Below are 49,884 nucleotides of genomic sequence, written 5' to 3' on the forward strand. Positions count from 1 at the left end.
TGGTCGCGCACGCGATGCGCCGCGCCGCGCGGAAACAGCACGAAGTCGCCGGCCTGCAATTCGACGGCGCCGCCCGCGGTGTCGATCGCGCACGCGCCGCCGAGCACGAGGTGAAACGGCGCGATGCCCGCTTCCATCGGCGCGTGATCGATATCGAACGCGCCCGAGAGCATGCAGCGCAAGTCGAGGCTCGCTTGCGGACGGGCGAGGTCGATCAGCCGGCTGAGTGTGTCCATGAGACGCCCGCGCTAAAAGTTGAGCGAACCGAGTATTCGGGATATCGCGGCGGCGCGCAATACTTTCTCCCACGACGCCGGCATCCGCCGGTGCGCCACAGACCAAGGAGCACTGCCATGTTGAACTGGATCGATTACCGCAAGGAACTGTTCGGCCGTATCGGCGAGATGTCGAAGCTCGCGCCGGACACCGTGAAGGCCTATCGGGCGATGTCGGGCGCCGGCCAGAAGACCGACACGCTCGGCGCGAAGACGCGCGAACTGATTGCGCTCGCGGTCGCGGTCAGCCTGCGTTGCGACGGCTGTATCACCGTGCACACGGCCGAGGCGCTGAAACACGGCGCGACGCGCGAGGAAATAGCTGAAGCGCTCGGCGTCGCGATGGCGGTCAACGCGGGCGCGACGCTCGTGTACTCGGCCCGCACGATGGACGCCGTGGCGGCTTATAGCGAGGACGCCGCGAAGTAATCGGCGGATGCCTGGGCGCAAGGTCAGGCCACGCAAATCCCGGCGTGCCGCGCAAAAGTCGCAAAAAACTGCGAGACTGACTCCGACGCCGAACGATTCGATATGACGCGCCGCGACAAAATCCGGGCCGCCCGCCTCGCATCGCATCGCCACTGGATATGCCGCGCGCCGCCCTCATCTAGACGAGCATGACTTCTTCGACCAGGACTTCTGCCGCGCTCGACGCGACTCCGCACGCGAGGCAATCCCGCTCGCGCGCGAGCCCGGCGCGGCCCGCGGTGAAACCCGCGCCGGCGCAGCGCGCGCTGGACGGCGCGCTGGACGGTTTTCATCCGGCCGTCGCCGGCTGGTTCCTGAAGACGTTTGCCGCGCCCACCGACGCCCAGGCCGCCGCCTGGCCGTCGATCCGCAGCGGTCGCTCGACGCTGGTCGCCGCGCCGACCGGCTCCGGCAAGACGCTCACCGCGTTCCTCTCGGCACTCGACGAACTGGTTCGGCAAGGGCTCGCGAACGGCGGCACGCTGCCCGACGAAACGCTCGTGGTTTACGTCTCGCCGCTCAAGGCGCTCTCGAACGACATCCGCCTGAATCTGCAGATGCCGCTCGCGGGCATCGCCGCCGAACTCGACGCGCTCGGCCTGCCGCCGCTCGAGATCCGCACGGCCGTGCGCACCGGCGACACCACGCAACAGGAACGCAACGCACTGAAAAAACGCGCGCCGCACATTCTCGTCACCACGCCCGAATCGCTGTACGTGCTGCTCGGCTCCGATTCGGGGCGGCGCATGCTGGCGACGGCGCGCACGGTGATCGTCGATGAAATTCATGCGCTCGCGGGCAGCAAGCGCGGCAGCCATCTCGCGCTCAGTCTCGAACGGCTCGACGCGCTGTGCGAGCGGCGCTTGCCGCGCATCGGTCTTTCCGCGACGCAAAAGCCGGTCGAAGCGGTGGCGCGTTTTCTGGTCGGCGGAACCGGCATCGAACACGGCTCGCCCGTGGATTGCGCGATCGTCGACGTCGGCCATGTTCGCGCGCGCGACCTCGCGCTCGACATCCCGCCCGTGCCGCTCGAAGCGGTGATGCCGAACGAAGTGTGGGAGCGCGTCTACGATCGCCTCGCCGAACTCGTCGCGCTGCATCGCACGACCCTGGTGTTCGTCAACACGCGCCGCATGGCCGAACGTGCCGCGCGGCATCTCACGGAACGGCTCGGCAAGGAGGCGGTTGCCGCGCACCACGGCAGCCTCGCGAAAGAACATCGTTTCGATGCCGAACAGCGCCTTAAGCGCGGCGAATTGCGCGTGCTGATCGCGACTGCGTCGCTCGAACTCGGCATCGATATCGGCGACGTCGATCTGGTCTGCCAGATGGGTTCGCCGCGCGCGATCGCGCCGTTTCTGCAGCGCGTCGGACGCTCGGGCCATCACGTCGGCGGCATGCCGAAGGGGCGGCTCTTTCCGGCGTCGCGCGACGATCTGCTCGAATGCGCGGCGCTGCTCGATTGCGTGCGGCGCGGCGAACTCGACGCGCTAAGGATTCCGCGCGCGCCGCTCGACGTGCTCGCGCAGCAGATCGTCGCGGAAGTCTCGAGCACCGAGTGGAGCGAGGACGCACTGTTCGAGATGATCCGCCGCGCCGCGCCGTATGCCGAACTGGAGCGCGAGCAATACGACGCGGTGCTGCGCATGCTCGTCGACGGCTACACGAGCCGCCAGGGGCCGCGCGCCGCCTATGTGCATCGCGACGCGGTCAGCGGCACGCTGCGCGGCCGGCGCGGCGGCAAGCTCGTCGCCGTCACCTCGGGCGGCACGATTCCCGAGAACGCCGACTACGCGGTCGTGCTCGAACCGCAGGCAATCAACATCGGCACCGTCAACGAGGACTTCGCGGTCGAGAGCCTGGCCGGCGACGTGTTCCAGCTCGGCAATGCGTCGTACCGGATTCTGCGCATCGAGAGCGGCCGCGTGCGTGTCGAGGACGCGCACGGGCAGCCGCCGAACATTCCGTTCTGGCTCGGCGAGGCGCCGGGGCGCAGCGATGAACTGTCGTTCGCGGTCGCGCGCTTGCGCGAGCAGATCGAGCGGCTGCTTACGGAGCGCGAGCCGGGGGCGCTGGGGGTGGCGAAGTCGGTGGGAGTCGACGTTAAGGCAGAAGTCAGCGCAAAAGCCGAGGCGGAGATCGAAGCGGAAGCCGCGACCGGCGCGACAATAGCTGCACCGGCAAAAGCGGCTGCGAAAACCCGGCGCAAAGCCAAGGCAACAGCCGCGATTGAACAGCAGGCGCAACCCGTTGCGACCCACGCAGTCGCATCGCCAGCACCTGGTGACGATAAATGCGCAAACGCGGTTGCAAATCCGGTTGCAACCGTAACCGCGACGAACCCGCCCGCGAGCGCAACCCTCACGACCTCCACGCCAGCCGGCTCGCCGCGCATCGACCACGCCGTCGCCTGGCTCATCGACCATCTCGCGCTCGACGAGCCCGCCGCGCGCCAGATCGTCGACTACCTCGCGCGCGCCCGCGCCGCGCTCGGCGTGCTGCCGACGCAGAACACGCTCGTGATGGAGCGCTTCTTCGACGAATCGGGCGGCACGCAGCTCGTGATCCACTCGCCGTTCGGCAGCCGCGTGAACCGCGCGTGGGGGCTCGCGCTGCGCAAGCGCTTCTGCCGCAGCTTCAATTTCGAGTTGCAGGCGGCCGCGACCGAGGACGCGATCGTGTTGTCGCTGACCGGCAGCCATTCGTTCGTGCTCGACGACGTATGGCGCTATCTGCATTCGAACAGCGCCGAGCATCTGCTGATCCAGGCGCTGCTCGACGCGCCGCTTTTCGGCGTGCGCTGGCGCTGGAACGCGACGACCTCGCTCGGTTTGCCGCGCTACACGGGTGGCCGCAAGACTGCACCGCAACTGCAACGGATGCGCAGCGAAGATCTGCTCGCGAGCGTGTTTCCCGAGCAGGCCGCGTGTCTCGAAAACATCGTCGGCGAGCGCGAAGTGCCGCATCACCCGCTGGTCGACCAAACTATCGACGACTGCCTGCACGACGCGATGGACAGCGAACGCTGGCTCGCGCTGCTGCGCCGCATCGAGCACGGCGAGATGCGGCTCGTCGCGCGCGATCTGCCGGCGCCCTCGCCGCTTGCCGCCGAAATCCTGACCGCGAAGCCGTACGCCTATCTCGACGACGCGCCGATCGAGGAACGCCGCACTCTGGCGGTGCAAAACCGCCGCTGGAGCGATCCGTCGAGCGCCGACGACCTCGGCGCGCTCGACGCCTCCGCGATCGACAGCGTGCGCGACGAAGCCTGGCCGCAGGCGCGCAACGCCGACGAAATGCACGAAGCGTTGACGGGTCTCGCCTGCATCACCGAAGCCGAGGCGCAAGCGTATGAAGAATGGCCGGCGTTGCTCGCATCGCTCGCGCAAGCCGGACGCGCCACGCGCATGCCACTCGCCGCTCGCCCAAACGCAAACGCAGACGCCGGCACGGCCACCCGCGACGCGCTGTGGCTGCCCGCCGAACGCCTCACCTGCTTCGCCGCGCTTTACCCCGGTATTCCGCGCGAGCACTACGCGCCGCAACTGAGCGCGCCGAAGGGCTACACCGATAGCTGGAACGCCGACGACGCGCTCGTCGACGTGCTGCGCGCGCGTCTGACCGGCTTCGGCCCGCTCACGGTCGAGGCGATCGCACAGCCGCTCGGCCTGCCCGCGCACCAGGTCGAGCAGGCGCTCGTGCGGCTCGAAGCCGAAGGCTATCTGCTGCGCGGCCGCTTCACGCCGCAAGGCAGCGTCGAGGAATGGTGCGAGCGGCATCTGCTCGCGCGCATTCATCGCTACACGGTGCGGCGTCTGCGGCGCGAAATCGAGCCGGTCGAGCGGCACGACTTCATGCGCTTCCTGTTCGAGTGGCAGCATCTGATGCCGGACACGCACGCCGAAGGCCGCGACGCGCTCGCGGCCGCGCTCGATCAGCTCGAAGGTTTCCAGGCCGCGGCGGCCGCCTGGGAAGAAGACATCCTGCCGGCGCGCGTGCGCGCCTATGCCAATAGTTCGCTCGACGAACTATGCCGCTCCGGCAAGCTCGTCTGGACACGCCTGACCGAACGCGCGCGCGGCACCGCCGGTCCGATCCGCAGCACGCCGATCGTGCTGTTGCCGCGCGCCGAGGTCCGCACCTGGCGCGCGCTGCTCGATCCCGCTCGGCAGGTGGACGTGTCGGCGCTCGCGCAAAGCGTGTACGACGCGCTCGCGCAGCACGGCGCGATGTTCTTCGACGAACTGCTCGCGGAAATTCGCGTGCTGCGGATGGAGCTCGAAGGCGCGCTCGGCGAACTGGTCGCCGCGGGACTCGTCAACTCCGACAGCTTCGCGGGCCTGCGCGCGTTGCTCAAGCCGGTCACGAAGCGCAACGCGTTTTCGAGCGGCCGGCGCGCGCGATCGGGCGCGCTGATCGGCGGCATGGACGACGCGGGGCGCTGGGCGCTCGTGAGCCGCCGCCCAGCCGCCGATACCGCCGCAGCCAGCGAGGCGGCCCACGCAACCGGCAGCGGCGTCAAAGCGGCGGAAAACCTGCCCCAACGTCGTCGCCCGTTGCCGCCCGAGGTGCTCGAACATGTCGCGATGACACTGTTGCGCCGCTATGGCGTCGTATTCTGGCGCGTGCTCGAACGCGAAGCGGAATGGCTGCCGCCGTGGCGCGATCTGCTGCGCGTGTTCCAGCGGCTCGAAGCGCGCGGCGTGATCCGCGGCGGACGTTTTGTCAATGGACTCGCCGGCGAGCAGTTCGCCTTGCCCGAGGCGATTCCGCTGCTGCGCGAAGTGCGGCGGCATGCGAACGACGGAGCTTTTGTCTGTGTTGCAGGCACGGACCCGCTGAATCTCGCGGGCACGCTGCTGGTGGGCGAACGCGTGCCGGCGGTCGCGGGAAACCGCGTGCTGTATCGCGACGGCGTGGTTGCGGCCACGCTCGTGGCCGGCAAGTTCTGCTTCGACGCCGCGCTCGATGCGCATCCCGTCGAACGGGAACGGGCGCGTGCCCTGCTTGCACGGAAGTTGTGAAGGCGTTGCTGAAAACACGGCTTGGCGCGGCGCCATCCTGAAGTTTTTGTCCGCACTGGCCGTTAACGTTTTATACGCGTTTTATGCGCCTGAATTCAAACGCTTCGATACAATGAAGCAGTTTCACTTTAGTATGAGGAAGACTGTCTGCCGACACCCGCGCTGACAGGGACTGCCGGCACACTGCCCGGGGACTTCATGAGCGACGCGCAACACGACCAGGTGCTTCACCAGCAGTTCGGCACGAGCAGCCCGCGCTGGCATCTGTCGGCCGGCCGCGACGTGCTCGAACTGATGCCGGTGCGCGGCGGCACACCCGCCGGCGTCGCGATTCCCCTGACTCCTCAACAAGCCTCGTCCATCCGCGGCCTGACCGGCGCGACCTCGCACGTCGTCGTCGAAGTGCAACTGGCCGGTGCGCCGCTGCGTCTGCACCTGGTCGGCAAGCGGCGCGACCATCACACGTGGAGCGGCACCGCCTCGGCCCACCACGACACCGAAGCCGTCGCCCACGCGCTGCTGCACGGTCTTGCGTTTGCGGAACAGGTGGTCTCCGAAGTCAATTCGGTCGTGGTCATCGTCGACCGGCATGGCCGGATACAACGTTTCAACCGGCTCGCCGAAGACCTGACCGGCATCCGCGAAGAAGACATCATCGGCCGCAGCGTGTGGACGCTGTTCATGCCGTCCGGGAACGATACGGCCTCGAGCCGGAACCTCGCCGCGTTTTTCAATCGCGGCGAATCGTACGAGATCGAGCGGCGCATCAAAACCGTGCATGGCGAACGGCTCTTCCTGTTTCGCAACAAGTTCGTGCGCAGCGGCACCGGCATCGAGGATCAATTCCTGATCTGCTCGGGCACCGACGTCACCGAACAGCGGCTCGCCCAGGAACGGCTCATCGAGCAGGCCACCACCGACCCGCTCACCGGCCTCGCGAATCGCAACGCGATCCAGGAGAAGATCCAGATCGCCATCGAGCAGGCCGCGCCGGGCGAAGCGGTCGGTGTGCTGTTTCTCGATCTCGACAACTTCAAGAAGGTCAACGATCACTACGGCCACGTATTCGGCGACCGGCTGATCTGCGACGTTTCCGATGCGATCCGCAATTGCCTGAATCCGGGCGACTCGCTCGCGCGGCTCGGCGGCGACGAATTCATCGTGCTCGCGGCCAAAGGCACCGCGCACGAACTCGAACACACCGCGCAGCGCATTCTCGACCGCATGCGCATGCCGTTCGCGATCGGGCTCGTGGAGGTCTACACGGGCTGCTCGATCGGCATCGCGCGCTCGCCGGAGCACGGCGACAGTCTCGACTCGCTGATCCGCTCGGCCGACACCGCGATGTACGTCGCGAAAGACGAAGGCAAGCGCACGCACCGCGTGTTCTCGCCGGACATGAACCGGCGCGTCGCCGAATTCATGTGGCTCGACACGAACCTGCGCCGTGGTCTCGAAGAAGGCCAGTTCGCGCTGCACTATCAGCCGAAGCTGGCACTCGCGAGCGGCGCCGTGCAGGGCGCGGAAGCGCTCGTGCGCTGGAATTCGCCCGAGCGCGGGCAGATCATGCCGGTGGAATTCATCCGCTATGCTGAGGAATCCGGACTGATCGGCGTGCTCGGCCGCTGGGTCATGGAAACCGCCGCGAAACAGGCGGCTCGCTGGAACGCGGCCGGCTACGATCTGCGCATCGCGATCAACGTATCGGCGCGCCAGTTGACCGATACCGCCGTGGTCCGGCACTTCGCCGAGGCGCTGCATCACGCGAACCTCGACCCTTGCCTGCTCGACCTCGAACTCACCGAAAGCTGCCTGATCGAAAACGAAGCGGCCGCCATCGAACTGATCAAGCAGTTCCGCCAGCTCGGCGCGCAAGTGCATCTCGACGATTTCGGCACCGGCTATTCGTCGCTGTCGCAACTGGGCCGCATTCCGCTCGACGTCATCAAGCTCGACCGCAGCTTCGTGCGCTCGATCCATGCGGACACGAAGGCGCAGGCACTCGTGCGCTCGATGGTCGCGGTTGCCCAGGAGCTCGACTTCCAGGTGGTGGCCGAAGGCATCGAAACCGAGGCCGAAGAGGCATTCATGAAGGGGCTCAGCGTCGATTACGTGCAGGGCTTCCTGTACGGCAAGCCGATGCCCGCCGCCGAATTCGAGCGCTGGCTGCTCGACCGGCGCAAGCTCAGGCTGATCGCCTGAGCGTCACGCTTCTGCGCTGGTTGCAGGTGCGCCGGTTTGCGGACCGACACTTTCCTGCTCACGCCGATATGGCGCGCAAGCTATGCGAAACAGCGCGAGATGGCGCGGGATCAGACCTACACCCTCCCCAAAGCGGCGGCCGCAGAGCGCGCCGCTTCTTCCGGCGGTGGCGAGACGGCATGGGATCGCACTGGCGCCATGCGCGAAGCGACAAGCGCTAAACCTGCTGCTTCCCGCTGCAACGAGACGCCGCGAGATCACGCCGATGCCATGCGTAAAGCGACGGGCACCAAACCCTCCGCCTCTTCCTCCCGCACTCAGGGCGCCGCGGCAATCACCTCGGCCACCGCGGCCGTAAGCTTCTTGCCGTACGGCACGTGCAGGAACTCGTTCGGCCCATGCGCGTTCGACTTCGGCCCGAGCACACCGCACACCATGAACTGCGATTTCGGGAAGCCCTCCTGCAACACGTTCATGAGCGGAATCGTGCCGCCCAGCCCCATATAGGCCGCATCCGCGCCAAAATGCGTGCGCGAGGCGTCGTTGAGCGCGGTGGCAAGCCACGGCGCGACATCGGGCGCGCTCCAGCCGTTCGCCGAGCCCGCGTCGGGCTTGAACGTGACCTTGGCGTTGTACGGCGGATCGAGTTCGAGCAGCGCCTTCAGTTCGGCGACGGCCTTTTCCGCCTCGACGAGCGGCGGCAGACGCAGCGACAGCTTGAACGCCGTACGCGGACGCAGCACGTTGCCGGCATCCGCGAGTGCGGGCAAGCCGGCCGCGCCCGTCACCGACAGCGACGGCCGCCACGTCGAATTGAGCAGCGCCTCCTGCGGATCGCTGGTGGTGGGCAGCACCTGGCGGCCATCCTGCCCGCAGGCCCACGGCATCTTCTTCCAGACGTCGTCGCCGAGAATGCGCGCGGTCGCTTCCGCTTCGCGCAGGCGGTCCGCCGGGATCGGGCAATGGAAGCCCCTGGGCAGCAGCGTGCCGTTCGCCGAGTCTTCCAGCCGGTCGAACAGCTGACGCATGATGCGGAAGCTCGACGGCACGATGCCGCCATAGACGCCCGAATGAATGCCCTCGTCGAGCACCTGCACTTCGAGATCGCCGCCGACGAGGCCGCGCAGCGACGTGGTAAGCCACAACTGGTCGTAATTGCCCGCGCCCGAGTCGAGGCACACGACGAGGCCGACATTGCCGAGCCGCTCGCGCAGCGCGTCGACGTACGGCAGCAGATCGTAGCTGCCCGACTCCTCGCAGGTTTCGATCAGACCCACGCAGCGCGGACGCTCGACGCCCTGCGCGTCGAGCGCGGCGAGTGCCGTGAGGCTCGCGTAGATCGCATAGCCGTCGTCGGCGCCGCCGCGGCCGTAGAGCTTGCCGTCCTCGAACTTCGGCGTCCACGGGCCGAGGTCGTTGCGCCAGCCGTCGAATTCGGGCTGCTTGTCGAGGTGGCCGTACAGCACGATGGTTTCGTCGCTGCCCGAGCGCGTCGCGGCCGTTTCGAAGAAGATCACCGGCGTGCGCCCCGGCAAGCGCATCACCTCAAGCGTCAGACCGCGCACCGGCTGCTGCTCGGCCCATTGCGCCGCGTCCGTAATCACGCGTTCGAGATAGCCGTGCCTCGCCCAGTCGGGATCGAAGGCCGGGCTCTTGGCTGGCACCGCGATGTAGTCCGTCAGCGCGGGGACGATCTCGTCGTTCCATTTGCGCTCGACGAATTCGCGTAGTGTGTCCGGGTCGAGGCGTTGCACCTGCTGGGTATCGTCGGGGGTCATGATGGCGTCCGTGGGGGCGGGTCAGTCGAAACGATCATGATAGTCCCGATGCGCGCCGGGCTGAACCCCTCGACATGCCTTGATGCGCACTCGTGCAGCGGCGCTGCGCGAGTACGCCGTTCGCGCGACAATCGCTGCATGCATCACGCATCGGGAGATATTTATGAGCGGTAACGTGGCCGTGCAGGCCATCGCTGCGGTGGCGGCGCTGGCGCTGTACTTTCTGCCGGCAATTCTCGCGGACCGGCGCAAGCGCCGCGACGTGCTGACGCTCGCGCTCTTCAATGCCTGCCTCGGCTGGACCGTGCTCGGCTGGCTGCTCGCGCTCTATTGGGCATTGCAGCCGAACCCGCCGGAGACGCTGGCGGGCGACGTCGTCAAGACGCGCAAGCTCCTGAGCATGCGGGCGTTTTCATCGGCGCTGATGGCGCGCGTGCAACGGCGCACGGCCGCGCGCAACCGGCCGGAGCGGTGACTCGCCGCGAGGTGTGGGTCGAACGATGCGATTCGATGAATGTGCTTCGATGATTGCGTGCTTCGCGCAGCGGGCGCACGTTGCACGCGCAACCGGACTCACGCGGCGCGCCCCATGCGATTCCATTGCACGGAGCCGGCCGGAATCGAACGGGGCTCGGCCCGCACCCTGTCCGGCTCGAACATCTCGTGGCGCAGTTCGCCGTGTTCGTCGAACCATTCGCAGATCAGCCAGTTGCCGGGATTGAGCGCGACCGGCCCCACGTAGGTCACGGTCATGCGCGGGCCCCCTTCCTTCAGCGTGACCACGTCGCCTGCGTTGAACGAGGCGGCGGACGGTGTCTGCAATGCGTCAATGGTCGCGGTCAGCATATTGAATCCCCATGTTGAGCGTTATTAAGTCATTGCGCCAGGCCAATGCGCCGCTTTATCGATCCTGACTGCGACTTTGACTGCTGAAGGAGCGCTCTAAAACTTGAGAGAGATTAACAATTGAATTTAAACGCGGCAAGCGATTTTTTATTGATACCGCTTTCATTACGGCTGAATTCGAAGCCGCCGGGTTTAGTTCCCATCCAACAGGGGAAATTCCCGAATCCCATGCCAGCAACCGCTTTGTGCGCTACCGCACAAGCGCAACACTTACTTGCACGGGGCTTCCCCGTCCGGTAGAAAATGCGGCCCGGATTCGTCATATTAGAAGCGTGACGCAATGCCGCATAGGGTTTATTCCTGTTTGATGCAAATCAAAACGGCTTGTGAATTACAGACTCACTGATAAACCCTTGAAACTTTCATACAGTCTTTCTTTAAAACGACAAAATTTTTACGATAAGCCGGTCATTGAAAACGATCGTGGTACGGCATTTTTCAAACTGCCTGCGCGAAGCACGCAAAAACGCGCTGCGGATTGCTGCAATGCCGAATGCGGGGAAAGGCCAGTCTGCCACGTCGACGGCGCAACATCCGATGTAAGCCCGGCCTTCCCGCTCACGGCCTTCCGCCGCACGAGGCAGACGATCGACGGCAACGGCGAGCCATGTCCGCCCCCGCGCAACGCGCAAAAAAGCCGGCGACGGTCTCGCACCATCGCCGGCTTCCGTTTATTTCCGTTTATCTTTGCTGCCGCGCGGATGAACCCCCAGCCTCAGGTTTCGAGCTTCGCATCCATCGTGATCGTCGCGTTGAGCACCTTCGACACCGGGCAACCCGCCTTCGCGTCGGCCGTCGCCTTGTCGAACGCGGCCTTGTCGCCGCCCGGAATCTTCACCGTCACGTCGAGATGCATGGCGCTGATCGCAAAGCCGCCGCCGTCCTTGTCGAGCGTGACGGTGGCCGTGGTGCCGACCCGCTCGGGCGTGATGCCGGCCTTGCCCAGTTCCGCCGACAACGCCATCGAGAAGCACCCCGCATGCGCCGCCGCAATCAGTTCTTCGGGGTTCGTGCCGATGCCGTCCGCGAAGCGCGTCGAAAACGAGTACTGGGTGTCCTTGAGGACGCCGCTGTCGGTAGAAATCGAGCCTTTGCCGTGCTGCAGATCGCCTTGCCAGATTGCCGATGCCTTGCGCTTCATCGCCGCTCTCCTGTGGTGCCCTGCCGCGTGCCGTGCGACCGAAGACGATGCCTGCCGCGCGGCGGTCCCGCCCGGATGTGTCCGCGCGCCGGCATCGGTCGCTGCTGCCGCGCGGCTGTGGGGCGCGGGCGTGGACCGGCTTTCATCATAGGCGCTTCCGTGTGCCGCCGTCGTGACGGCGCGCCGGCGATCGGACCGGACTCCGATGCCCGAGGTCAAGAAAAGCGTTTTTTGAACTATATCAATAATAGTAACAATCTTTCCTTGGAAATCGTCTTTTTTACGGTCCCGGTAAGAAATAGACTCGCTTCAACCGATCGGGCAACACCATTCAAACCGATCCACTCAACAATCGAAACCGGAGATCATCATGAAATCGCTTCTTTCCGCAGTCGTCGTTGCATCGGCTCTTATCGTTCCGGCCGTGTCGTTCGCACAGCAGTCAAACGCTCCGGTCACGCGCGCTCAGGTGCGCGCCGAACTGGTGGCGGCGCAAAAAGCCGGTCTCCTGTATCAGAGCGACGCCGAATATCCGAAGGCCATGCCGCAAGGCTCGACAGGCGTGGTTGCCGCGGCGCAAGGCGCGCAGGACGTCGGCGGCGTGAAGGCCAGTTCGTCGGACGCGGGCACGCCGTCGTCGGTGCAGCAACAGCTCTTCTCGACGTATCGCGGTCATTAAGTGCGTCGTTGTAGCCGCGCGCTTGCGCGGCTTCGCTGTGGTAATCAAAGCGGCTGAAGCCCAGTTGATGCCGCCGTAAGAAACAAAAGCCCCGCTTGTGGCGTTCGCAAGCGGGGCTTTTTTATTGCGCTGTTATCGCGGCGTTTGCATTGCGTCTTTCTATGTGGTCAAACAACATACGTTGTCATAAAAGGCAAAATAGAACCGGATGAATCATAACGGTGCCATTTGATCCGTCCGCGTCGATTTCGCGGGAACGCACGACGAACGTTGCCGGCGCGACAAACCCGCTCACGACACGTAGGCGCCCTTCGCATGCAACGACTGCTCGGCAAGCGCGAGCTGTTCGACCGCGCCCGCGCCTTCGAGCGCGAGCAGATGCGCGACGAGCGCTTCGGCAAGCGCGGTGGCGGCCACCAGCGACGGAAAGAACGACGGGCTCTCGTGCGAGAAGATCAGCACCTTGTCGGCATTCAGCGCGATCGGCGACACGGCGCTGTCGGTGATCGCGATCAGCTTGCCGCCTTTTTCGAGCACGGCTTCGGCAACACGCGCGGACTCGACCGAATACGGCGCGAAGCTGACGACGACGGTCGCGCTGTCGCGCCTGATCGCGCGCAACTGCATGTCGAGCGTGCCGGCCTCGCCGTTCAGCAACGACACCGACGGACGGAACAGCCGGTAGCCGTACACGAGCCCGAACGCGACCGGGTAACACGAGCGGAAGCCCGCCACCTGCACATGCGGCGCGCGCCGCAACAGCCGCGCGGCCTCGACGATCGCGCGGCCGTTATGCGCGGCGGTCGCTGCGAGATTGTGCTGTTGCGCGGCGAGCAGATCGTTCGCGAGCGCATCTTTGGATTTGACGAGCGAACGCGCGCGGCTCGTCAACGGTTCGGGACGCGTGCGCACGCGCGCGACGAACAGGTTGCGCAATTCGTTCCAGCCGGGAAAGCCGAGTTGCTGCGACAACCGCACGAGCGACGCCGGCTGCACCTGCGCGCGCTCGGCGACTTTGCGCATCGACGACACCGCGACCTCGTCGGGATGATCGAGCAGAAAAGCAGCCCCTAGCTGGAACTGCGGGCTCAGGTCGGAGAAGCGCGCCCGGATCAGGGCAGCAAGCTGATCGAAGCTGTCAGGCATAGCGAGGCCGGGCGGCGCCGGAGGTAAGGATGACAACAAATGTTACCACCGGGTGGGGCAGCTTCAACGGGGATAGATCGACCTGCACGCGCCCGCCCTCGCCTCATCCGCCGCGCCTTGTCCTGCGTGCAAACAGCACGCCGGCCCCCACCACGACCAGCAGAACCAGCAGGAGGCCAGCGCTCATGCCGGTCGGGCGAGCGTCGCTCGCGGCGGAAGCCGCGGACGCAACCGCAACCGCGGGCGCGGTGGCATCCGACGCCTCGACCGGTTGCGGAAGCGCGATGCCCGCGGCGCTGCCCTGATGCACCAGCGACGCCTCCGAGGTCGGCGAGGCTGGCGACGACGTTTCGGATTGCGACGCCGGCGCAGGAGGCGCCTCCGGATTCGGCCCGACCGGAGCCGCTGCCGTATCCGAAGCCATCTCTATCGGCGCCGCCTGCGGAACGGCTTCGAGAGACCTTGCCATCGTCTTCCACTGAGCGAATACGCCATCGACACAGTGAACGTCGACACATGCGTTGCGCGCTTGCCGCCATTGCACCAGTTGCGCGGCCACGAGTCTTCCGTCACGCAGCAGCGCCTGTTGCTGCGCGAAGATATCGTCGTATTCGTTGTTCAGGATCGCGTGATCGCATATGACGCGCTCAGCGGCTTGCTGCGTCGTCGCGCACTGGATGTCGCTCGCCCAGGCCGCGCTCGAGCCCAACGCCGCTGCCGACAGCAGCACTATTCCAAGTCGTCGTGCCGGATGCACCCGCCCTCCCGGAATGTGAGTGAATGGGCTATCGGGTAGCATCGCGCATGCCCGCCCCGGCCCACGTCCCGACGCGTCACATCCGGCTGACAGCGGGACGCCCGCCTCGGCGCATGACGCAGCAACGTAACGGCAGAGCGACAACGGAACAACGGCGCGCAACAACGGCGGCACGGCGTTAAAGCAGCGCCACCACCCGCACATCGCCCTGCTCCGCCGACGCCACCACCTTCTCGCCGATCCGGCGGAACGTGATCGACACCGACGCATCGCCCACCCGCAGATCGCCGACTTCGAGCCAGTCGATCCCCTCGGGCAGCATCGGCTGTTCGATCAGCACCTCACGCCGCTCGGCGTCGATCGTGATGCCAAGACAGGCCTCGAGCATCATGAACGGCGAACCGGCCGCCCACGCCTGCGGCAGACACGCGACCGGATACGCGGTCGGCGGCTCGCCACGCCGGCGCGGAAAGCCGCAAAACAGCTCGGGCAGGCGCATGTCGAAATTGACCGCGGCCTCGAACAGCGCCTGCAGCAACCGCACCGCCGACGCCTTGCCGCCGTAGCGCGACAGCCCGCGCGCGCAGAGCGCGTTGTCGTGCGGCCAAACCGAGCCGTTGTGATACGCCATCGGATTGAAGCGCGCCTGGCTCGCGGCGAGCGTGCGTACGCCCCAGCCAGTATGGAACAGCGCCGAGTCGAGCGCGCGCACGACCGCTTCGCCGCGCTCGCGCGAAGGCAGCCCGAACGCCAGCAGGTGTCCCGCATTCGACGCCATCACGCGGCACAGTTCGCCGTGACCGTCGAGCGCGATGCCGTAGAAGCCGGCCTCGTCCATCCAGTACTTTTCTTCCACGCAGCGGCGGATTTTCTGCGCGCGCCCGGCATATTGCCCGGCCTCCTCGTGCAGATCGCGCAGCTTCGCGAAACGGGCCATCGTGTCGAACGCGGCGCTCGCATAGGCCTGCACTTCGACCAGCGCGATCGGGCCATCGGGGAAACGGCCGTCGGCATGGAACACTGAATCGTGGCTGTCTTTCCAGCCCTGATTGGCGAGCCCGCCGTCCGATTCGCGCTGATAGTCGAGCAGCCCATGGCGGTTCTTGTCGCACACGCCCGCGACCCACTGCGCCGCGCGTTCGAGCGCCGGCCACAGTTCGTCGATCAGCGCGAGGTCGCCGGTGCGCTCGGCATAGGCGCCGGCCAGCACGATGAAGAGCGGCGTGGTGTCGACGCCGCCGTAGTACAGCGCGAACGGCACTTCGCCGGCCGCGGCCATTTCGCCCTTGCGCATCTCGTGCATGATCTTGCCGGGCGCGGCATCGCGGAACGGCGAGTTCTCGCGCGCCTGATGATCGGCGAGAAAGCGCAGCACGCCCGCGGCGAGGTGCGGTTGCAGCCACAGCGTCTGCAGCGACGTGATAACGGCGTCGCGGCCGAACGGGGTCGAAAACCACGGAATGCCCGCATACGGATACGGACCGGTCGCGAGATCGGTGGTCAGCAGGCTCAGGTCGGCGAACGAGCGGTCGATCCACGCATTGAACAGCGGGTTGCCCGAGCGCACGCGCGCACTCGCGCGGCGGCGTTCGCGCATCACGAGGTGCGCGTCGACGAGCGCCGCGCGCACCGCCGTGCGGCCGACGCGTGGGCGCTCCGCATCGACCTGCGACAGATGCGCCTCGCTTACCGCATGCACGGACTGCGCGATGTCGGCGCCGGGCTTGTTCGTCATCGGCACGAGGTGCACCGCGACCGACAGATAGATCGACACGCACGCCTGCGCGGGCAGCTTGATCGTGTAGTCGGCGCGGTCGGCGAACAGCTTGTCGGGCTGCGGCGAGAACGCGATCTGCACGTTGCGCGCGACGTCGTCGAGGCCGAGGTAGCCGAGCAGCACCTCCTGGTTTTCGATGCGCGCCGGTTCGATACGCCCCTGCTTGTCGCGCTTGAGACCGCGCACTTCGAACATGTCGCGGAAGTCGCTCGAAAACGAAATGGACAGCGGCACGACCGCGTCGCTCGTGCCGTAGTTCGTGAGTTCGATCGCTTCGTTGAGCACGGTGCCCGACAGCACGCGCACGCGCTCGACGTGGATCACGCCCTCGGGCGTGCTGTTGCCGCCAAGCGGCGGCAGCGGACGGTTGGTCAGATGCGCGGTGAACGAGGTGTTGTCGCTGCTCACGCTGCCCGACAGCAGCGACGGCGCGCGGCCACCGAAAGTCAGGCGCAGTTGCGACAGCATGCGGGTGTCGTTGACGAACAGGCCGTCTTCGTGGCCCGTGATGTCGCCGAGGGGATCGTTGACGATGAAGGTGTCGCCCGACTTCAGCACGTGCTGCGTGGCGCTCGCGACGTTGAGGTTTTCCGTCGGAATGAAGATGCCGTCCTGCTCGGGTTCGCGTTGATCGACGCCGCCCGAGTGGGTCAGCCCGCCGAGGGCTTCTGGCTGCTGTATCAAGGTCGCTCCTGTGGATTCGCTGCTGCGTTCAGTGTCACTTCCGGATGATGCCCAAGGCGTGCCGCCATCTTGCCCGGTCGCTTCCGATTGTAGAGTGTCCGTGCGCGTGAGACGAACTTATCACAGAGGAGTTTCGATTTTTTTGTGCGGTTTTTTGCGGAATGTGTTTATAGATGTTTCCGGTGGCACAGGACGTGCAGGTTGGCGCGACACTTCCGCGCCCCGCCGGCCTCAAGGGCCGACGGAGCGCTAATGCATTGACACGCGCATCGGCACCGGTTTAGCGCTGTGCTAGCGGCTTCGCTTCACGCAGCGTCTCGCCGATGAAGAGCTGGCGCGGACGGCCGATCTTCTGCTCCGGATCGGCGATCATTTCGTTCCACTGCGCAATCCAGCCGACCGTACGCGCCATCGCGAAGATGCACGTGAACATCGAGGTCGGGATGCCCAGCGCGCGCTGCACGATGCCCGAGTAGAAGTCGACGTTCGGGTACAGCTTGCGCGACACGAAGTATTCGTCTTCGAGCGCGATCTTTTCGAGTGCCATGGCGAGCTTGAACAGCGGATCGTCGTGCAGACCCAGTTCTTCGAGCACTTCGTGGCAGGTTTCGCGCATCAGCTTCGCGCGCGGGTCGTAGTTCTTGTAGACGCGGTGACCGAAGCCCATCAGCTTCACGCCCGAGTTCTTGTCCTTGACCTGCTTGATGAACTCGGGGATGTTGTCGACCGAGCCGATTTCTTCGAGCATGTTCAGCGCGGCTTCGTTCGCACCGCCGTGCGCCGGGCCCCACAGGCACGCGATGCCGGCTGCGATACAGGCGAACGGATTCGCGCCCGACGAACCGGCGAGACGCACGGTCGAGGTCGAGGCGTTCTGCTCGTGGTCCGCGTGCAGGATCAGGATGCGGTCGAGCGCGCGCACCAGCACGTCGTTGACCTTGTATTCCTCCGCGGGATTCGCGAACATCATGCGCATGAAGTTCGCGCTGTACGACAGGTCGTTCTTCGGATAAACGAACGGCTGGCCGACGGTGTACTTGTACGCCATGGCGACGAGCGTCGGCAGCTTCGCGATCATGCGGATCGCGGACACTTCGCGATGCTCCGGGTTCGAGATGTCGAGCGAGTCGTGATAGAACGCCGACAGCGCGCCGACTGCGGCAACCAGAATCGCCATCGGGTGCGCGTCGCGGCGGAAGCCGCGGAAGAAGAAATGCATCTGCTCGTGCACCATCGTGTGCTGCGTGACGGTGTTGACGAATTCGGCCTTCTGCTGCGCGTTCGGCAGTTCGCCCTTCAGCAGCAGGTAGCAGCTTTCGAGGAAGTCGGCATTCTGCGCGAGGTTGTCGATCGGATAGCCGCGATACAGCAGTTCGCCCTTGTCGCCGTCGATATACGTGATTTCGGAATTGCACGACGCCGTGGACATGAAGCCCGGATCGTAGGTGAACTTGCCGGTCTGCCCGTACAGCTTGCGAATGTCGATGACGTCCGGGCCCAGCGTGCCCTGATAGATCGGTAGATCGATGGTCTGATCGCTGTCGGAGAAGCTCAGCGTTGCGTGTGTCTTCGAATTCATCTGGATCTTCCTTTTGCTTTGATACCGAACACGTGCCGGCATGCATGAGGGTCGGACAGGCAAGCGCGACATCGCGCGCTCGGAGAAATACGGGCATGCTCAGGCTCGCCCCGCATTCTACGGGCCGAGGCCGCATTGATTGCGACGATTGACTGCAACAATCCATCTCGATGCACGCAACATTCGTTGCCGGCGCACGTCTGTTCGTCGTCCGCGAACGCACGCCTCGCGGTTCTATCGGGTCGCCTTCACGCGCCCCGGCGCATTGCCAGCTAAATGAAAGTCAGCGTCATCGTTGCAACAATGTTTTGCGGCGCGCGCACTGCGCCGGCCCGCATCCATCTGCGATACTCGGTCCGTGCTTTGACGTTACGGCCCGCTATCCGATGCGGGCTTTTTGAACAGATAGAAAAACAGGAAGGACACGATGAACGCATCGCTCGAAACGCTGTTCCCGGACCACATCCATACCGAAGACAGCACCGTTACCGCGCTCAATCACCAGGACATCGTCGTCGCGTTGTCGGCGGCGCTGAAGACGCAGGACGTCGCCGTACTGCACATGCTCTATCCGCGCACCGACGCGCGCACGCATCGCAGTCTCGATACGCTCGTGGACGTATTGCACGGCCACGGCCTGCATGAAGTCGCTGACCTCATCGCACAGGAAGCGCACTATCTGCTGTTCAAGGACCCGGCCAAAGCATGGAAGGTGTTCCATGAAATTCGCAACGACTCGCTCGCGATCGGCGTGCATCTCTACTATCACGGGCTCGTCGGCGAAGCAGCCGAACGTGCGCTCGACAAGGATGCGCATCGCAAGGCATAAAGACGTCATGCGTCTCGCGGGCAATCGGTGAAGCGCACGCCCACCGATTGCCCGTGATGTTCTCACTGCAACCGCATCTTCAACGCACGCTCATCGCCTCGACGAACTCGTCGACATAGCGGTTAAACGCCGACGGATGCGCGAGATTCATGCCGTGCGACGCGCCGCGCACCGTCTCGCGACGCGCATCGGGCAACCATCCCTGCAATGCGGTCACGGTGCGCCGGAACATGTCGGGGCTCTTCTCGCCATCGATCAACAGCACCGGGCAGCGCACCTCGGCCGCTTCCTCGGGCACGTACGTAGGCAGCGGATCACGGAATTGCCGCGCGAGCGTATGCGCATTATCGGTCGCCATGCGGCGAAAGCCCGGCGTGCTCATGTCCCAGAAACCGGGGCGGCTCACCGAATCGACGAACAGTTGCAGGCCCGCTTCCACCTCGCCCGTTTCGATCAGCTGCGCCGCTTTCGCGCGCAACGCGTTGACCGTTTCCGGCAGACGCGCGGGCGGACGGCCGGCGATCTGCAATGGCCCGCCCGGATCGGCGAGCGTCAGCGTGCGCACGCGCTCGGGGTGACGCCGCGCGAAATGGAACGCCACACAGCCGCCACGCGAATGCCCGACCACGTGCGCCGGTCCCGCGCCGAAACGCTCGATGAATTCCGCGACTTCGTCCGCGTGTCCGCTCCAGCTGAACGGCAGGTCCTGGCCGCTGTCGGTCACCGGCCAGTAATGCGTGAGGCTCACCGCGACACAGCGATAGCGCTTCGACAGACCGGCAAGCTGCGGCTGCCAGTAGCGGTAATCGCATAGCGAGCCGTGCACGAACAGCAGCAATTCACCCTCGCCGGCTTCGACATAGGGCATGCGCAAACCGTTCTGCAATTCGATAAAGGATGACGAGGGCGAAGACGAAGATGAGGCGGACGAAGCGGAAGAAGTGGAAACGGATTGATTCACGAGTGGTTCACGGGCGGCGTGGCGCTACGCGGATTCGGCGGCCCCAGCAAAAAAGCGTTGAAAAAAGAAGCGCATTGGCATCCCTGAAAGTGGGACGTGGGACGTATTGTCACATAAGCGCTGTCGAACGCTTCAATCAGCCCGCATGGGCTGGCTCATGGGCTGGCTCATGGGCCGGCTCATCGGCCTGTTCGCCGGCACGTCATTGCGTCATTGCGCAAGGATGCGAACGCACTCGCAGACACCCACGCACAAGCCCCCTACCGCTCACTCGAACCCGGCTTCGTCAAGCAGGCCCGTCGCGGCGGCGGCCGCCGCGCCGCGCACCGCGCAGGTCAGCGGTTCGTCGGCGACATACACGTCCAGCCCGATTTCATCGGTGAGGCGTTGGCCGAGGTTGCCGAGCAGCGCGCCGCCACCGGTCAGCACGATGCCGTTGTGCGCGATATCGGTGACCAGTTCGGCCGGCGCCAGTTCAAGCGCGCGTTTCACCGCGCCGATCACCTGACGCAGCGGCCCCTCGATCGCCTCGGCGACATCGCGGTTGCTCAGTTGTACCGTGCGCGGCAAGCCGTCGTCGACGCTGCGGCCGGTCGCGCTCATCTGTTCGAGCGGCACGTCGTGCACGGCCGAGCCGATGCTCTTCTTCACGTGCTCGGCCGTCTGCTCGCCGAGCAGCACGCCGTAGAGATTGCGCACGTAGCTCACGATGGCCGCGTCGAAATTGTCGCCGCCGACGCGCACCGAGCCGCTATACGCGGCGCCGCCGAGCGCGATCACGCCGACTTCGGTCGTGCCGCCGCCGATGTCGACGACCATCGAGCCGATCGCCTCGCTCACCGGCAAGCCCGCGCCGAGCGCCGACGCGAGCGATTCGCCGATCAGGCTGACCTTCCACGCGCCGGCCGCCTCGGCGGCCTCGCGGATCGCGCGCCGCTCGACCTGGGTCGCCCCTTCGGGCACGCACACCGTGAACGCGGCGCGCCGGCTGAACAGCGAGCGCGGACGCGCCATGTCGACGAATTGCCGGATCATCTGTTCGGCGGCCGAGAAATTGGCGATTACGCCGTGGCGCATCGGCCGCACCGCTTCGAGATTGAGCGGCGCGCGGCCGAGCAGCTGACGCGCCTCGGTGCCGACCGCCGCGACGCGCTTCGGTCCGGTCGCCGGCTCTTTCTCGAAGCAGACCACGGACGGCTGGTTCACCACGATGCCGCCGTCGTCGGTATAGATGAGCGTATTGGCTGTGCCGAGGTCTACCGCCACGGAGTGACGGAACAGTCGCTCGAAAAGCGGGTAATGCGGCGTCGATGTGGCCATAGGCAGGCTCTGATATGTCGTGATCCACCGTCTCAGGCGGGTCTGGAATGCGCCCCCGGTGCTCCGAACCGCGCGCCACGCCCGGCTGGGCGTTGCGCTTGCGCGCGGTGAAGATGATTCTCGATCCATTAAGCCTGTAACGGCAAGCGGATCGAAACCTTTAGAGACACTTTCGATCAGCGCTGTGTCAATTGCGCGACACAGCATCGAGCGCGCGCTGCAGCGCCGCGCCGCCGAGCGCGACGCCTTCGCCGGTGATCGTGTGGCCGACGCCGGGCAGCGCATAGGCATCGACCGGATAACCAGCCGCGCTGAACGCGGCGGCGGCGTGCTCGAGTTCGCGCACCGGGATCACGTTGTCGTCCTCGCCGTGGATCAGCGTGAGCGGCGTGGCGCGCGGTGTGTCGTTATGCGCGGTGATGGCAGAGGCGAGCCGCCCCGAATAGGCGACGACCGCTGCGGCGCCCTGCGGATTCTCCGCGACATGATGCAGCGCCATGATGGAGCCTTGCGAAAAACCGACGAGCGCGAGTTTTTCGAAAGACAGCTGGCAGCGCGCGAGTTCGGCGTCGAGCACGCGCCGCAGCGCCGGATACGCGGCGGCGACGCGCGCCGCGCGGTTCGCCTCGCTGACGTCGCGCAGGCTGAACCACTGACGGCCGCCGAAGCCGCCGTCGAACGGCTCGGTGCCGTCGAGCGACACGAACGCCGCCTTGGGCAGGCTCTCGCTCCAGATATCGGCAAGCGGCATCAGGTCGCGCGCATTGCTGCCGACACCGTGCATCAGCACGACGAGACTCGTTGCGGGCGCATTCACCGGCGCGCGCCGCCAGCCATGTTCGAATTGTTCCCAGTTCATGGGGGGGTCCTTTCTAGCGTTGGATTCGTGGTGGGTTGCGCGGCCCTGCTGCTGAACGCGAAGACGACGCGTGGGGCCTCAGGCGCGAGCATACGCTGTGGGGTGGGTTTGTGCTGGGAAGGCGGACTTTTTCGTGTTCGGGGCGGAGTGAGACTCACATGGCTGGATTCGACACGATGGCGACCTTGCCGCCGTGGTCGGTGGTGTCGTCAAATCGAATCAAACCCATGCCGTTGTCCTGAGTCAGTTTGCTGGGTCGTTTTTCTTCGCGGGGACGATTTCAGGCGTGCGCGGCAACAGTGGCGCACCGGGTAGGTCAAAGCGGGCTTCCCATCGACGGGTGCCATCGGGGTCGGCATGCTCGGCACCCGGCACGTTGGTGTGCAGCGAGGGGGGAACGGGGTTGCGCAGCACACGTAGCACGCGATTGACGAACACGTAGGGTTTGGGAAGTCCCTCTTCAGGCGCGCCGAGGCGGGGGAAGTCGCCCGCGCGGATCAGCAGGCAATGGCCGATCCTCTCGATGCCAATGTCAGGCCGTGCCAGGTCGGCTCGCACGGCGGATTCCCCGCCGAGGCGGTCGACAAGCAGGTCGCCAATGAGGGTGTACCAGTTCACACCCTTGATGAACCCGTAATGCCCGACTTTGGCGCCGGGACGAAGATCTTCATAAATCGCCGTCATGTGGTCGGTCGATTGACCCTCGTACGACATGGTGTCGTATTCCTGCTTTTGTAGAAAGGCATAGCTGTCGATTTCCAGCCCGCTGAACCGCTGCGCGAGCGCCCATTCCTGCGGCATGTACTCGTGGAAACTGTACGGCAGGATGGATGAGAATCCGCCGTAGCCGCCCCGCACCGGAAGCTGTTCGCAGACAAAGCGCAGGAACGCTTCGTAGCTCCGGACACCTTCGGGCGTGTTCACGAAATCCATCGGCATCCAGAATTTGAGGTAGGACAAGCCACAGTCCTGCCCTTTCTTCACGAAAAATCCTGACGGATCGGTATAGTCCTCGGCTACCGCCACATCGGTCAGCGTCTCGATCTGATAGGCCGCAGCGCTATCCTCATCGATCGCGCTGGAGCGTACGACTTCCAGCTTGACCTCTGGCGGGACTTCCAGAATTGCCCGGCGGATCGCCTCGACCCCGCGTGGCGTCTTCCGGCTGAAGCGGCCGTCATCGCCATTCCTGCCGCCTTTCAGGTAAGGGCCAAACAGTTGCTCGAAACGGTCGAAGCAGGCGAGCAGTCCCCGGCGTACATCGGGCTTCGAGCCGCGCTCGAAGAACACCGTGCCGATTACGCCGGGGAAGATCACCAGCCCGCCGCCCCGGTTGTCGTGCTGACATAGTTCCTCGCCATAGCGGCTGAAGGCTTCCGCCGGTGTCAGCACCGGCTTTTTATGGGAAGAATTCATCATGTGATCCATTTGAAGTAAAAGAGAAATTGGGTGGACTGGTCAGTGCCGCCATCAGCGCCGCGTCGCCCGCTGTCGCGGTGATCACTACCAGCGCGGCCAGCGCGCCGACCAAGGCCTGCGTTAGCACGACGGGAACGAGGACTCCATCGATGATGAGGACAACCACGGCCATCCCCCCGGACATGGTGATGCACACCTGTCCCCAGTCGATCTGCCGCAGTTGCTGGACGGTCAGGTCGGTCTGCTGTCTGATCTGCTGCCATGCGGCCTTGAGTTCTGCGGCGGTGTAGCGCTGCACGGCGTGGTTTGCGTCGTCGAGGTAGTGCCATTCATGGCCAGTGGCATTCGCTTCCGTTATCCATCGACCCTGCTCGAACAGCCACTGCGCGCTCTGACGCAGCCAGGCCTGAGTTTCGTCAGAAAGCTCGCAGGCCCCTTGTGCCGCCGTATCCCACAGCGCCGCCACACCGTTCGCGGTCGAACCGGCTGCGCCCTCCAGCGCGCTCCACGGCTCGAACCATGCGGCTTGCGGGACGGGTATCTTCGAGCGGAGCCGGGCGCGCAGCAGCAGCCTGCCGGCGACCTTGCCGAGGAATCCGGCGGCAATGGCCGCCTCGACCAGCTCTTTCGCATGCTCCTCACCGCCCGAGACCTTCAGCACAGTCATGTGGTGGTTATCGCCGGCTATCCCTACATAGTCTTCTTCCTGTCCCTTTCCCCAGGTGTCTCCCGGAAACTTGACCTCGACGAGCCTCAGCAGGTTCGGCCACTGCGCCATCCCGTCGTGATCGACTGCTCCGCGCCCTGGCCACCGGTTGCCTTCGTTCTCGACGATCACCACATCCGGGCGGCGGACTTCGCCCGCAAGGCTGCCGGGCAGAGGAAACGGGTTCTGGCTGTGGCGGCGCCCGGGGGTGTCGCCGTCGGTCTTGTTCAGAAAAGGAATTGGCGCTTTTGCACGTCTGCTTGTTTGCCAAGGCCGCATATCAAACGACACCTCAGCCTTATACCGCCAGCAGAACTCATGCTTCCTTTCATCCGCGCGAATCGCCGCGCTCATTGCAATCTGCTTGAGCAGGCTCGTTCCCACGAGGCCATCCGACCTCTGTACCCGCAGCACCTCGGGCCACCACATCGCCGAGCGGATTTTTTCTTCGAGGTAACCCATTGCCTGATGCGGAAGACGGACGTATTTGGGTATGTCCTCCCGAATGGTCACCGTTGTGTCAACGGGAATCATCTGTGCTGCCATAACCTCATAGTCTCCTTTCCGTCCGCGTTATTCGGCGATGTAGCCGGCAAAAAACTCCATCCGTACATCTGACGTTTTCCTGGCGTACCTTTGGCCATGACACCGCCGGTTCCCCTGCTATTCAGCGCGTGGTTCTTCGCGCCGCTCCCACGGCGGCAACCCCGAGCGGCGCACCCGGGGCCGGATAGGCCAGGCTTGCGGATGCATGGCGTGTGATCGTTCCCAACTTCTCACGGAAAAGCAACGACACGATTCTGCAAACCGGCCCAAGCTCTCTGCCGTGCAAACCGGGTCGGCGCTCCCTGAAACCCGTCAAAGACGCCATCCTGTTTGACTTTTCGCCGCATGACCTGCGCAGCACATCCATGCCCGCGACAACGATCCTTCCATAGTCGGGATTGTGAGAAATCCTGAAATTTCTGGAGAAAGGCATTCCCGACAGTGAATCGCTCCGTCGCCCCGAGGCAACGACACTCGCCACCATGGGCCGGTCTCGCCGGTCAGCCCTGCACCGCCCGCCTCGCCGACGCCTCAACCCGAATACAGGTATGCTCCGACGAGTACCCGACGGACCCGCCGCCCACTCTCGCGCGGCACATCATCGGCGCAACGCGCAGACGCGGTCCGTCCGCCTCACTGGCCGCACCGTATCCGGAGAAACCGCTTGACCCAGCCCAACGACGCGCCCGCTTCCGCGCCGCCTCCACCGCCTCCCGCACCGCCGCCGCCCCTCGAAGGCGGCAAACTCGTGCTGGCGACCTTCGCGGTCGCCCTCGCCACGTTCATGAACGTGCTCGACACCTCGATCGCGAACGTCGCGATCCCGACGATTTCAGGCAATCTCGGCGTCTCGGTCGACGAAGGCACGTGGGTCATCACCGTATTCGCGGCCGCCAATGCCGTGTCGATTCCGCTGACCGGCTGGCTCACGCAGCGCATCGGCCAGGTCAAGCTGTTCGTCGGCGCGATCCTCGCGTTCACGCTCGCCTCGTGGCTGTGCGGCATCGCACCGACACTGCCGGTCCTGCTGATCGCGCGGATTTTCCAGGGCGCGGTGGCCGGTCCGCTGATTCCGCTCTCGCAGGCGATCCTGCTCGGCTCGTATCCGAAGGAGAAAGCCTCGACCGCGCTCGCGCTGTGGGCGATGACCGCGACCGTCGGCCCGATCGCGGGCCCGGCGCTCGGCGGCTGGATCACGGATAGCTACAGTTGGTCGTGGATCTTCTACATCAACATTCCGGTCGGCCTGTTCGCGGGCGGCGTCACGTGGATGATCTACCGCACCCGCGAATCGCCCACGCGCAAGCCGCCGATCGACGTGATCGGCCTCGGCCTCCTGATTACGTGGGTCGCGTCGCTGCAGATCATGCTCGACAAGGGCAAGGACCTCGACTGGTTCTCGTCGCCGGTGATCGCGACGCTCGGCCTCGTCGCGCTGATCAGCTTCGCGTTTTTCCTTGTGTGGGAGTTGACCGAGGAGAACCCGATCGTCGATCTGCGGCTGTTCCGGCAGCGCAATTTTCTCGGCGGCACGATCGCGATTTCAGTCGCGTACGGCGTGTTCTTCGGCAATCTCGTGCTGCTGCCGCAATGGATGCAGGAATATCTGAACTACCGCTCGGTCGACGCCGGCCTCGTCACCGCGCCGCTCGGCGTGTTCGCGGTGATTCTCGCGCCGGTCATGGGCCGCGTGCTGCCGCGCTCGGACGCGCGCGTGATCTCGACGCTCGCGTTCGTCGGCTTCGCAATCGTGTTCTACATGCGCTCGAAATACGTGATCGAAATCGACACGTGGCATCTCGTGCTGCCGACGCTGCTGCAAGGCATTCCGATGGCGATGTTCTTCGTGCCGCTCACGGCGATCATCCTGTCGGGCCAGCCGCCGAGCCGGATTCCGGCGGCGGCGGGTCTGTCGAATTTCGTGCGCGTGTTTTGCGGCGCGGTGGGCACGTCGCTCGCGGGCACGGCCTGGAACAACCGCACGGTGCTCCATCATGTGCGGCTCACGGAGCAGGCGTCGATCGGCAACCCCGTGTTCGCGCAGCAGATCGACACGACGCAAGCGCTGCTGCATCTGAACGCGCAGTCGGCGAATGCGCTGTTCGATTTCACGGTCAACACGCAGGCGGCGATGATGGGCCTGAACGACATCTTCCTTATCTCGGCGATTATTTTCGTGCTGATCATTCCACTGATCTGGATCACGCGGCCGGTGAAAGGCGGCGGCGGGCCGGGTGCGGCGGGAGCGCATTGAGTCGAGGGAGCGGCGGGAATGGTGCGCGGGGGGGGGGGGGTGAGCGATGCGAGGCGACTCGGCACTCAGTACCAGACAGTGAACTTAACAACGCGGTCGCGGCAACATCGCATCAGCGAAAATACCGCGCCGGCGTATCGCCGAACGCCTCGCGAAACACGGCAATAAACGACGACACATCGCTATAGCCGACTGCGAGCGCCACCTGCGTGACGCTTTCGCCGGCGCCGAGATGTTCGAGCGCGGCCAGCAGGCGCAGTTGCTGGCGCCATTGCCCGAAGGTCTGCCCGGTTTCCTTCGCGAACAGACGCGCGGCCGTGCGGGCCGTCACGCCCGCAGCCGCGGCGAGTTCCTCAAGTATCAGCGATTGCGCCGGATCGGCGCTGAGCGCATCGGCGATCCGCTGCGCGCGCGAATCGCGCGGCCAGGTCAAACCAAGCGGCGCCGCGGGCAAGACCGCGAGGCGGTCCAGCAGCACGTGCAGAAGGCGGCGCGCGGGTTCGTCGAGTGGCACATCGTGCGGCAAACCGGCCGCGACGGCGAGCAGCGCCTGCACGAGCGCATCCGGAACGAGCGCGCCGGTTTGCGCGGGCCATGGCGTAGATGTCGGCAGCGAAGCGGGCGAGGAAATGGAGAAACGCGCGGATAAAGACGCAGATAAAGACGCGGATGCGAACCCGAACGGCGGCGCATCCTCGCTAGCGGAAAACGGCGCGCGATCCGCCGCACAATCCAGCGCGACATAAAGCACATGCAGTTCCACGGGACGCGCCGCGCGCAGGCAATGCCGCGTATCCGCGGCAATCCACAGCGCGCGGCCGGGCGGCACGACCCAACGGCCGGCTTCGGTGCGCACCGTCAGCACACCGTCGTTCACGTGAATCAGCGTGGCGCGCCGATGCGCGCGCCAGGGTTCGTCCAGCATCTCGTGGCGCTCGCCGACCACGAAGACCGCTTGCCCGATGCCGTCCGGATCGAAGGCTTCCATCATGCTATCTGCTCTGCCGTATGACTTCTGCAAAGTGAGCAAGATTAGCATGCGCGCGAGACCGGCCCGCCAGGCCGTGGCGGCGGGCCGCCGAAAAACTCAATGCCCCGACTCCGGCTCGATGCCGCAGGCGACGATCATGCGGGAAACCATGTTGTACGCGGCAGCCGTCGCAATCGCCTCGACGATCGCCTGATCGCTACCCAGCGCCGCTCGCGCCTGTGCCAGCGTGTCGGGCCTGACCTTGACGTCACGCGTCATTTCAAGCGTCAACCGGATCGCCGCGCGTTCGCTTGCGCTGAAAAGATGCTCGTCGGCCACCGCGGCCTCGACGTTGCGCAACGCATCCACCTGCTGCTGCGTTCCGCCCGCCTTCAGCAGCTCTGGGGCGTGGTGATAAAACTCGTACTCCGCGTCGTTCAGTGAAGCGACGCAGCAAATAATGATTTCACGCAACCTGGCATCGATGGACAGCCGTTGCCGCACGGCACCGAGGTAGGTGTTCCATCCCTGCGCGAGGTTCGGACTATGCAGCAGAATGCGGTCGAGATGCGACAGCGTTCCGCCGCGGCGTGCGCGAACCGCGTCGACGATCTCCCTGGGTTCGGCGAGATCGATCGGTACATACGTAATGTTAGCCATACTGAACTCCGGTAGAGGTGGGGAAAAGCCGCTATCGACCACCGATGTCATGCGCTGTCATGCTCCGACGACATCGGCTTGCGGCTTGCTTTCGGCTCATATTCTGGTTGACGGCAGCCCGGCGCGAGCCTCGTCAGAAGTTGACGTTCTGCGCGCCTTTCAGGCCGAGCATCGCTCGCGCCTCGGCAGGCGTGGCGACCTCGAGCGACAAGCCTTCGAGTATCTGCCGGATCTTGCGGACCTGGGCGGCATTGGTTTGCGCCAGTTCGCCGGGCGCGATCCAGAGCGAGTCTTCCAGTCCCACCCGTACGTTGCCGCCCTGCGCCGCGCCCATCGAAGCAAGCGGCATCTGATGGCGTCCCGCGCCCAGAACCGACCATACGAAGTCGGTGCCGAACAGCCGGTCCGCGGTCCGCTTCATATGCGCCAGGTCCTCGGGGTGCGGCCCGATCCCGCCGAGCAGGCCGAAGACCGTTTGCACGAAGAATGGCGGCGTCGCCAGTTTGCGGTCGACGAAATGCGCAAGGTTGTACAGGTGCGACGTGTCGTAGCACTCGAATTCGAAGCGCGTGCCGTTATCGCCGCATGTCTTGAGAATGAACTCGATATCGGCAAACGTGTTCTTGAACACCAGGTCACGGCTGCGCTCCAGATGCTCGCGCTCCCACCCGTGGGCAAATTCCTTGAAACGATCCAGCATCGGATAGAGCCCGAAGTTCATCGAGCCCATATTGAGCGAGGCGAGTTCGGGCCGATAGTGCGTGGCCGGACGCAGGCGCTCTTCGACCGTCATATGCGGACTGCCGCCCGTGGTCAGGTTGATGACGGCATCGGTCGCGCTCTTGATGCGCGGTAGAAACTCGGCGAAAGCGGCCGGGTCCTGCGTCGGACGGCCGTCATGCGGGTCGCGCGCGTGAAGATGAATGACCGCCGCGCCGGCTTCGGCGGCGCCGATCGACGCCTGCGCGACCTCGTCGGGCGTGACCGGCAGATGCGGCGACATCGTGGGCGTATGAATCGCGCCAGTCACGGCGCAGGTAATGATGACCTTGCGTGATGAACCCATGTGACCTCCAGGGGATAAGCGGACGCATCATGCGCGATACGCCCGTCAGTGTTATTGACCGCGGCTGTAGGAGTGACTGTCCGTGAGCGCGCCGCCACGCACGCCCGAATCGAGTTCCTCGAGCCGCTTGCCGCGCGTCTCGATCCGGATGGCCCACACCGCGAACGCGAGCAGCAACTGCGCGGCGACCACCGAACCGACCACCATCAGCACCCCGCCCGTCGTGAACAGCCACAGGATGAAGAACTGGCATCCCGCGCTGGCCAGCCGTCCCGCCGTCATGCAAACGCCGGTGCCGCGCAGGCGATAGGACGTCGAGAACAGTTCCGGCACGTAAGCCCCTTGCCCGACCGCCACCAGCACGTAGATGGAGCAGACGAGCAGAAAGCCGACGCCCATCAGCGCATACGCCGAGTCGACCTGCTGATAGATCAGGCCGCACACCGCGGTCACGAGACACGACGTAATGATCGCGGGACGACGGCCCACCCGGTCCGACACCGCGACGCCGAGCAGCGAGCCCACCGGGCCGCCCAGCGTGATGACCGTGGTCCACGTCAGCGACTTGACGATGTCGAAGCCCTGCTGAATGAAGAACGTCGGCAGCCAGTTGATCAGGCCGTAGATGCTGAAGCCGATGCACACGAGGATCGCCGAGCCGACCAGCGTGCGCCCGAGGATCGGCGGCGCGAACAATACGCCGATGGAGACCTGCGGTGCCGGCGCGGGCAGTTCGCGCGCATAGGCAGGCAGTTCGCCGCCGCGCGCCACGCGGCGCTCGATCCGCTGCAGCACCGCCTCGGCCTCGTCGATCCGGCCCTGGGTTTCGAGCCAGCGCGGCGATTCGGGAATCGAGCGGCGCATGATCCACAGCACCACGGCCAGAACGCCTGCGATCACGAATACGTAGCGCCAGCCGAAATGCGGAATGACCCAGAGATTCACCAGCGAGCCGACAAACACCGCCGAGTTGCCGAACACCGACAGAAAGGCCAGCATGCGGCCACGATAGCCCGGCGGCACGAATTCCCCGAGCATCCCGTACGAGATGACCGCCTCGGCGCCGATGCCGAGCCCCATGACGAAACGGATCGCGCTGAGCCAGTACATGTTCGGCGCGACCGCCGCCGCAAACGACGCGATACCGAAGACGACGAGATTGATCTGATAGGCGACGCGCCGCCCGTAGCGGTCGCCGATAATCCCCGCCAGCAGCGCGCCGACGGTCAGGCCGGCGAACGTCAGCGTGCCGAACAGCGCATTGAGCTGCAGCGTCGACCATCCCTGCTTGAGCAATACGCCGACAATCGCGCCGCCGGTGTACAGATCGAAAAACTCGAGGAACAGGCCGAAGCCGATGATGCACAGAAGACGCCAGTGAAAACCGCTCAAAGGCAGGCGGTCAAGCCGGTTGGCCGCGTAGGCGGTGGGTTGCATGTCTGTCTCCGATCGTGATTGGCATGTGTCAGCGATTCTTGTCGTGTCGCTGTAGGGGCATTGCGTGTGTGTTGCTTCTGCTCGTGGCTAACGCATGGTCGAGGCCGAGCCCCCGTCGACCAGAATTTCTGTCGCCGTGATATAGCGCGCCTCGTCGGACGCCAGAAATGCCGTCGCGTTGGCGACATCCCAGGCGTCTCCTTCCTGGGCCAGCGGAACCTGCGCGTTGCGGCGCTTGAGATAGGCTTCGTAATCGCCGCCGCCGAACTGGTCGGCGAGGCGCTGGACCAGCGGCGTGGTAATCAGCCCCGGAATGACGCAGTTCAGGCGCACATTGTTTTCGCCGTGCATCAAGGCGGCCATCCGCGTGAACTGGATCAGCGCCGCCTTGCTCGACGAGTAGGCGATCTGCGGCTTGCCGCTGTAGCGCAACGCCGAGAGCGACGAAACGTTGACGACGTTGCCGCTGCGTTGCCGGTCCATCACGGGCAGGACCGCCTTGCACATCAGGAAGACGCTCTTCAGATTGATGTCGAATTGCCGGTCCCACAGCTCTTCGCTCATATCGACCACGTTGCCCGGCGCGGACACGCCGACGTTGTTCACGAGCACGTCGATGCGGCCGTAGGCGTCGAGCGTCTGACGCACGACCTGGTCGATGCTGCGCGGGTCCGTCACGTCGCATAGCATGGCCTTCAGCTTGCCGCCCTCGCCTTCGATAACGGCGCGCGTGTCGGCCAGCGCCTCTTCGTTCACATCGAGCCCCACCACCTGGGCGCCCTGGCGCGCCAGCACCGCGGCAATCGCCTTACCCGTTCCCCAGCCCGGCAACGAGGAACCGCAGCCGCTCACGATCGCCACCTTGTTCTCGAATCTCAGCACGCTTCTTCTCCGTTCTTCATGGTCATCCGCCATATCGTGGACATCGCGTGCAGCACCGCTGCCGTCCAACTTATATGGATAACTAACTTAAATTCCTGCTTCCCGATGCCGGCGTCGACCCTGACTAAGCCCAGGGTCCCGAGTCGGCGCTCAAACGCCGGAGTACATCCGACGCCCTGCCACCGGCATGGCCGCCGTCAGAATCGTGCCGCTTTCCGATTCCGTAATGAACAGCGTCTTGCGCTCGGCGCCGCCGTAGGCGACGTTGGTCGTGTGATAGCCGATCTCGGACTGAATCCGGTACATCGGCTCGCCGCGCGCCGAGAACAGCCACACCGCGCCGATACCGACATGCGCGACCGCCAGATTGCCGTCCTCGTCGAGCGCGAGTCCGTCCGGGCCGCCACCGCCGGACATCTGGATGAAGCACCCGACCTTGGCCGTCCGGCCGCCGCGCAACAGCGGAATACGCCAGATGGCATTCGCCCGCGTGACGGCGACATAGAGCGCCGACTCCTCGCGGTTCAGCACCAGTCCGTTGGGACTCGGCACGTTGTCCATCAGGCAATCGATCTGCCCGTCCTTGCGCAGACAGAAGACCCGTCCGTTGGGATTGTGCAGGCCCGAGAGACCCTGATCCGTAAAGTAGAGATCGCCATTCGAGGCGAACACCAGATCGTTGACGGCCCTGAGCCGTTCGAGATGAACCCGTTCCAGCACGGGCCGCACGGTCTTTTCTACGGGATCGAACAGCATGATGCCGTTCTTGTAGTCGGCGACGAAAATCCGGCCGTCCTCGTGGATTTTCAGGCCGTTGGGCTCGCCGTCATAGGTGTGCATCAACTCGAAGCGGCCTTCGGGACTGACGCGGAAAATGCGGCCCCAAGGGATATCGACGCACCAGAGGTTGCCGTGCCGGTCGAACGACGGACCTTCGAGCAGGGAATGGCCGGGCATGCCGGCCGGCTGCTGGGCGTGCCACTCCGACGAGGCCTGCGGCTGCCTGAATTCGTCGGGCAACCTCGCGAACACTTCCGTCTTGATACGCCTCGGCTCTGCATACATGGCAATGTGTCTCCAGCAGTTTCGTATTCTTGATCTGAGGCCGCTACGGCAACGCGCTAGCCGGCCTTGTTGAAGCGATTATGTCGACAGTGTGAAGCGCCCACAATCGCTCGTTTCTTATCGATTGATGCTGAAATCCGATCAATCGGCGCACAATCGGCGCGGAGCCGACGACGCAACCCCAGCGACGCTTGCTACGGGCGCGCCGCCCGCAGCGGCGGCGTCCGTTCGCCGAGCAACTGGCGAAACGCCGCGCTGCTGGGCGTTTCCGAGCGATCCGTCAGGCGCGCCACGCCGATCATGCGGCCCACGCGCTCTTCCAGCGACAGGACCGTGCAGCGCGACACGTCGAGCTTGCCGAGACAGATCTCGGGCACGATGCCCATGCCGAAACCCTCTTCGACCAGCCGCACGAGAGTCGACATGTTCCAGGTTTCCTGATGCGCGACGGGCGTGGCGCCGCACGCCGCAAACGCACGCTCGATGATCTGCCATAGGGTCGTCCCCCTGGGACTCGCCATCAGGGGGTATTGCGCGGCTTCGCGCAGGGAAATGCTGCGCCGCTCGCCGAGCGGATGCGTTCGCGGCACGACGAGGAAACATTCGTCCCAGAAGAGCGGCTCGAAAACCGTGTGGTGACGGTCTTCGAGATCCGAGACGATCGCCAGATCGACCACGCCCGCTTCCATCATCTCGATGCAGCGCCGCGAGTCCACGTCGAGCAATTTCAGCGTCACGCCCGGATGCCGGCGATGGAACTCGCCCATGATAGTCGGCAGCACCGTCTGTCCAATCGACGGGACGGCGGCGATCGTCAGTTCGCCGCTCTGCAAAGCCGCTTTCTTGCGCAACGATTCGGCGACCCGCTCCATGTCCTCGACCGCCGTCTTGGCCACGACGAACAGTTGCTGCCCTTCGTCGGTCAGCGTGACCTGCCTCGTCGTTCGATGGAACAGGCGCACGCCGAGCCGATCTTCGAGCTGGCCGATGCGGGCGCTGACAGCGGACTGGGACGTGTGAATCTGTTCCGCCGCGCGGCGGAAACTGAGCGTTTCGGCAACAGCGAGAAACGTGATGAGGTTGTTCAGATTGAAGGTGAGCGCCATGAGGGAGCGAGCGGTACGTCGGAACTGGATTGCGCGTCAAGATACCAGAACCGTTGCGCCCCGCCGCGCTCCGTCAATCCGTCCTCTCCACCGGCACGCGCCGCGCGGCGTCCCCTTCATCGTGCGATGTCGCGTAGAAAACCCGCGCCCGCCCGATCACGATCTTCAGCATCGCGATCACCGGTACCGCGAGAAAAATCCCCGCCACGCCGCCGAGCTGATCGCCGGCGAGCAGGCCGACGATCACGAGGAACGGACTGACCTCGACCCCTTCGCTCATCAGATAGGGATTGAGCACGTAGTCCTGGAAGAGCCGGTACAGGCCGATGAAAATCACCAGCCACAGCAGATGCGAATAGCCGCTGAACACCGCGACCACGAGCGTGATCGCGACCGCGGCGAGCGGCCCCGCGAACGGCACGAATTCGAGCAGGCCCGCGCTGACCGCAAGCAGAAACGCGTACGGCACGCCGAGCAGCGAGAACGCAACGCCGTAGCACAGCAGCGTCGCGAGCGACAGAAACAGCATCGCGCGCACATACTTCGAGAGCAGAACGTTCACGTCGTCGACGATATCGCTCCACAGCGCGCGATGCCGCCGGTTCAGCAGCGCGAGAAACGCATCGCGCATGTGCGCGCCGTCCTTGATGAGCAGAAAGCTCAAGATCGGAATCAGCACCAGATAGATCAGGTTGCTCGCCGCATGCACGACGCCGAGGCCAAGGCTGCGCGCCACCGGCACGGCCTTGTCGGAGCCGGTCTCGATCTGGCTGCGCACGAAGTCGACGATGCGCTCGCGCAGCGGTTCGAGAAAATGCGGCAGCGGCAAGCGGTTCGGCACGTCGGTGCGCATCAGCTCGGGCAATTGCGCGAGCAGACGCGTCGCCTGATCCTGCAACTGCACGCCGAACAGCGAGCCGACCACCGCGAGCAGCGCGACCACGACGACGAACACGAGCGCGATCGAGGCGACGCGCGGCACGCGGCGCGGTCTCACACGCTCGACGAGCGCGACCATCGGATAGATCAGATAGCTGAAGAACACCGCGAAGATGATGACGAGCACCGTCGTCGACGCGACATAGATGACGAAGAACAGCAACGCGAGCAGGGCCGCGGTCCAGACTTTCCTGGCCGTGCCGACATCGAATCCCAGCATGAACCGTCCTCGAATAGGCGATGTGATCCGGCGCCTTACCGGCGCCGGGGACATCCGACTGTATCAGGTGCGCGCGGGCCGCGTGTGACCGGAGGGTTCGCGGGCGCGAGCGGCGTGGGCCGTGTCCGTGGTCCTGCGCGCGGTCTTGCGCGTGCTCATACGCACAGTTGCGCGCGGGCCGCCGCCTGCGCACTGTCTGCACGCAACGGTGTACGGCAAGGGAAACCCCCGCGCAACGTGAGAAAACGTCAACTCTTCAGCTGTTCGAGCATCGCATCGGCCGCCTCGCCGACCTTGGCCTGCATCCGCCCGGCCAGCTTTTCCGCCGCACCCTCGGCCTGCTGCACGCGATTACCGGTAATTTTGCCAATCGCTTCCTTGATCGAGCCCTTCAGTTCCTTCGCTGTACCTTCTACCCGATTTCTGTTCATGGCGCTGTCCTCGTGGGATTGAAACGGCAACCCGGGCAGCGGCCTTGCCTGAACCGCCGTGCGCGGCTCGCGACGCGCCTCGGCGTGCGGCTCAGGAACCGCTTTCGTCGCATGCCGCGATTCGCATCATGCGATTGCTACCCGGGTAATCCCTCAGATATAGCAAGCGGCGTTCCCGGCTCGACGGTACGCGATTCGCGCCATCCGCTCGACATTTCGCGCCACCCGGAACCGCTCGATTCCGGCCCACCCAGCCGCCGCGACCACCGGACAACCCGCCATCGGCAACGATCGATCAAGCTCGCTCCCGCGTCATGCTCCCACGCCGTGGCCCCGCATCACGCTCCGCCGGCAGACCCGTGCGCCTCAGTGTGCGGTTCGCTCGCCTGCCAGCGCGGCGCGCGCTTTTCGAGGAACGCATTGACGCCTTCGCGCTGATCGGCGCCGTCGAACAGATCGACGAAACGCTCGCGTTCGAGCGCAAGCGCCGCCGCGCGCGGCACCCCATGGCGCGCCTGATGGATCAGTGCCTTGCTGAAGCTCACCGCCTGCGGGCTCAGACCCGTCACGCGTTGCGCCATCGCCAGCGCCGCCTCACGCGCGGCGCCCCGCTCGACGACTTCCTCGACGAGACCGATGCGCAGCGCGGTCGCCGCGTCGACACGCTCGCCGGTCAGAATCATGCGCTTGGCCCAGCCCTCGCCGACCAGCCACGGCAGCGTCTGCGTGCCGCAGCCGCACGGCAGCAGGCCGACCGAGGTCTCGGGCAAAGCCAGCACCGCGTGCTGTTCGGCGATGCGGATATCGCACGCGAGCGCGCATTCGAGCCCGCCGCCCATCGCATAGCCGTTGAGCGCCGCGATCACGACGGGCCGCGCGTTCTGCAACGCTTCGAACGCCGCGCCGAAGCGCGCCGCCGCGATCCGCGCGACTTCGCGATTGCCGTCGGCGAACGTGTTCAGATCGGCGCCCGCGCTGAAGAATTTCGGCCCGTCGCCGGTGATGACGAGCGCGCGCACGCGCGCGTCGCCGTTCAATTGTCCGACGAGGTTCTGCAATTGCAGCAGGCCATCGGGCGTGAACGCATTGGCGGGCGGACGCCGGAGCGTGAGCAGCGCGACAGCGCCGTCGTGCGCGTAGTCGAGTTCGATCATCGCGCGCCCCCGCCGCTCGCCTCGCGGCCATCTTGACGATACAGCCTGATGACCGCCGAAAAATCCAGCCGTCCCGCGCCGTGGGTGCTCATCGTCTGATAAAGCTGCTGCGCGAGCGCGCCGAGGTAGACCGGCTGCCGCACGCTGCGCGCCGCATCGGTGGCGAGGCCGAGGTCCTTCAGCATCAGGTCGGTGCCGAAGCCGCCGCTATAGCCGCGCGAGGACGGCGCGCTGTCGATCACGCCCGGCATCGGGTTATACGTATCCGAACTCCAGCAACGCCCCGTCGACGTATTGATGATGCCGCCGAGCACCTTCGTATCGATGCCGAGCGCCTCGCCGAGCGACATCGCCTCGGCGACGCCCGCCATCGAAATGCCGAGCACGAGGTTGTTGCAGATCTTCGCGACCTGGCCCGTGCCGGTGTCGCCGCAATGCACGATGTTCCGGCCCATCGCCGAGAGCACCGGCTTGACCTGCTCGTACGCGCTCGCGCTGCCTCCGACCATAAAGGTCAGCGTGCCGGCCGCCGCGCCGCCGGTGCCGCCCGAAACCGGCGCATCGACGAAGGCGTTGCCGTGACGCGCCGCGAGTTCGGCGCAGGCTTTCACGGTGGCCGGATCGATCGTGCTCGAATCGACGATCGGCACGCCCGGTGCGATGCCGGCGAGGATGCCGTCGTCGGCGGTCAGCACGCTGCGCACGTGGGCCGCCGCGGGCAGCATCGTGATGACGCAGGCGGCCTCGCTCGCGGCCGCCCGTGGTGAGCCGGCCGCCTGCGCGCCCGCGTCGGCGAGCGTGCGCACGGCCTGCGCGCTGAGGTCGAACACGCTCACCGCATGGCCCGCCTTAAGCAGGTTCAACGCCATCGGCGCGCCCATGTTGCCGAGTCCGATAAAGCCTATTTTCATGGTGTCGTCTCCGTATTTTCGCGTTGCGCCGTGCGCGCTCAGCGCAGGCGGATCGTCGTATTGACGCCGTCGTTGACGGTGTCGTCGTCGAACCAGCGCGCCGTGACCGTCTTGGTCTGCGTATAGAACTGCACGACCTGCTTGCCGTACGGACCGAGGTCGCCGAGCTTCGAGCCGCGCGAGCCGGTGAAGCTGAAAAACGGCACCGGCACCGGAATCGGGATATTGATGCCGACCTGGCCGATATCGATCTCGCTCTGGAATTTGCGCGCCGCCGCGCCGCTTTGCGTAAAGAGGCCAACGCCGTTGCCGAACGGATTGGCATTGACGAGCGCGATCGCGTCGTCGAGCGTCGCGACGCTCAGCACCACGAGCACCGGCCCGAAGATTTCGGTGCGGTAGATTTCCATGCCGGTCGTCACGTCGCTGAACACGGTCGGGCCGATAAAGTTGCCCTGCTCGTAGCCGGGCACCCGCACATCGCGGCCGTCGAGCGCGAGCGTCGCGCCCTCCTTCACGCCCGCGTCGATCAAGCCGAGAATGCGTTGCTTCGCCGCGCGCGACACCACCGGGCCGACGTCGGTGCCGGGCTCGTGGCCCGCGTTGACCTTCAGCGTCTGCGCCTTCGCGACGAGTTCGGGCAGCCACTCGCGCGCGCTGCCGACCAGCACCGCGACCGAAGTCGCCATGCAGCGCTGCCCCGCCGCGCCGAACGCGGCGCCCGCGAGCGCATTGAGCGTCTGCTCGCGGTTCGCGTCGGGCAGCACGACCGCATGATTCTTCGCGCCCATCATCGCTTGCACGCGCTTGCCGTGCTCGCTGCCGAGGCGGTACACGTGCGTGCCGACCGCCGTCGAGCCGACGAACGAAATCGTCTTCACGAGTTCGTGCGTACAGAGCGCATCGACCACCTCCTTGCCGCCATGCACGACGTTGAGCACGCCCTTCGGCACGCCGGCTTCGAGCGCGAGTTCGACGAGCTGCATCGTCGAGAGCGGGTCCTGCTCGGACGGCTTCAGCACGAACGTGTTGCCGCAGACGAGCGCCATCGGGAACATCCACAGCGGGATCATCGCCGGGAAGTTGAACGGCGTGATGCCGGCGCATACGCCGAGCGGCTGACGCAGCGTGTAGGTATCCACGCCGCCCGCGACGTTCTCGACGAATTCGCCCTGCTGCAAGGTGCCGATGGAGCAGGCATGTTCGACCACTTCGAGACCGCGGAAGATGTCGCCTTCGGCATCGGGAATCGTCTTGCCCTGCTCGGCGGAAAGCGTCTTCGCGATGCGCGGCATATGCTCGCGAATCAGCGCCTGGTACCTGAGCATGATGCGCATGCGCGCGCCGACCGACGTGTCCTTCCAGGTCCTGAACGCGGCCTGCGCGCTGCGCACGGCGGCATCGACTTCGGCGACGGTCGCGAACGGCGCGCGCGCGAGCACCGCCTGCGTCGCCGGGTTGACGATGTCGCGCCACTCGGTCGTCTGCGATTCGACGAATTCGCCGTCGATCAGCAGCTTGACGGTGGAGACGGCGCCAGCGGCGGCGGCGCGGCCGCTCTCGTTCGAAGCGTTCGAAGCAACGATGCTCATGCTGAAACTCCTGTGCGATGGCCGCGCGGCGGCCGGACGGCGATGGGAAGGAAAAAGCGTGGGCCTCGCGTCGGCATGGGGATGCGGACGAAGCGACACGAGGGCCGATAAACAATCCTGTGAGCGGGCCGGCAAGCGAGTCTGGAAGGCGATCCAGGCAGCGAGCCTGCGAGCCGCCCTGACAAATCGTGCTGATAAATCATGCTGACAAGCGGCCCCGCAAACAGACAGCGCGATCAACCGGTTGACGTTCCAAAGACGCTCCAGAGACTCGCCCCCAACGATCAACGCAGGTCGGGAAAATCCTCTTCCCAGTACTCGTCGGGCAGACGTGCGGGTTCGGCCGCGCGCTCCATTTCGCGGCGCCGCAATTCGACGCGGCGAATCTTGCCGGAGATCGTCTTCGGCAATTCGCTGAATTGCAGGCGGCGAATCCGCTTGTACGGCGCGAGCTTTTCGCGCGAGAACGCGAACACCGCGCGCGCCAGTTCGGGCCCGGCCACGTAGCCCTGGCGCACGGTGACGAACGCCTTCGGCACCGACAGCTTCACGGCGTCGGCGCTCGGCACGACGGCCGCCTCGCCGATCGCCTCGTGCTCGATCAGCACGCTTTCGAGTTCGAACGGGCTCAGCCGGTAGTCGGACGATTTGAACACGTCGTCGGCGCGGCCGACGTACACGTAGTAGCCGTCGTCGCGGCGCAGCGCGACATCGGACGTTCGATAGAAGCCGTCGCGCATCGCCTGGGCCGTCGCGTTCGCGTTGTTCGCATAGCCCGTCATGAGACCGAGCGGCCGCTTGGCGAGCGGCAAGGCGATCTCGCCCTCGCTAACCGGCTGATCGTCGGCATCGAGCAGTTCGACCGTGTAGCCCGGCAGCGGACGACCCATCGAGCCCGGCACGACCGGCTGCCCCGGCGAGTTGCCGATCTGGCAGGTGGTTTCGGTCTGACCGAAGCCGTCGCGAATCGTGATGCCCCATGCGTGCTTCACGCGCTCGATGATCTCGGGATTGAGCGGCTCGCCCGCGCCGACGATCTCGCGCAGCTTGACCGGATAATCGGTGAGGTGCTCCTGCACGAGCATGCGCCACACGGTGGGCGGCGCGCACAGCGTGGTCACGTTGAAGCGCGCGAGCGCATCGAGCGTGTCCTTCGGCACGAAGCGCGCGAAGTTGAACACGAACACGCAGGCCTGCGCGTTCCACGGCGCGAAGAAGCAGCTCCACGCGTGCTTGGCCCAGCCCGGCGAACTGATGTTCCAGTGGATATCGCCCGCCTGCAGGCCGATCCAGTACATCGTCGACAGATGGCCGACCGGGTAGCTCTCGTGCGTGTGCTCGACGAGCTTCGGCTTCGACGTCGTGCCGGACGTGAAGTACAGCAGCAGCGGATCGCTCGCGCGCGTGACGCCGTTGGGCGCGAAGTGCGGCGATGCCTCGCGGGCGGCGGCGAGATCGGTCCAGCCTTCGCGCGGCGTGCCGACCGAGAAGCGCGTGAGCGGCACGTCGAGCGTGTCGAACTTGGCGAGTTCGGCGCTATCGGCCACCACGAACTTCGCGCCGCCGATCTGCACGCGGTCGCGCACGTCGTCGGCGGAAAGCTGGGTGGTGGCGGGCAGCACGATCGCGCCGAGCTTCATCGCCGCGAGCATCACGTCCCACAGTTCGACGCGGTTCGGCAGCATCAGCAGCACGCGGTCGCCACGGCCGACACCGGCGCCGCGCAGGAAATTCGCCATGCGCGCGGAGCGCTCCGACATCTGCGCATAGGAGAGGCGCAGGCCGTCGCTGGACGGATCGTCGACGATCCACAGCGCGGGGTTGTCGTTGTTGCGCGCGATTGCGTCGAAGTAGTCGAGCGCCCAGTTGAACTCGCCCAGCGTCGGCCAGGCGAATTCGCGATACGCGCGCTCGTAGTCGGTCCGATGGCGCAAGAGCAGATCGCGCGCGTCGAGAAAGGCTTTCGCTGCTGTCATCGTCGTCTCCAATGTCGATCTGAGTTAGCGCTTCAGCGCTTATTCTGATCCCATGCAACGCGGTCGATCAGAGTTAGCGCTTTAGTTGTCGATCCGGAGTTGGCGTTTCAGCGCTTACTCCGATCCCATGCAAAGCAGTCGCGCATGGCGCGCTGCGCGCTCCATTTTTTGCCGTAGTTGCCGCCGAGGTTGCCACATGCCCGCCGCGAACGACCCACGGCCAGGCTATTTTGCGCTCAAACATGCCTCGCGATCACCATCCGCTGCACTTCGCTCGTCCCCTCGTAAATCTGCGTGATGCGTGCATCGCGGTAATGCCGCTCGACCGCGTAATCCTCCAGATAGCCATAGCCGCCATGAATCTGGATCGCGTTCGAGCAGATTTCCTCGGCCAGTTCCGAGGCGAACAGCTTCGCCTGCGACGCCTCCGACAAACACGGCCGCCCCGCCGAGCGCAGCCGCGCCGCGTGATGCACGAGCAGGCGCGCGGCATTCAGGCGCGTCGCCATGTCCGCGAGCATGTTGGCGATCGTCTGATGGTCCCGGAGCGGCTTGCCGAACTGCTCGCGCTCGCTCGCGTAGCGGCGCGCGGCGTCGAACGCGGCCCGCGCGATGCCGACCGCCTGCGCCGCGATGCCGATGCGCCCGCCTTCGAGATTCGACAGCGCGATGCGCAGGCCCTCGCCCGGCTCGCCGAGCAGATTCGCGGCGGGCACCGCGCAGTCGTCGAGCGAAATCGGGCAGGTGTCGGACGCGCGAATACCGAGCTTGTGCTCCGGTTTGCCGACCTTGAAGCCCGGCGTATCGGTCGGCACGATAAACGCGGACAGGCCGCGCTTGCCGCGCTCCGGATCGGTCACGGCGAACACGATCGCGAGGTTCGCGCGCGCGCCGTTGGTCACGAACTGCTTGCTGCCGTTGAGAATCCAGTGGCCGTCGCGCGGCACCGCGCGCGTGCGCAGATTGTTCGCCTCGGAGCCGGCCTGCGGCTCGGTCAGGCAGAACGCGCCGATCGTACGGCCGGTCGCGAGGTCGCGCAGATAGCGCTCCTTCTGCGCGGCGCTACCGAAATTGAGGATCGGCCCGCAGCCGACCGAGTTGTGCACGCTCATCAGCGTCGCGCAGGCTGCGCAGCCGGCCGCGATCTCTTCGAGCGCGAGCGCGTAGGCAACGTAGTCGGTGTAGGAGCCGCCCCACTCGGACGGCACGATCATGCCGAGCAAGCCGAGTTCGCCCATCTGCGCGACGACGCCGGCCGGCAGTTGCGCGTCGCGATCCCATTGCGCCGCGTGCGGCGCGAGGCAACCGGTGGCGAAGTCGCGCGCGGCGTCGCGAATCATCCGTTGTTCGTCGGTGTAGAAACTGTCCATGCCTGCGTCCCGGGGTGTGCGAACGAGGCTCGAAGTGCTCGCGGTGCCCGCTCGCGCCCCCCGCCGTCGCTCATGGCTTGCCGCTGTAGTGTAGGCAAGCCGGGCGCGTCTCTCGATGCTCGCTACGCTCATTGTTGTTGAGCGCTTTTGCCATACTGTTACTATGCGCATACGCGGTGCCCCGTGTTTACAGGGCTTTTGCGCATCGCCACCATGAGCCACTGAGCGCTTTTGCCAGATTCGGCCCCGCTCGGCCGGCATCGACCCGCCTCCCCATGAAAAGCGACAAAGGCACGATCTCCGTCAGTCTCGTCGAGGAAACGCTCGCGCTCGCGAGGGCGCGCGGCCTCGATGCGCTGCCTCTTGACGAGGCGGCCGGCATCGCCGCGCCGATGCTCGCGTCGCCGAAAAGCCGCGTGTCGTCGGCGCAATACGGTGCGCTCTGGACCGGCATCGCGCGCACCCTCGACGACGAATTCTTCGGCCAGGACTCGCACCCGATGAAAAGCGGCAGCTTCGTCGCGATGACGCAGATGGCGCTCGGCGCGCGCAACGGCGCGCAGGCGCTCACGCGCGCGGTCGGCTTCATGCGGCTCGTGCTCGACGACCTCGGCGCGATCATCGAAACGAATGCCGAAACGGGTGCCGCAACGAAGGTTGAAGCGAAGGTTGAAGCAGCGCCCGGAACGGGCTCACTGCGGGACACGCGTCAGCGCGTGAGGCTGAAATTCGTCGAACGACCCGGCGCGCCCGCACCGGCGATGTTCGCGTACGCCACGTATTTCATCCTCGTGTACGGCCTCGTGTGCTGGCTCGTCGGACGGCGCATTCCGCTGCTCGAAGCGCGCTTTCGCTGCGCCGCGCCGCCCGCCGCTCACGAATACAGGCTGATGTTCTGCGAGTCGATGCATTTCGACGAACCCGAGTCGTACGTCGATCTCGAACCGGCGTTTCTCGACCTGCCCGTGATCCAGACCGCGCGCTCGGCCCGTGCGTTTCTGCGCGATGCGCCGGGCAACTTCATCGTCAAATACCGCAATGCCGGCTCGCTCGCCGCGCGCGTGCGCAAGACGCTGCGCGCGCTGCCGACGGCGAACTGGCCAGCCGCCGACCAGATGGCCGCGCGTCTGCACGTCGCCGAGGCAACGCTGCGGCGGCATCTGAAGCAGGAAGGCTATACGTATCAATCGATCAAGGACGCGCTGCGGCGCGACATCGCGATCGCGGAATTGCAGCGCACCCACCGCACGATCGCCGACATCGCCAACGCGGTCGGCTTCGCGGAACCGAGCGCGTTTCATCGCGCGTTCCGCAAATGGACCGGCATGCGGCCGGCCGACTATCGCCCGGCAAGCGGTGCCGGCCTCACGCGACTCACGCGCCGCGCGGAATCGGACTAAGCTTTAAGAGGCAACAGGCCAGCCTTGATCGAGGTATCGGCCCGCGCTCGCCGGACTTAAGCGGCGGGCGCGGTGGCCGTCGGCGATGAACACGTCCACGCGTTTTCCGCTCCGGCAGTCCGGTTCGCGCAGGCCGCTTATCCGCGGCGGTGCGGCGCGCCGGTTGATGCGCACCATCGGCGCGCGCGGGGTGCTGTTGCCGGTGGGGTTCGCGTTGGCGTTGGCCTTGGCGGTTGGTCTGGTATCCGGATTCGCGGCCGGGCCCACCGCCAGGTTCACAACCGCGCCCACCGCCAGGTTCGCGGCCGGATTGACGTCCGGGCTCGCGGCCGGATTTTCGGCGCGCGAAGGCTTCGCGCTGGTGCAAACGGCCCATGCCGCCCCTGGCGCGGCGGCCACCGCGAACAGCGTCGTCGTGATTCCGGTGAACGGCGCGATCGGGCCGGCCAGCGCCGATTTCATCGTGCGCGGCCTGCAACGCGCCGCGAACCAGCGCGCGCAACTCGCGGTGCTGCAACTCGATACGCCGGGCGGGCTCGATACGTCGATGCGGCAGATCATCAAGGCGATCCTCGGCTCGCCGGTGCCGGTCGCGACCTTCATCGCGCCGAGCGGCGCGCGGGCCGCGAGCGCCGGCACCTATATCGTCTACGCAAGCCATATCGCGGCGATGGCGCCAGGCACCAACCTCGGCGCCGCGACACCGATCCAGATAGGGATCGGCGGGGCCGAGCCGCCCGCGGGCGGCGGTGCGCCGGGTGCGCCAGCTTTACCGGGTACGCCGGGTACGCCGGGTACGCCGGGTACGCCAGGCACGCCGGAATTGCCGGACATGCGCGCCTTGTCAGGCAGTGCGTCCGGTCCGTCAGCGTCCGGCCCCCTGGCATCGGGTTCATCAGGCACCTCAGGCGCATCGGCGCCCGCCACCGCCGCAGCCGAGCCTGCCGCGACACCACCATCGCCCGCCGCGAGCACACTCCCCCTCGATACCCAATCGACCGAACTGCGCAAGCAGGTCCACGACGCGGCCGCCTACATCCGCGGCCTCGCGCAGATGCGCGGGCGCAACGCCGACTGGGCCGAGCGCGCGGTCCGCGAAGCCGTGAGCCTGTCCGACGAGGAAGCGCTCGCGCAGCACGTCGTCGACGTCGTCGCGCGCGACGTGCCCGACCTGCTGCGCCAGCTGAACGGCCGCACCGTCGCGACGACGGGCGGCAGCATCACGCTGCACACCGCCCACGCGCCGCTCGTCGTGCTCGAACCCGACTGGCGCAACCGCTTTCTCGCCGTCATCACCGACCCGAGCGTCGCGCTGATCCTGCTCATGCTCGGCATGTACGGCCTGTTCTTCGAATTCGCCAATCCGGGCTTCGTGCTGCCCGGCGTGGTCGGCGCGATCAGCCTGCTGCTCGGCCTGTTCGCGATGCAGATGCTGCCCGTCAGCTACGTCGGCCTCGGGCTCGTGTTTCTCGGCATCGCGTTCCTGATCGGCGAGGCGTTTTTGCCGACCTTCGGCTCGCTCGGCTTCGGCGGTGTGGTCGCGTTCGTGATCGGCGCGATGATGCTGATGGACACCGACGTGCCCGGCTACGGCATCCCCTTGCCGCTGATCGCGGCGGTGGTCGTGTTCAGCACCGCATTCGTGCTCGGCGTGTCGCGGCTCGCGCTGCGCGCGCGGCGACGCCCGGTCGTGACGGGCGCCGAGGCGCTGATCGGCTGTATCGGCGTGGTGCTGGACGGCGGCTTGCTGCCCGAGCACCCAGCGGGCGGCACGCTGGCCGGCTGGGCGCGCGTGCACGGCGAGCGCTGGCGCGTGGCGAGCACGGCGCCGGCCGCGCCCGGAGACCGCGTGCGCGTGACCGCGCGCCACGGCCTCACGCTGAGCGTCGAGCCGGTCGTGCCGGTCACGCCGGCCGGCGCCCAGATAAAAGGAGAACGCTCATGATCGGTTTTACATTCGGCTTCAGCAGCATCCTGATCCTGCTTGCCGCGGCGCTGATTGCGTCGTCGGTGCGGATTTTTCGCGAATACGAGCGCGGCGTCGTGTTCATGCTCGGGCGCTTCTGGAAGGTCAAGGGCCCGGGGCTCGTGCTGATTATCCCGGTCGTGCAGCAGGTGGTGCGCATGGATCTGCGCACGGTCGTGTTCGACGTGCCGCCGCAGGACGTCATCACGCGCGACAACGTCTCGGTCAAGGTCAACGCGGTCGTGTATTTCCGCGTGGTCGATCCCGAGAAGGCGGTGATCCAGGTCGCGCGCTACTTCGAGGCGACCAGCCAGCTTGCGCAGACCACGCTGCGCGCGGTGCTCGGCAAGCACGACCTCGACCAGCTGCTGTCGGAACGCGAGCAGCTGAACGCCGACATCCAGAAGGTGCTCGACGCGCAGACCGACGCGTGGGGCATCAAGGTGTCGATCGTCGAGATCAAGCACGTGGACATCAACGAAACGATGATCCGCGCGATTGCGCGCCAGGCGGAAGCCGAGCGCGAGCGGCGCGCCAAGGTGATTCACGCGGAAGGCGAGCTGCAGGCGTCGCGGCAACTGCTCGAAGCCGCGCAGACGCTCGCCCGGCAGCCGCAGGCGATGCAACTGCGCTACCTGCAAACGCTGACGACGATCGCCGCCGACAAGAACTCGACGATCGTGTTTCCGCTGCCGATCGACCTCGTCAGCGCGGTGCTGGAGCGCTTCGGCAAGCCGTCCGCGCCGTGAGGGTCGGATGTTCTGAGCGAGAGCCTGTCATGAAAAAACTTTCCCGTATCGAATGCGGCGTACTGCTGGCCGCCGCCTGTATCGGCACCGTGTGCGCGCCAGCCGTAGCGCAAGCCGACCCGGCGGCGTCGCCAACGCGCGCCCAGGTGCGCGCCGATCTCGCCGAGTGGCGCGCCGCCGGCTACGAACCGCTCGACTGGCTCGGCTATCCGGTCAGCGCCCAGCGCGCGGGCCGCATCGTCGCCGAGCGGCGCGCGCAGCAGCACTCCGAGGCGGCGACGGTGCACTGAGCGGCGACGATGCGCTGAGCCGTGGCGGCCGTCAGTTCGCGCTTGCGGGTCGCGGCGAGGTATCATCACGCCCCTTCGATACCCTCGCCGCCGCGCAGCTGCGGCACAGCAGCCGGAGCCCGCACCATGCCAATCTGGGTCGATGCCGACGCCTGCCCGGCCGTCGTCAAGGACATGCTCTTTCGCGCGGCGCGCCGTACCGGCGTGTCGCTGACGCTCGTCGCCAATACGTTTCTGCGCGTGCCGCCCTCGCCGCTGATTCGCGCGATCCAGGTGCCGGCCGGTTTCGACGCCGCCGATCAGTTGATCGTCGAGCGCGTCGCCGCAGGCGATCTCGTCATCACCGCCGACATCCCGCTCGCCGCCGCCGTGCTGGAAAAGAACGCGCACGCGCTCGATCCGCGTGGCAACTGGTTCACGCCCGGCACCATCGAGGAACGGCTGCGGATGCGCGCGATGCTCGACCAGTTGCGCGGCAGCGGCGTCGATACGGGCGGCCCGTCCGCCTTCAGCCCGCGCGACGGCAAAACGTTCGCGGGCGAACTCGATCGCTGGCTCGCGCGCAACGTGCCGCGCGGCGATGCACCATGAGGCGCGATGGTGCGCAATAACGCGCAGTGATGCGCCGACGCCACACTCGGACGGCCAATCCACCGGCTGACGGGCCCCGGCGCGCCGCGCAAGCCGCCGCGAACGCCGGAGCGCCGCCATTCGTGATTACAATTCCGCGATAACGCTGGCGCGGTGCCCGCAGCACGGTCGGGAACCGCCGCCGCGCACGGGCCGCGCTGCCGCCCCCGCCGCGGTGAATCGAAGAAAATCGAAGCACCCGCATCAATCACAGAAACAGAAACGCCGCAGCAACGCCACAGAAACACCCGCCCCACGCCGCAAACAACACCTTCAGAACGACGAGAGAGAAAAGACCCGCCACATGGACTCGATCAAACGCTACTTCGGCTTCGACGCCGTCGACACCAACCTGCGCACCGAAGTGCTCGCCGGCGTGACCACCTTCCTGACGATGGCCTACATCATCTTCGTCAACCCGGCGATTCTCGGCGACGCCGGCATGCCGAAGGACGCCGTGTTCGTCGCAACCTGCCTCGTGGCCGCGCTCGCCTCGATCATCATGGGCTTCTACGCGAACTACCCGATCGCGCTTGCGCCCGGCATGGGCCTGAACGCGTACTTTGCCTACACGGTCGTGAAAGGCATGGGCTATACGTGGCAGGCCGCGCTCGGCGCGGTGTTCATCTCCGGCTGCCTGTTCCTGATCGTCACGCTGTTCCGCGTGCGCGAGGTGATCGTCAAGGGCATTCCGCACTCGATCCGCATCGCGATCACCGGCGGCATCGGCCTCTTTCTGGCGATCATTTCGCTGAAGTCGGCCGGCGTGGTGGTCGGCAATCCGGCCACGCTCGTCACGCTCGGCAATCTGCACGACCCGCACGTCGTGCTCGCTGCGATCGGCTTCTTCGGCATCGTCACGCTCGACTATCTGCGCGTGCGCGGCGCGATCCTGATCGGCATCGTCGGCGTGACGATCCTGAGCTTTTTCTTCGGCGGCAACGAGTTTCACGGCGTCGTGTCCGCGCCGCCGTCGATCACGCCGACGCTGTTCCAGCTCGACATCCGCGCCGCGCTGTCGTCGGGCGTGCTGAACGTCGTGCTCGTGTTCTTCCTCGTCGAACTGTTCGATGCGACCGGCACGCTGATGGGCGTCGCGAATCGCGCGGGGCTGCTCGTCGAGGGCAAGATGCACCGGCTGAACCGCGCGCTGCTCGCCGACAGCACCGCGATCCTCGCCGGCTCGCTGCTCGGCACCTCGTCGACGACCGCGTATATCGAAAGCGCGTCGGGCGTGCAGGCGGGCGGGCGCACCGGCGTGACCGCCATCACGGTCGCCGTGCTGTTTCTCGCGGCGCTCTTCTTCGCGCCGCTCGCGGGCGTGGTGCCCGCCTACGCGACCGCGCCCGCGCTGCTCTACGTGTCGTGCCTGATGCTGCGCGAAATGCTCGATCTGCCGTGGGACGACGCGACCGAAGTCGTGCCGGCCGCGCTGACCGCGCTGCTGATGCCGTTCACCTACTCGATCGCCAACGGTGTCGCGTTCGGCTTCATCTCGTACGCGGGCCTCAAGCTGCTGACGGGCCAGGCGCGCCAGGTGAAGCTCGTCGTGTGGATCATCGCGGCGATTTTCCTGTTCCGTTATTTCTATCTCGGCAGCGAGTGAGGACCTCAGCGCGTGGCGGCGCGTCCGGGGCGCAGCCGGAAACGGAAACTGCGGCGCAAGCGAATAGCCGACCGACACGACGAGCGCCGGCAAGTGTTCCGCGAAATAGCGCGCGGCAAAGTCGGCCTGCTCTATCGAGCCCCGGGTAAAGCCG

Annotated in this window: 40 protein-coding genes and 1 pseudogene; 13 read left to right on the forward strand and 28 right to left on the reverse strand. The window is 65.9% G+C overall.

The window, feature by feature from the left end:
- Positions 1-236, reverse strand: a 236-nt coding sequence (locus tag GXB81_RS15420) for a cupin domain-containing protein (RefSeq protein ID WP_205989679.1), incomplete at its 3' end; no start/stop codon positions are given.
- Between the two features lie 117 nt (positions 237-353).
- Between GXB81_RS15420 and GXB81_RS15425 the strand changes: the two genes are divergently transcribed.
- The 3 genes from GXB81_RS15425 (at position 354) to pdeR (ending at position 7,969) form a co-directional block, all read left to right on the forward strand.
- Positions 354-704: a carboxymuconolactone decarboxylase family protein gene (locus GXB81_RS15425; protein WP_167041651.1), complete on the forward strand. Its 351-nt coding sequence runs from the start codon at positions 354-356 to the stop codon at positions 702-704.
- Between the two features lie 188 nt (positions 705-892).
- Positions 893-5,767, forward strand: coding sequence for a DEAD/DEAH box helicase (locus GXB81_RS15430; RefSeq protein ID WP_241016387.1), 4,875 nt, complete (start codon positions 893-895; stop codon positions 5,765-5,767).
- Between the two features lie 198 nt (positions 5,768-5,965).
- Positions 5,966-7,969, forward strand: a complete 2,004-nt coding sequence (pdeR, locus tag GXB81_RS15435; protein WP_167281809.1) for a cyclic di-GMP phosphodiesterase — start codon at positions 5,966-5,968, stop codon at positions 7,967-7,969.
- A gap of 317 nt (positions 7,970-8,286) precedes the next feature.
- On the opposite strand, the gene GXB81_RS15440 is transcribed toward pdeR, so the two are convergent.
- Positions 8,287-9,747 carry a M20 family metallopeptidase gene (locus GXB81_RS15440; protein WP_205989680.1) on the reverse strand — a complete coding sequence of 487 codons (1,461 nt, stop codon included), beginning with the start codon at positions 9,745-9,747 and terminating at the stop codon, positions 8,287-8,289.
- Between the two features lie 163 nt (positions 9,748-9,910).
- Here GXB81_RS15440 and GXB81_RS15445 point away from each other — a divergent pair, with 163 nt between their 5' ends.
- The gene (locus GXB81_RS15445) at positions 9,911-10,222 is read left to right on the forward strand and encodes a superinfection immunity protein (protein ID WP_167041642.1); all 312 of its coding nucleotides are present in this window, start codon (positions 9,911-9,913) and stop codon (positions 10,220-10,222) included.
- A gap of 98 nt (positions 10,223-10,320) precedes the next feature.
- On the opposite strand, the gene GXB81_RS15450 is transcribed toward GXB81_RS15445, so the two are convergent.
- A complete protein-coding gene (locus tag GXB81_RS15450; protein ID WP_167041637.1) occupies positions 10,321-10,593 on the reverse strand; it encodes a YodC family protein in 273 nt (90 codons plus the stop codon).
- Between the two features lie 775 nt (positions 10,594-11,368).
- Positions 11,369-11,794 carry an OsmC family protein gene (locus tag GXB81_RS15455; protein ID WP_205989681.1) on the reverse strand — a complete coding sequence of 142 codons (426 nt, stop codon included), beginning with the start codon at positions 11,792-11,794 and terminating at the stop codon, positions 11,369-11,371.
- 370 nt (positions 11,795-12,164) lie between these two features.
- Here GXB81_RS15455 and GXB81_RS15460 point away from each other — a divergent pair, with 370 nt between their 5' ends.
- Complete coding sequence (locus GXB81_RS15460; protein ID WP_167041632.1) at positions 12,165-12,473, forward strand: DUF4148 domain-containing protein; 309 nt, start codon at positions 12,165-12,167, stop codon at positions 12,471-12,473.
- 291 nt (positions 12,474-12,764) lie between these two features.
- Here GXB81_RS15460 and GXB81_RS15465 read toward each other — a convergent pair whose 3' ends face one another.
- The 4 genes from GXB81_RS15465 to gltA form a co-directional block, all read right to left on the reverse strand.
- Positions 12,765-13,619 carry a MurR/RpiR family transcriptional regulator gene (locus tag GXB81_RS15465; RefSeq protein ID WP_167281813.1) on the reverse strand — a complete coding sequence of 285 codons (855 nt, stop codon included), beginning with the start codon at positions 13,617-13,619 and terminating at the stop codon, positions 12,765-12,767.
- A 103-nt stretch (positions 13,620-13,722) separates the two neighbouring features.
- Entirely contained in the window at positions 13,723-14,349 is a 627-nt protein-coding gene (locus GXB81_RS15470; protein ID WP_346777798.1) for a hypothetical protein, read from the reverse strand.
- 205 nt (positions 14,350-14,554) lie between these two features.
- Entirely contained in the window at positions 14,555-16,834 is a 2,280-nt protein-coding gene (locus GXB81_RS15475; protein WP_205989696.1) for an amylo-alpha-1,6-glucosidase, read from the reverse strand.
- Positions 16,835-17,117: 283 nt separating this feature from the next.
- Positions 17,118-18,416, reverse strand: coding sequence for a citrate synthase (gene gltA, locus GXB81_RS15480; protein WP_167041623.1), 1,299 nt, complete (start codon positions 18,414-18,416; stop codon positions 17,118-17,120).
- Between the two features lie 427 nt (positions 18,417-18,843).
- Here gltA and GXB81_RS15485 point away from each other — a divergent pair, with 427 nt between their 5' ends.
- On the forward strand, positions 18,844-19,245 hold the full coding sequence (locus GXB81_RS15485) for a hypothetical protein (protein WP_167041620.1): 402 nt from the start codon (positions 18,844-18,846) through the stop codon (positions 19,243-19,245).
- A gap of 79 nt (positions 19,246-19,324) precedes the next feature.
- Here the strand turns inward: GXB81_RS15485 and GXB81_RS15490 are convergent, their stop codons facing one another.
- The 5 genes from GXB81_RS15490 to GXB81_RS15510 form a co-directional block, all read right to left on the reverse strand.
- Positions 19,325-20,113: an alpha/beta hydrolase gene (locus GXB81_RS15490; protein ID WP_167041986.1), complete on the reverse strand. Its 789-nt coding sequence runs from the start codon at positions 20,111-20,113 to the stop codon at positions 19,325-19,327.
- 360 nt (positions 20,114-20,473) lie between these two features.
- Positions 20,474-21,526 (reverse strand): rod shape-determining protein, encoded by a 1,053-nt coding sequence (locus tag GXB81_RS15495; RefSeq protein ID WP_205989683.1) that lies wholly within the window; start codon positions 21,524-21,526, stop codon positions 20,474-20,476.
- Between the two features lie 187 nt (positions 21,527-21,713).
- On the reverse strand, positions 21,714-22,385 hold the full coding sequence (locus GXB81_RS15500) for a dienelactone hydrolase family protein (protein WP_167041614.1): 672 nt from the start codon (positions 22,383-22,385) through the stop codon (positions 21,714-21,716).
- A 243-nt stretch (positions 22,386-22,628) separates the two neighbouring features.
- Complete coding sequence (locus GXB81_RS15505; RefSeq protein WP_241016389.1) at positions 22,629-23,804, reverse strand: type VI immunity family protein; 1,176 nt, start codon at positions 23,802-23,804, stop codon at positions 22,629-22,631.
- Positions 23,785-25,056 (reverse strand): VRR-NUC domain-containing protein, encoded by a 1,272-nt coding sequence (locus GXB81_RS15510; protein WP_205989684.1) that lies wholly within the window; start codon positions 25,054-25,056, stop codon positions 23,785-23,787. Before GXB81_RS15510 ends, GXB81_RS15505 begins: the two co-directional genes overlap by 20 nt.
- A gap of 664 nt (positions 25,057-25,720) precedes the next feature.
- Between GXB81_RS15510 and GXB81_RS15515 the strand changes: the two genes are divergently transcribed.
- Positions 25,721-27,310: a DHA2 family efflux MFS transporter permease subunit gene (locus tag GXB81_RS15515; RefSeq protein WP_167041608.1), complete on the forward strand. Its 1,590-nt coding sequence runs from the start codon at positions 25,721-25,723 to the stop codon at positions 27,308-27,310.
- Between the two features lie 112 nt (positions 27,311-27,422).
- On the opposite strand, the gene GXB81_RS15520 is transcribed toward GXB81_RS15515, so the two are convergent.
- The 14 genes from GXB81_RS15520 to GXB81_RS15585 all read right to left on the reverse strand — a co-directional run bounded on the left by GXB81_RS15520 (position 27,423) and on the right by GXB81_RS15585 (position 43,089).
- Positions 27,423-28,301 carry a helix-turn-helix transcriptional regulator gene (locus GXB81_RS15520; RefSeq protein ID WP_205989685.1) on the reverse strand — a complete coding sequence of 293 codons (879 nt, stop codon included), beginning with the start codon at positions 28,299-28,301 and terminating at the stop codon, positions 27,423-27,425.
- 96 nt (positions 28,302-28,397) lie between these two features.
- The gene (locus tag GXB81_RS15525) at positions 28,398-28,940 is read right to left on the reverse strand and encodes a carboxymuconolactone decarboxylase family protein (RefSeq protein ID WP_205989686.1); all 543 of its coding nucleotides are present in this window, start codon (positions 28,938-28,940) and stop codon (positions 28,398-28,400) included.
- A 133-nt stretch (positions 28,941-29,073) separates the two neighbouring features.
- Entirely contained in the window at positions 29,074-30,006 is a 933-nt protein-coding gene (locus tag GXB81_RS15530) for a 3-keto-5-aminohexanoate cleavage protein (RefSeq protein WP_167281824.1), read from the reverse strand.
- Between the two features lie 51 nt (positions 30,007-30,057).
- Positions 30,058-31,443 (reverse strand): MFS transporter, encoded by a 1,386-nt coding sequence (locus GXB81_RS15535; RefSeq protein WP_167041596.1) that lies wholly within the window; start codon positions 31,441-31,443, stop codon positions 30,058-30,060.
- 87 nt (positions 31,444-31,530) lie between these two features.
- Complete coding sequence (locus GXB81_RS15540) at positions 31,531-32,325, reverse strand: SDR family NAD(P)-dependent oxidoreductase (RefSeq protein ID WP_345889835.1); 795 nt, start codon at positions 32,323-32,325, stop codon at positions 31,531-31,533.
- A gap of 150 nt (positions 32,326-32,475) precedes the next feature.
- Complete coding sequence (locus GXB81_RS15545) at positions 32,476-33,390, reverse strand: SMP-30/gluconolactonase/LRE family protein (protein WP_167041590.1); 915 nt, start codon at positions 33,388-33,390, stop codon at positions 32,476-32,478.
- A gap of 194 nt (positions 33,391-33,584) precedes the next feature.
- Positions 33,585-34,496, reverse strand: coding sequence for a LysR family transcriptional regulator (locus GXB81_RS15550; protein WP_167041587.1), 912 nt, complete (start codon positions 34,494-34,496; stop codon positions 33,585-33,587).
- A 73-nt stretch (positions 34,497-34,569) separates the two neighbouring features.
- Complete coding sequence (locus GXB81_RS15555; protein WP_205989687.1) at positions 34,570-35,655, reverse strand: AI-2E family transporter; 1,086 nt, start codon at positions 35,653-35,655, stop codon at positions 34,570-34,572.
- Positions 35,656-35,903: 248 nt separating this feature from the next.
- Positions 35,904-36,086, reverse strand: a complete 183-nt coding sequence (locus GXB81_RS15560) for a CsbD family protein (protein WP_167041581.1) — start codon at positions 36,084-36,086, stop codon at positions 35,904-35,906.
- A 338-nt stretch (positions 36,087-36,424) separates the two neighbouring features.
- Positions 36,425-37,240 carry an enoyl-CoA hydratase gene (locus tag GXB81_RS15565; RefSeq protein WP_205989688.1) on the reverse strand — a complete coding sequence of 272 codons (816 nt, stop codon included), beginning with the start codon at positions 37,238-37,240 and terminating at the stop codon, positions 36,425-36,427.
- Positions 37,237-38,151 carry a 3-hydroxyisobutyrate dehydrogenase gene (gene mmsB / locus GXB81_RS15570; protein WP_205989689.1) on the reverse strand — a complete coding sequence of 305 codons (915 nt, stop codon included), beginning with the start codon at positions 38,149-38,151 and terminating at the stop codon, positions 37,237-37,239. The genes GXB81_RS15565 and mmsB overlap by 4 nt, the downstream gene beginning before the upstream one ends.
- A gap of 38 nt (positions 38,152-38,189) precedes the next feature.
- Positions 38,190-39,743 carry a CoA-acylating methylmalonate-semialdehyde dehydrogenase gene (locus GXB81_RS15575; RefSeq protein ID WP_205989690.1) on the reverse strand — a complete coding sequence of 518 codons (1,554 nt, stop codon included), beginning with the start codon at positions 39,741-39,743 and terminating at the stop codon, positions 38,190-38,192.
- Between the two features lie 284 nt (positions 39,744-40,027).
- The gene (locus tag GXB81_RS15580; RefSeq protein ID WP_205989691.1) at positions 40,028-41,719 is read right to left on the reverse strand and encodes an AMP-binding protein; all 1,692 of its coding nucleotides are present in this window, start codon (positions 41,717-41,719) and stop codon (positions 40,028-40,030) included.
- 236 nt (positions 41,720-41,955) lie between these two features.
- Positions 41,956-43,089 (reverse strand): acyl-CoA dehydrogenase family protein, encoded by a 1,134-nt coding sequence (locus GXB81_RS15585; protein WP_167041566.1) that lies wholly within the window; start codon positions 43,087-43,089, stop codon positions 41,956-41,958.
- A gap of 275 nt (positions 43,090-43,364) precedes the next feature.
- Here GXB81_RS15585 and GXB81_RS15590 point away from each other — a divergent pair, with 275 nt between their 5' ends.
- From GXB81_RS15590 to GXB81_RS15615, 6 genes are all read left to right on the forward strand, one after another.
- Complete coding sequence (locus GXB81_RS15590) at positions 43,365-44,489, forward strand: AraC family transcriptional regulator (RefSeq protein ID WP_205989692.1); 1,125 nt, start codon at positions 43,365-43,367, stop codon at positions 44,487-44,489.
- An 85-nt stretch (positions 44,490-44,574) separates the two neighbouring features.
- Complete coding sequence (locus GXB81_RS15595; protein ID WP_205989693.1) at positions 44,575-46,434, forward strand: nodulation protein NfeD; 1,860 nt, start codon at positions 44,575-44,577, stop codon at positions 46,432-46,434.
- Positions 46,431-47,204: a slipin family protein gene (locus GXB81_RS15600; RefSeq protein WP_205989694.1), complete on the forward strand. Its 774-nt coding sequence runs from the start codon at positions 46,431-46,433 to the stop codon at positions 47,202-47,204. The genes GXB81_RS15595 and GXB81_RS15600 overlap by 4 nt, the downstream gene beginning before the upstream one ends.
- Before the next feature lie 29 nt (positions 47,205-47,233).
- The gene (locus GXB81_RS15605; RefSeq protein WP_167041555.1) at positions 47,234-47,494 is read left to right on the forward strand and encodes a DUF4148 domain-containing protein; all 261 of its coding nucleotides are present in this window, start codon (positions 47,234-47,236) and stop codon (positions 47,492-47,494) included.
- A 126-nt stretch (positions 47,495-47,620) separates the two neighbouring features.
- Positions 47,621-48,085 (forward strand): YaiI/YqxD family protein, encoded by a 465-nt coding sequence (locus tag GXB81_RS15610; RefSeq protein ID WP_167041552.1) that lies wholly within the window; start codon positions 47,621-47,623, stop codon positions 48,083-48,085.
- 343 nt (positions 48,086-48,428) lie between these two features.
- On the forward strand, positions 48,429-49,730 hold the full coding sequence (locus GXB81_RS15615) for an NCS2 family permease (RefSeq protein WP_167041549.1): 1,302 nt from the start codon (positions 48,429-48,431) through the stop codon (positions 49,728-49,730).
- Positions 49,731-49,742: 12 nt separating this feature from the next.
- Here GXB81_RS15615 and GXB81_RS15620 read toward each other — a convergent pair.
- Positions 49,743-49,884, reverse strand: a pseudogene (locus tag GXB81_RS15620) (alpha/beta hydrolase fold domain-containing protein); the annotation flags it as partial.

Origin of the sequence: Paraburkholderia sp. Ac-20336 (assembly GCF_017105025.1) — a bacterium.
Classification (GTDB): Bacteria; Pseudomonadota; Gammaproteobacteria; order Burkholderiales; family Burkholderiaceae; genus Paraburkholderia.

What these genes read in the sequence shown, in the direction of transcription:
- GXB81_RS15425 (WP_167041651.1), top strand. Translation starts at nt 354, where the DNA reads ATGTTGAACTGGATCGATTACCGCAAGGAACTGTTCGGCCGTATCGGC.
- GXB81_RS15430 (WP_241016387.1), top strand. Translation starts at nt 893, where the DNA reads ATGACTTCTTCGACCAGGACTTCTGCCGCGCTCGACGCGACTCCGCAC.
- pdeR (WP_167281809.1), top strand. Translation starts at nt 5,966, where the DNA reads ATGAGCGACGCGCAACACGACCAGGTGCTTCACCAGCAGTTCGGCACG.
- GXB81_RS15440 (WP_205989680.1), bottom strand. Translation starts at nt 9,747, where the DNA reads ATGACCCCCGACGATACCCAGCAGGTGCAACGCCTCGACCCGGACACA.
- GXB81_RS15445 (WP_167041642.1), top strand. Translation starts at nt 9,911, where the DNA reads ATGAGCGGTAACGTGGCCGTGCAGGCCATCGCTGCGGTGGCGGCGCTG.
- GXB81_RS15450 (WP_167041637.1), bottom strand. Translation starts at nt 10,593, where the DNA reads ATGCTGACCGCGACCATTGACGCATTGCAGACACCGTCCGCCGCCTCG.
- GXB81_RS15455 (WP_205989681.1), bottom strand. Translation starts at nt 11,794, where the DNA reads ATGAAGCGCAAGGCATCGGCAATCTGGCAAGGCGATCTGCAGCACGGC.
- GXB81_RS15460 (WP_167041632.1), top strand. Translation starts at nt 12,165, where the DNA reads ATGAAATCGCTTCTTTCCGCAGTCGTCGTTGCATCGGCTCTTATCGTT.
- GXB81_RS15465 (WP_167281813.1), bottom strand. Translation starts at nt 13,619, where the DNA reads ATGCCTGACAGCTTCGATCAGCTTGCTGCCCTGATCCGGGCGCGCTTC.
- gltA (WP_167041623.1), bottom strand. Translation starts at nt 18,416, where the DNA reads ATGAATTCGAAGACACACGCAACGCTGAGCTTCTCCGACAGCGATCAG.
- GXB81_RS15485 (WP_167041620.1), top strand. Translation starts at nt 18,844, where the DNA reads ATGAACGCATCGCTCGAAACGCTGTTCCCGGACCACATCCATACCGAA.
- GXB81_RS15490 (WP_167041986.1), bottom strand. Translation starts at nt 20,113, where the DNA reads ATGCCCTATGTCGAAGCCGGCGAGGGTGAATTGCTGCTGTTCGTGCAC.
- GXB81_RS15495 (WP_205989683.1), bottom strand. Translation starts at nt 21,526, where the DNA reads ATGGCCACATCGACGCCGCATTACCCGCTTTTCGAGCGACTGTTCCGT.
- GXB81_RS15500 (WP_167041614.1), bottom strand. Translation starts at nt 22,385, where the DNA reads ATGAACTGGGAACAATTCGAACATGGCTGGCGGCGCGCGCCGGTGAAT.
- GXB81_RS15505 (WP_241016389.1), bottom strand. Translation starts at nt 23,804, where the DNA reads ATGATGAATTCTTCCCATAAAAAGCCGGTGCTGACACCGGCGGAAGCC.
- GXB81_RS15510 (WP_205989684.1), bottom strand. Translation starts at nt 25,056, where the DNA reads ATGGCAGCACAGATGATTCCCGTTGACACAACGGTGACCATTCGGGAG.
- GXB81_RS15520 (WP_205989685.1), bottom strand. Translation starts at nt 28,301, where the DNA reads ATGATGGAAGCCTTCGATCCGGACGGCATCGGGCAAGCGGTCTTCGTG.
- GXB81_RS15525 (WP_205989686.1), bottom strand. Translation starts at nt 28,940, where the DNA reads ATGGCTAACATTACGTATGTACCGATCGATCTCGCCGAACCCAGGGAG.
- GXB81_RS15530 (WP_167281824.1), bottom strand. Translation starts at nt 30,006, where the DNA reads ATGGGTTCATCACGCAAGGTCATCATTACCTGCGCCGTGACTGGCGCG.
- GXB81_RS15535 (WP_167041596.1), bottom strand. Translation starts at nt 31,443, where the DNA reads ATGCAACCCACCGCCTACGCGGCCAACCGGCTTGACCGCCTGCCTTTG.
- GXB81_RS15545 (WP_167041590.1), bottom strand. Translation starts at nt 33,390, where the DNA reads ATGTATGCAGAGCCGAGGCGTATCAAGACGGAAGTGTTCGCGAGGTTG.
- GXB81_RS15550 (WP_167041587.1), bottom strand. Translation starts at nt 34,496, where the DNA reads ATGGCGCTCACCTTCAATCTGAACAACCTCATCACGTTTCTCGCTGTT.
- GXB81_RS15555 (WP_205989687.1), bottom strand. Translation starts at nt 35,655, where the DNA reads ATGCTGGGATTCGATGTCGGCACGGCCAGGAAAGTCTGGACCGCGGCC.
- GXB81_RS15560 (WP_167041581.1), bottom strand. Translation starts at nt 36,086, where the DNA reads ATGAACAGAAATCGGGTAGAAGGTACAGCGAAGGAACTGAAGGGCTCG.
- GXB81_RS15565 (WP_205989688.1), bottom strand. Translation starts at nt 37,240, where the DNA reads ATGATCGAACTCGACTACGCGCACGACGGCGCTGTCGCGCTGCTCACG.
- mmsB (WP_205989689.1), bottom strand. Translation starts at nt 38,151, where the DNA reads ATGAAAATAGGCTTTATCGGACTCGGCAACATGGGCGCGCCGATGGCG.
- GXB81_RS15575 (WP_205989690.1), bottom strand. Translation starts at nt 39,743, where the DNA reads ATGAGCATCGTTGCTTCGAACGCTTCGAACGAGAGCGGCCGCGCCGCC.
- GXB81_RS15580 (WP_205989691.1), bottom strand. Translation starts at nt 41,719, where the DNA reads ATGACAGCAGCGAAAGCCTTTCTCGACGCGCGCGATCTGCTCTTGCGC.
- GXB81_RS15585 (WP_167041566.1), bottom strand. Translation starts at nt 43,089, where the DNA reads ATGGACAGTTTCTACACCGACGAACAACGGATGATTCGCGACGCCGCG.
- GXB81_RS15590 (WP_205989692.1), top strand. Translation starts at nt 43,365, where the DNA reads ATGAAAAGCGACAAAGGCACGATCTCCGTCAGTCTCGTCGAGGAAACG.
- GXB81_RS15595 (WP_205989693.1), top strand. Translation starts at nt 44,575, where the DNA reads ATGAACACGTCCACGCGTTTTCCGCTCCGGCAGTCCGGTTCGCGCAGG.
- GXB81_RS15600 (WP_205989694.1), top strand. Translation starts at nt 46,431, where the DNA reads ATGATCGGTTTTACATTCGGCTTCAGCAGCATCCTGATCCTGCTTGCC.
- GXB81_RS15605 (WP_167041555.1), top strand. Translation starts at nt 47,234, where the DNA reads ATGAAAAAACTTTCCCGTATCGAATGCGGCGTACTGCTGGCCGCCGCC.
- GXB81_RS15610 (WP_167041552.1), top strand. Translation starts at nt 47,621, where the DNA reads ATGCCAATCTGGGTCGATGCCGACGCCTGCCCGGCCGTCGTCAAGGAC.
- GXB81_RS15615 (WP_167041549.1), top strand. Translation starts at nt 48,429, where the DNA reads ATGGACTCGATCAAACGCTACTTCGGCTTCGACGCCGTCGACACCAAC.